This is a genomic window from Catellatospora tritici, assembly GCF_019083965.1.
In the GTDB taxonomy this organism is placed as follows: Bacteria; Actinomycetota; Actinomycetes; order Mycobacteriales; family Micromonosporaceae; genus Catellatospora; species Catellatospora tritici.
Genome location: NZ_JAHRCY010000030.1, coordinates 1 through 56,683 on the forward strand (window position 1 = coordinate 1; position 56,683 = coordinate 56,683).

The following is a 56,683-nucleotide window of genomic DNA, read 5'->3' on the forward strand; positions in this document are numbered from 1 at the left end:
TGATGGCACGGCAGGCACGGGACTCCTGTCGTTGAAGCGTAGAGAACTCCAATGATCGATGAGTCCCGTGCCTGTTCGCTATCCCTGACCGGCCACGCCCAGCTCAACGCCTACTGCCGGTCGCTCTTAGCGGTTTTTCAACACCAGCGGTATGCGCGGCCGTGACCTGCCACAACCTGAACTCGTCCTGTGGCTGCCCACCTATGGCCCGGATCTTGGAATTCATACACGCGCAGCCGATGCCTTGAGATCGACGATGCTCGGTAGTTTGCTCGGGTGTCGGTTCATGTGTTCCTCAGTTACAGCCGCGTGCCGGACTACAAGTATGTGCATCGGTTGGCTGCGCACCTGTCGGCAGCGGGGGTCTCGGTGTGGTTCGACCAGGAGATCGTCAGCGGCGAGAGATGGGTCGACGTGATCAAGGAGCGGCTCGACTCGTGTGCCGCCTTCGTGGTGGTGATGAGCCCAGCATCGGAGGCGTCGAAGTGGGTGGAGCTGGAGCTCAACCGGGCCGAGAAGCTCGGCAAACCGATCTTTCCGCTGCTCCTTGAGGGTGACGTTTTCTTCCGGCTGAGCAATGTGCACTACGAGGACGTCACCGGTGGGCGGATGCCCTCAGCCAGGTACGTCAGCCGACTGCTCAATCCGCCCACTACTCCAGTCTCTCCGGTACCGCGACCGGCGAGACTCCGAGGCATCCCTATCGCGACACTTACCGGCCACACCGAGTGGGTATCGTCGGTGGTGTTCGGCTCGGACGGGCAGACCGTCGCTACCGGCAGCACCGACGCGACGGTGCGGCTGTGGGATCTCACCGACCGGGGGCGGCCCGCCCTCACCGCCACCCTCACCGGCCATACCGACAGCGTGTCGTCGGTGGCGTTCAGTCCGGACGGGCGGACCCTCGCCACCGGCAGCCGCGACGCGACGGTGCGGCTGTGGGACGTCACCGACCGGCGGCAACCCGCCCTCACCGCCACCCTTCCAGACCACACCCACCAGGTGTTGTCGGTGGCGTTCAGTCCGGACGGGCGGACCCTCGCCACCGGCAGCCGCGACGCGACGGTGCGGCTGTGGGACGTCACCGACCGGCGGCGACCCGCCCTCACCGCCGCCCTCACCGGCCACACCAACGTGGTCTCGTCGGTGGCGTTCAGTCCGGACGGGCGGACCCTCGCCACCGGCAGCTACGACGCGACGGTGCGGCTGTGGGACGTCACCGACCGGCGGCGACCCGCCTCCACCGCCACCCTTCCAGGCCACACCCACCAGGTGTTGTCGGTGGCGTTCAGCCCGGACGGGCAGACCCTCGCCACCGGCAGCGGCGACAAGACGGTGCGGCTGTGGGACGTCACCGACCGGCGGCGACCCGCTGTCACCGCCACCCTCACCGGCCACACTGACAGCGTGTTGACGGTGGGGTTCAGCCCGGACGGGCAAACCCTCGCCACCGGCGGCAGCTATAAGACGGTGCAACTATGGAAGTGACCGTGACCTCAGTCAGTCGTGGCGTACGCCCGGCTAGCGGTCACGAAGACCACTGATGGCAACATCGACGACCTGCCAACTCGGTGTCGGGCTGGTTTGTGCAACCGCCTATTGCCCGGATCTTGCCGTCCCCGTGGCGCCACGACCCGCTGTTGATCACAACGGCTGGATCTTGCGTGGTCGAACAGGTGGGACGGTCACGACCGGCCCCTGAACAGCGGGAACACGGTTCGGATTCTGCGACGTATGGTCCATCATCAGTTACAGCAGGTCAAGCCCTTCTTCGGAAGGGCTTTCCTCGTCTTTGGGCACGGTGTCGAGGCCCATGGCCAGCGAAAAGTCAGCGAGGGCAGCGCGAACCCGCTGGCCCTGGTCGCCGGAGTGGTGCGTGTAGCGGTTCAGGGTCAAAGAGGTGATTACGGCGCAGGAGATCAGGTCCGCCAGCAGGGCGACCATATCGACGTGGCCACCGTCAGGCGCGGGATCACCGTCGAGGACGGCGGCTATCACTGGCGGGGCGAGTTGCGCCTGTGGGACAACGAGATCTTGATGGGCTGGTACGCCGCGAACGACGGCCGCCCCAAAGGCACCATCACTTCGTCCTGCACCCCGAGAAACGGAGATCGGCAGCGCAAGGACATCCAACTGCAAATCTGGTCGGCGGGTGGGCAACGGGGTGTCGAGTTCGACGCCCGCCCACCCGCCGAAGTATTCCCTAGTCAGCCTTCATACGTTCTTCGTCTGGTTTCCAGACTTCAGGTGGCATTGGCGAGGCGCCAAGATCGACCCGCATGACGTTTAGCAACTGCACCCGAACATGATGGTCGCTCACTGTCTTGCGGGCGCCCGCCACGACCTGGTCCGCTTTCGTGCGCAGTACTCGCCGCAACTCTTCGGCGGCCGCAACGACATCTTGCGGTGCGCTCAGCGCAAGTTGGTACATCGCCGTATTGAAGTCCATGCGGGCAGTGATCAACTTCGTCAAATCGTCTGGAGTCAGGTCTGTGATGGGTTCGCGCTCGCGGCGCTGCATCAGTAGGCGAGTGGCCGCAACAAGACCGTCAGCTGCGGTGAAGAGATTCTGGTAGATCTGGCGCCTGTCGGTCAGCGCTTGGTCCGAGCGTCGACGCTGATGATCCCTTCCGCTTACCCAGATCGCGGCAAAGATGCCCGCGATGCCGACGAGTGCCGTACTTGCTGTGCCGATCCACTCCGAGGCCACGAAGAGATTGTGGCCGCGACGTGCAAGAAGTTGATCTGTTGAACGCGGTGTGTGATAGGCGGCGGTGCTTGAGTCCTGCTCGAAGCCGCAGGTTCCTGTGCCAGAGATCATCTAATCGGGCCGCCCTGGCCGGATCGCAGGGCCCAGGTCGATGCCACCGCCGCAGGCCGGTCATTGACCCGCCCCCATGGAGCGAATCAAAGTTGGTAACTTCGCGCCGTGCCGTAGGCCACGGCGCGATCTCGCTACCAATCGGGGTACTCATGCGATCTCATCCCTCCCGCGTGCCACGCGCTGCCTTCGCGGCGGTCGGCGGCTTGGCGGTCCTCGTCGCCGCCACGATCACGGTGCTCGGGGCCACGGCGGCTCCGGCGGCGGCCAAGGCTGCACCCGCGCGGCCCGCCCTCACCGCCCGCGAAGCCGTCGACCAGGCCCGCCGCACCGGCAAGACGGTGGACGTCACCGGGTCGACCACCGCCACCGACACCCTCGCCGCGAAGCCTGACGGCTCGCTGACGCTGACCCGTTCGCTCGTGCCGGTGCGCAAGCTCGTCGGCGGGGCCTGGACCGCGCTGGACGCGACGCTGCGCCGCGCGGCGGACGGCTCGATCGCCCCGGCCACGACCACCGACGGCCTGCGCTTCTCCGGCGGCGGCACGGGACCCGCGGTGACGATGACGTCCAGCGGCCGAACGTTTGCGCTGACGCTGCCGATGGCACTGCCCGCGCCGACCCTCTCCGGCGACACCGCGAGCTACGCCGGGGTGCTGCCGGGCGTCGACCTGCGGCTGCGCGCGGACCGGCAGGGCGGCTTCGCCCAGGTCCTGGTCGTGCACGACGCGGCCGCCGCGCGGCAGCCGGCCCTGCGGTCACTGGCCTTGGGCCTGCACGCCGACGGGATCACCTTCACCACCGGTGCTGACGGCTCGCTGACCGGCGCCGACAGCCGGGGTCGGACGCAGCTCAGCGCGCCCGCCCCGATCATGTGGGACTCCACCGTGGGCACCGGGCCGACCGTCGCCGAGCTCAAGACGGGCCGCGCGCTCGACGCGCGTACCGGCATCCCGGCCGAATCCGACGCGAGGGCCCCGGGCGCGCACGCCCGGCGCGCGAGCATCGCGACCAGCACGGCCGCGGGGCGACTCACCCTCACCCCCGACGCGGCGATGCTCTCGGGTACGGGCGTCGTCTTCCCCCTCTACCTCGACCCGTCGTTCTCCTGGACCCCCGTCAGCCCCAAGCAGTCGGGTTGGGCCACCGTCTCGCACTCCTACCCGGGCAGCTTCTACTGGAACAAGACCCCGGACCCCGACGGGCACCTGCAGGTCGGCAACAGCAACGAGGCCCTGCTGCCCAACGGCATCTGGTCGCGGTCGTTCCTCAACTTCGACATCCCCGTGTCCACGCTGGCCGGGGCCACGATCCACTCGGCCTCGCTGAGCATGCTCGAAGTCCACTCCTACTCGTGCACCGCGACCACGGTCAACCTGTACGCCCCGGCCGCCACGCTGACCTCAGGCAACGCGTCCTGGAACTCGTGGAGCGGGGTGAACCTCGGCTCCGTCGTCGACTACAAGACCGTCGCGTACGGCCGGACCGGCTGCCCGTCGAACTGGCTCGGCTTCAACATCGCCGGTGCGATCAGCAGCGCGGTCGCCGGGAACAAGTGGACCCAGACGTTCGTGCTCACCGGCGTCAACGAGTCGAGCGACTTCAACAGCTACAAGGAGTTCGACCTCAACAACGTCTACATGTCGGTGGAGTACAACCACGCGCCGAACATCCCGACGGGCCTGTCCACCAACCCCGTCACGGCCTGCGCCGCGACCCCGCCCAGTGCGGTCGGCGACGCCGCGGTCACGTTCTACGCCCCGGTCTCCGACCCCGAGGGCAACAACCTCGGCGTGACCTACGAGCTGTGGAAGACGTCGACTCCGGGCACCATCCTCGCCTCATCCGACCCGAACCTGCTGGGGGCCGGGTCGGGCGGCACCGCCGTGTGGACCGTGCCGCAGGCGACGCTGCGGGGCGCGGCCGGGTCGTCGGTGACCCAGTTCTCCTGGCATGTGCGGGCGACCGACGGGAACATGACCGGCCCCTGGTCGGCGACGTGCAGTTTCAACTTCGACCCCACCCGAACGGGTCCCCCGACGGTCACCGCCCCGGGCTCCTCGACGATCGGCCAGAGCGCGTCGTTCTCGGTGGTCAAGGCACCGACCGGCACCGTGCCGACGAGCTACCTGTACCAGCTCAACGGCGGCGCGCCGCAGTCCGTGGCCGCGAGCGGTGGCAACGCCACCATCAGCGTCAAGCCGACCCGGTCGACGAACACGCTCACGGTGACGAGCCTGTCGGCTGGCGGCAACATCGGCGACACCGCCAGTGTCGTCTTCAACGCCGCCCCGGCGGCCGCGGCGGCGGCCGGCGACCTGACCGGTGACAGCGCCGCCGACCTGGTCACGGTCGGTGGCGCCAACGGGCTGCCGGTCGGGCTGTGGCAGGCCACCGGCCGCGACGACGGCCAGCTGCTGCCCGCCGCCAGCGACATCGGCGCCAACGGCAACGGTGTCGGCGGCACCTACAGCCCCGACGAGTTCACCGGTGCCCAGGCCGTCACGGGTCGCTTCACCGGCACCGGCCTGCAGGACGTGCTCGTGTACTACCCCGGCGGGGTCAACGCGGGCGGCGGCGCCGTCCTCGCCGGTCCCGGCGACGGCTCGGCCATCCAGTCCCAGCAGAGCAGCAACGTCTACAACCTCAGCGTGGGCCTGCTCACCGACAACAACGGCCTCAACCCGCTCCAGGTGGCGAACGGCGGCGACCTGACCCGCCGGGGCTTGGCCTACCCGGATCTGATCACCGTCAACGGCGACGCCGCCAACGGCTACTACCTGGCCGTCTACCCCAACCAGAACGCGGTTGCCGGCTACCCGAGCGCCGTACACCTGGCCGGGACCACCCCCGCCGGTGACATGGCTTGGGACGCGTGGACGATCACGACCGCGCAGATGGCGACCGGTCCGGCCATGTTCCTGTGGAACCGGGCCACCGGTGCGCTGCACCTGTGGCGCGACATCGCCTTCGACCTCGGCACCGGCATGTTCAGCTACACGGCGGTGACGCTGAAGACGAGCGGCTGGAACACCGGTGTGTCGCTGAACCTCAGCGCGGCCGACGTCAACCGCGACGGGTCGCCCGACCTGTGGAGCGTGGGCGCCGGCGGGCGGGTCACGGCATACCTGGTGACGGGCCTGGGCGCGACCCCGGCGATCACCGCGCAGCCCAGCCAGACGCTGCTCGCGGCCAGCCATGCCTGGCTGCTCAACGACCATTCGACAGGGACGGTCAGCGGCACCGACACCGCCCGCGACGCGGTCGGCGGGGCCCCGCTGAGCGGTAACGCGACCTGGAACACCGGCGATCTCTACAGTCCGGACGTCGTCTTCAACGGCAGCAGCGTGATCGCCACTTCCGGGCCCGCCGTGAACACGACGGCCGACTTCAGCGTCTCCGTGTGGGCAAAACCCAACGGCGGCACCGGCCAGCAGGTCGTCCTCGGCCAGGACGGCGCCGTAGTGGCCGGTTTCGACCTCTACTACGAGCCCACCGACAGTTCGTGGCGGTTCACGATGCCCTCCGCCGACGCGACGGGCGCCGCTTATGACATCGCCGCCGCGCCGGCCGCCAGCGCGAAGCCCGGGGTGTGGAGTCATCTGGCCGTCAGCTACGAGCGGGCGACCGGCCTGATGAACCTCTACCTCAACGGCGTCAACGTGGCCCGGACCGCGCACGCCGCGGTCTGGAGCGCGGCCGGGCCGTTCAAGGTCGGGGCCTTCGGCTACCAGGGCGCCAACACGTCCTACTTCTCCGGCCAGGTCGCCGACGTGCAGACCTGGAACCAGGTGGTCGTGCCGCCGCTGAACGGCAGCACCACCGGCGCCTGGAACCTGGCCGGCAGTGGTGCCGACAGCTCGGGCAACGCGCATCCGCTGGCGCTGTCGGGCGGGGCGTCGTGGGCGGCCGGGCGGGTCGTCGGCGGTCCGCAGTCCCTGCACCTCGACGGCGTCAACGGCTATGCGGCCGCGAGCACGTCGGTGATCGACACGTCGGCGAGTTTCTCGGTGTCGGCGTGGGTCCGGCCCACCAGCCTCGGCTACTTCCGTACCGTGTTCTCGGTGGATTCGGCCGTGGCCAACCCGGTCGCGATGGGGATGACCGACACCGGCCGCTGGACCATGTGGGCCCGGCCGGTCGACAGTGGCGGCGGGGTGGCCCCGGTCGTCGGCGGGACGGTCGCCCTCAACGTGTGGACGCACCTGACCGGCGTCTACGACGCGGCCACCAGCAAGATCACGATGTATGTGAACGGGGTGTCCGCGGGCTCGTCCACGATCGCGCCCATCCGCAAGGCCACCGGCCCGCTCGTGCTGGGCCACTACCAGTACGCGGGCGGCAACAGCGGCTTCTTCGCCGGTGAGATCGCCGAGGTGCGGGTCTGGGACCGGGTCGTCTTCGAACCCGAGGCCAAGAACCTGACGAACGCCACCACGGCCTCCGCCACCTGGGAGCTCAACGGGACCGGGGCCGACACCTCGGTCTTCAACCGGTCGGTGGTGCCCGGCGGCACCACGTCCTGGGCGGCCGGGCGGATCCCGGGCACCCAGTCGCTGCACCTGGACGGGGTCACCGGCTACGCGCTGTCCAACGCGGTGGTCATCAACCCCACCAGCGGCTTCACCGTCTCCGCCTGGGTGCGGGCGACCAGCCTCGGCTACGTCCGTACCGCCGTGTCGGGGGATTCGACCATCTCGAATCCGTGGGCGCTGGGCATGGACGACGCCGGTCACTGGAGCATGTGGGCGCGCCCGAACGACAACTCCGGCGGCGGCCCCCCGGCCACCGGCGGGTCGGTGGCGCTCAACACCTGGACCCACCTGACCGGGGTCTACGACCCGGCGACGTCGCAGCTGCGGCTCTACGTCAACGGGACGTTCGCGGCGCAGTCGACCATCACGCCGATGTACCAGGGCACCGGCAAGATCGTGCTGGGCCGGTTCAGCTGGCAGGGCAGCCCGGGCGGCAACTGGTCGGGGGAGATCGCGCAGGTCCGGGTCTTCACCGGGGTGGCCTCGGCCGCCGACGTCAAGGCGCTGGCGGCGCCGTAGCGGATCACGGTGCGGGGTGGCGCTGCGGCGTCACCCCGCCTCCCCTGCCTGCTACTGCCAGCCGCCGTACGGGACGGTGATGACTTCCATCCCGTGCCCGTCGGGGTCGGTGAAGTAGACGCCGCGACCGCCGTCGTTGTGGTTGATCTCGCCCGGCTGCCGCCCGTGCGGGTCGGCATAGTAGGCCACCCGGTACTGCTTGATCCGTTCGAAGATCGCGTCGAACTCCTCCTCGGTCACCAGGAACGCGTAGTGCTGCGGCGTGGTGACGGACTCCACCGTCGCGAAGTCGAGGGTGACCCCGTTGTCGGTGCCCACCGGCAGGAACGGGCCCCAGGCCCGCCCGATCCGCAGGCCCAGGATGCCGGCCAGGAACTCGGCGGACACCTGCCGATCGGTGGCGAAGACGATCGTGTGATTCAACTGGACTGCCATGAAATGCCTCCACAGGCATCTCCTCAGCACCTCGTGCGCCTCACCCGGTCGGTGACGACGTTTGATGCCGGTCCAATCACCGTAGTACACCTCGGCGGCGACCCGCACCGACCCGCAAATATATCGACAAACGATGATTGCTGAATGCCGCTCGGCAGGATCCCTCCCAATGCTGACGAGGAGGTGATTCCCTCAACAAGATCGTCGTTCGCCAGGCGGGCACTGTCCTGCTGGCCGGTGCGGCGAGATCGACGGTAGTTGGTAGTTTGCTGGGGGTGTCCGGTCATGTGTTCATCAGTTATAGCCACGCCGCCGACAGCGACTACGTCGCGAAGCTGGCCGCGCATCTCACCGCCGCTGGCGTCGTGGTGTGGTTCGACCAGAAGGTCGTCACCGGCGACCGGTGGTCCAGGGTGATCCAGCAGCAGATCGACACCTGCGCGGCCTTCATCGTGGTGATGAGCCCGGCCTCGAACAAGTCCGACTGGGTGGACCGGGAGATCGACCAGGCCCAACTACGCGGCAAACCGGTATTCCCGCTACTGCTGGGTGGGGAGCGGTTCTTCCGTCTGGCGCACCTGCAGTTCGTGGACGTCACCGGTGACCGGATGCCACCGGCCGGGTTCGTCGCCCAGCTTCACAGTGCGCAGACCGCCGCGCCAGCCGCGTTTGCCGCACCGGTGGTTGTGACTGTCGACGCCGCGATACTCGAACGCCAGCACACGGACGCCGTCACGATGTACGAACGGGGTGACTATGCCGAAGCCGCGGACCTCTTGCGTCATGTCATTGCCGACCGCACCCGTGTCCAGGGCGCCGACCACCCCGACACCCTGAACTCCCGCCACGATCTTGCGAACAGCATCGGGGAGAGCGGGGACCGGGCGGAGGCGGTACGCCTGTACCGCACCCTCGTCGCCGACCGCATCCGTGTCCTGGGCGTCGACCACCCCGACACCCTGGACTCCCGCCACAACCTCGCGTACAACATCGGGGAAGGCGGGGACCGGGCCGAGGCGGTACGCCTGTTCCGTACCCTCGTCGCCGACCACATCCGCGTCCTGGGCGTCGACGACCCCGAAACCCTGACTGCCCGCCACAACCTCGCGTACAACATCGGGGAGATCGGGAACCGGGCCGAGGCCGTACGCCTGCTCCGCACCCTCGTCGCCGATCGCAATCGCATCCTGGGCGCCGACCACCTTCACACCCTGTCTACCCGCCACAATCTCGCGTACAACATCGGGCAGGGCGGGGACCGGGCCGAGGCGGTACGCCTGCTCCGCCAGGTCGTCGCCGACCACGTCCGAGTCCTGGGCGCCGACCACCCGGAAACCGAAATCAGCCGTCAAGCGCTGAAGAATTTCGGCGGCTAGCTGCCCTGGAGTTGTTCCCTCGAGTGTTCGATCATCGGACAGCGTCGGGGTTCAGGGGCAGTAGCGCCGTGAGCACCTGAGCCATCATGGGACGATGTCCCACCTGAGCGGCCCTGCGGGACCAGACCCGGAGCACTACCCTGATGTCGCCGCGGTCGGCGACCTTCACGCGGCTTTGCAGACGCCGCCGCCGCGATCTCGATGTTCGTTCTGCACTCGTAGCCGATGCCATGAGATCGACAGCAGTCGGTAGTTTGCTGGAGTGTCGGGTCATGTGTTCATCAGTTACAGCCATGCCGGCGACAGCGCCTACGTCGCGAAGTTGGCCGCGCATCTCGGCTCCGCCGATATCGAGGTGTGGTTCGATCGTCAGGTCATCACAGGTGACCGCTGGTCCAGGGTGATTCAGCAGCGTATCGACACGTGCGCGGCGTTTGTCGTGGTGATGAGCACGGCTTCGGGCCAGTCGGACTGGGTGGACCGGGAGATCGACCAGGCCGAACTCCTGCGCAAGCCGATATTCCCGCTGCTGCTGGAAGGCACGCGGTTCTTTCGCCTGGCCCACCTGCAATACGAGAACGTTACCGGCGACCGGATGCCGACGCCTGAGTTCACCGCCCGCCTGCGCCGCGGTCGGAATGCAGCCCCCGCCGCGCCGGTCGCTGCGCCTGTCGATGCGGCGACCCTCACCCGTCAGTACAACGACGCCGACAGGATGCGCGAACGGGGCGCCTACGCCGAAGCCGCAGACCTGCTGCGTCACGTCGTCACCGGCCGCACCCGGGTCCTGGGTGCCGACCACCCCGACACTCTGATCTCCCGCCACACGCTCGCGCTCAACATCGGGGAGTGCGGGGACCGGGCCGAGGCGGTGCGCCTGTTCCGCGAGGTCGTCGCCGACTACACCCGGGTCCTGGGCGCCGACCACCTCAGCACCCTGCGCTCCCGCTACATGCTCGCGTACGACATCGGGGAGTGCGGGGACCGGGCCGAGGCGGTGCGCCTGTTCCGCGAGGTCGTCGCCGACAACACCCGCGTCCTGGGCGCCGACCACCTCACTACTCTGGTCTCCCGCCACACGCTCGCTTACAGCGTCGGGGAGTGTGGGGATCGGGCCGAGGCGGTGCGCCTGTTCCGTGAGGTCGTCGCCGACTACACCCGGGTCCTGGGCGCCGACCACCCTGACATCCTGGCCTCCCGCCACATGCTCGCGCACAACATCGGTGAGAACGGGGATCGGGCCGAGGCGGTGCGCTTGTTCCGTGAGGTCGTCGCTGCCCGCACCCGGGTCCTGGGCGCCGATCACCCCGTCACCCTGGCCTCCCGCCACATGCTCGCGCACAACATCGGTGAGAACGGGGATCGGGCCGAGGCGGTGCGCCTGTTCCGCGAGGTCGTCGCCGACTACACCCGTGTCCTGGGCGCCGACCACCCCGACACCGAAGCGAGCCGCATAGGCCTGGAGGCCAACGGTGGGTAGCAGTTCCAACGGCACGTCATATGCTCCACGCGTACTCCTGGAGCAGGACATCGAGGCTTGATCTGAGGCCTCCGCCCAGGATTTTCACCGCGCCTGAGCCGGGGTCGTACGGTATGGGTATCCCAGACCGCCGCCGAAGGAACGAGAGCATCCAAATCCCGGGTATGGCCCGGGCGGGTGATGTCCGGTGATCGACGGCGTCGGTAGCGTTCCGGTGGTGAGCGGCCACGTGTTCAGCAACTACAACCAAGCCGCGGATGCCGGGTACCCGGCCGCGCCGATGGGTGCGACCGTCGACGCCGAAGCCCTCACCCGCCAGCGCAAAGACGCCGCCAGGAGGTATGAACGGGGCGACTATGCCGAGGCTGCGGATCTGCTGCGCAACGTCGTCGCCGACAGCATCCGCGTGCTGGGCGCCGAGCATCTCAAGACCCTGAGTGCTCGCCACGCCCTCGCGCGCAGCGTCCGGGAGGGCGGGAACCCGGTCGAGGCGGCCCGTCTGTTCCGTGACCTCGTCATCGACCACACCCGCGTCGTGGGCGCCGACGACCCCCGCACCCTGAACTGTCGCCACAACCTCGCGTACAGCATCAGTGAGGGCGGGGACGCGGCCGAGGCGGCCCGTCTGTTCCGTGACCTCGTCGCCGACCGTACCCGCGTCCTGGGCGCCGATCACCCCGACACCCTGGCACCCCGCCACAACCTCGCGTACTGCATTGGGCAGGGCGGGGACCAGGCCGAGGCGGCCCGCCTGTTCCGCGTTCTCGCCGCCGACAGCGCCCGCGTCCTGGGTGCCGACCATCCCGACACCCTGAACGCCCGCCACAACCTCGCGCACAGCCTCAGGGAGGGCGGGGACCGGGCCGAGGCGGCACCTCTGTACCGCGACCTCGTCGCCGACAGCGCCCGCATCCTGGGCGCCGATCACCCCGACACCCTGACCGCCCGCCACGACCTCGCGTACTGCGTTGGGGAGGGCGGGGACCGGGCCGAGGCGGCCCGTCTGTTCCGCGACCTCGCCACCGATCACACCCGCGTCCTGGGCGGCGATCACCCCCACACCCTGCGCGTCCGACACAATCTTGCGAGCAACATCGGGCAGGGCGGGGACCCGGCCGAGGCGGTACGCCTGCTCCATGTTCTCGTCGCCGCCCGCACTCGCGTCCTGGGCGCCGACCACCCCGCCACTCTGATCTCCCGCCACAACCTCGCGCGGGGCGTCGGGGAGGGTGGGGACCTGGCCGAGGCGGTAGGCCTGCTCCGCGTTCTCGTCGCCGACACCACCCGCGTCCTGGGCGCCGACCACACCTGTACCCAACACAGCCGTCAATTATTGGAACGCTACGGCGGGTAGCGGTTCCGGCGGCACGGGTGCTCGACCCGGCTGATCCACACTGGGACCGATCGTGAGCGGCGACGGCATCAGCCCTGTGGACGAACTGCCCGTCGTTCTGGCCGTACCAGTCGACGACGGCCCGGCGAGCCGCTCGCGGTCGTCGTGCCATTCCGAAAGTCAGGGCTCACTGGCCATCTCCGGGGTATCAGCGCGGCCAGGATCAGAGCTTGAGCGCGGAGACTGAACCGGCGGACGGGACTCCTGGCGGGGTCCGTCCGGGCGCTGGCGGCAGATCACCGCCAGCTCCTGCGCCGTCGGGCGAGCCGACGCGTCGCGCCGCAGAGCCAGGCTGACGACCTCGTCGAGGCCTGGTGGCAGGCCGCACAGATCCGGTTCCGCCGACATGACACGCAGCATCCATTCCATCTCGTTGCGGTTGCCGAACGGGTGCACGCCCCCAGCCAGATACGCCATGACGCAGCCCCACGCGAACACGTCCATAGACGGTGCCGCCGGCATTCCCTGGAGCTGTTCCGGAGCTGCCCAGCCGCGGCTGCACTGCACGAAGCCGCCGTCGCCGCCCACCGTCTCGCCGTGGAAACGGGCGATGCCGAAGTCGATCAAGCGGACATCCCGGCCCCGGACGAGGAGGTTCGACGGCTTCACGTCGCAGTGCACGATCCCCTGGGCGTGCAGCGCGGCCAGGACGTCGGCCAGTGCCGCGCCCAGATCCCACAACCGGCCCGCCGAGATCGAGTTGTCCGCGACCAGGGAACCGCACCGGTAGCCCGGGAGGTAGGCGGTGACCAGATACGCGCCGGCAGCCGACAGACCGAAGTCCAGCGCGGGCGCGGTGCCTCCGGTGTCCGCCGCCGACGCCAGCCAGAACTCCCGCTGGCACGCCTCCACCGATCCGTCGGCAGGCCGCAGCACCTTGACCGCCACGGGGGTATCCGCCGCGGCCATGGCGTAGAAGACATCCGCCTTGCCCCCGGCACCCAGGCGGGACAACAACCGGTATCGGCCGACCCTGACCGGGTCTCCGGCACGAAGCGGCCCAGTCCCCGCGGCGTTACGAGAGATTGCCCGCCCAGCGGGTTCGCCACCGGCCACGGGCAGAGAACTGACCATGGCCAACCTTGCCCCCTGGGTAGACGAAGTCCTTTGTGCAGCAGGAATTCGCCACCGGGGACCGGGGTGACATGCAGACCCTAACGCTTTTCCCGGAGCTCGCAACCATCCACTTGGTTGGATCTGCTGGTTGCTGCGAGATCGTGGGACCGTGAGGCGCACCGCCTCCTGGTCGAGGAGGACTACCCCCGATCGGTGTCCGCCCGCAGGGAGATCCGCTCGGTGCCATCCACGACGGCCCGAGCGAGCACGGACAGGCCACGGTTGGTGGTGCGAGCTGTCGCGCGCAGCAGGTAGAAGGCTTCATCGATGTCCACGCCGAGGCGTTCGGCGATGACACCCTTGGCCTGTTCGATGAGGATGCGGCTGTTCAACGCGGTCTGCAGCTGCTCGGTGAGCAGGTCGCGCCGGCGGATCGCCCGCTGTTGCAGCAGGCCGATCGTGGCGACGTCGGCCAGGCCCTGACCGACGCGCAGCTTGTCGGCGTCGAGCGCCCCGGTCGCGGTGTCGAACAGGTTCAGGGCGCCGATGACCTGGTCGCGTAGCCGCATCGGGATCGCGTGCACGGAATGAAAGCCCGCTTCGGTGGCGGCGGTGGTGAATCCCGGCCAGCGCCCGTCGGCGGTGAGATCGGCGACCGAAATGGGCTGGCCGGTGTGGAAGCAGTCCAGGCAGGGACCCTCGGCGGTCTGGAGCTGGAAGAGTTCCAGCAGTCGGATCCGCTCTGAGGACGCCGCGACCAGTTGCAGGGCATCCTGCTGGTCGGTCAGGAGCAGCCCGGCTGCCGCCACGCCGAGCATCTGGACACATCGTTCGGTGAGGATGTGCAGGAAGTCGATGACATCGAAGTCGTCGACGAGAGTGTCGGCCATTTCGACGAACACGTCCGTTAGCTGGATCTCGGCCATTCTATTCACCCTCGTCATACGATAGTCCCACCGTGACGGCGGGCGACGGCCAGCAGCGAAGCCTCTGGGAACACCGAACGGATATGGCAGCCAAGGACATCAGGGATGCTCACTGTCGGCGGCCTCGAAACGCAGCCGCCGAGCGACGACGTCGGCGGCGACCTCGTGCAGCCGCCGTCCGTGAGCGTAGGCGTAGGCACGTAGCCGGATCAGGGCGACGTCCGGGGTCACGCCGAGCTGGACCGTGATCATTCCGGTGGCCTGGTGCACCTGGGGATGTTGCCGTGCGGCCTGCTCCGGCGAGCGGTTGCGCGATCCCGATCGAGGATGTGCTGCCTGATCGAGCAGCAACGCGCAGAGCGTGTCCGTCAGCAGCAGCGCATCGGCCAGCTGCGTGGGGGTGAGTCGGCCGGGAACCGCCCGGTGCAGCGTGAGCGCACCCAAACGGATCGCGCCGACCTGCAACGGCAGTGCGAAGGCCGCGCGCACCCCGGCCTGAACCGCGGCGGGGCTGAAGACCGGCCACCGGGCCGACGACTCCGCGTCGGAGAGGTCGGTGACCAGCACCGGCCCACCTTCTGACACATCCACAGCCGGCCCTTCCCCCAGGGTCCAGGTCAGCTCCGCCAGTTCGGCGGCGACCGCGGCGCTGGCATACATCGTCTCGCGCAGCCCAGCGCTGAGGCTCACCGTGGCCGCGGCACCGTCGGTGTCGGTGACCGCGATCGTCGCAGCACACACGTGTGCGACCGTGACCTGGGCATCCTCGGCGTATGTCACCACCAGATCCCACAGCTGCAGCCGGCGTTGTGCGCTCACCGCACAGCCCGGCTGCCTGAGGCGAACACCGACATCACGGAAGCTGCCTCCGATACCTTGAACGTTTCGTGAGGCCGCGACGGGCGGGGGACGAAGGAGTGGATCCGGGCCGAAAAAGACTGGCTCCAGTGCGGCTGATCACGCAAGCCTACCTTGGGGCGGAAATCTGCGCGTTCGGCCAGGTCGTGTCTTTCAATGCCCATATCCAGTGGGGTGGTGCGGCGACGGTGACGGTGCCCGAGACGAGGGCGTACGGCTGACGTCGATCACGGTGCCGCGGCGCAGGGGTTGCGTAGCGTCTCCTTGAGCGCGTAGCGGGTCATCTCCGCGTCGGTGAAGCCGCGCCCGCCGATTTGGCAGAGGTACTTGTACGCCGCCTGGGGGTCGGCGATCCAGGCGAGCACCTCGCCGCGGTGATACCCCAGGATGAGGCGGCCGTCGGGGGCGATGGCCATGTCGGTGATCGGGTCGTTGCTCGGGTGGGACAGGCGCGCCAGGTACTGGCCGCGTTCGACGTCCCAGATGATGACCTTGCCGCCGGCGTCGGAGGTGTAGAGGCGCTTGCCGTCAGCGGTGAACACCGCGCCGGACGCGGCGATGTCGTGACCGGACAGGACGTGTACGACCTTGCCGGTCACGGTGTCCCAGAGCAGCGCCTTGCCGTCCAGACCGGCTGAGGCGAGCTTGGTGCCGTCCGGGGAGAACGCCAGTGAGCTCGGGGTGTTCAGGTGGCCACGCAGCCGGTGGACCTCGCGACGGTCGGCGGTGGTCCAGATGGTGATCTCGCCATCGCCGGACCCGGCTGCCAACAGGCGTCCGTCGGGGCTGAACGCGACCGAGCCATAGAGATACTTGTCGCCGAGGCGCACCGCCGTGCGGGTCGCGGTGTTCCACAGCGTGAGCCGGCCGTCGATGCCGCCCGCGGCGAGGGCGGTTCCGTCGTGGCTGAAGGCGATGGCGACGGGCTCCTTCGGCGCGTCCGGCAGTTGCGTCATCGGCTTGTCCGGGTACGAGAGCCACACACTGGTGTCGGTGGCGATCGCGAGTTGCACGCGTTGGCCACTGGCCGGCGTGCCGACGGCGATGTCGACCACGTCCCGGCCGTCGGGCAGGGTGATCTCGTTCGTGCCGCCGTCGCCCGACAGCGCGGTGGATTTGACCAGGCCGTTGGCGTGGCCCGTGAGAACGGAGGTGCCCTCGGGGTCGATGGTCATGGCGTGCACGCCGCCATCGACGAGCGCGTCGCCGAGGATGTCCCACTCGATGATGCTGCCGTCCCGGGATGCGGTGTAGAGCAGGCCCGACTTGTCGGCGCGGGCGATGCCGGTGATGGGAGCGGAATGGGCGTCGAACTGCTTGAGCACCTGCTCCTCCTCGACGGCCCACAGCGCCACGCTGTTGTCACCGCCTCCGGTGACCACCCAGCTGCCGTCGTCGGTGAGGAAGCTGATCGTCCGCACGCCGCTGTAGTGCACCTTGGTCAGGCGGTGCACAAGCTGGCGCGTGGTGATGTCCCAGACCACCACGTTGCCGAGCCCCGCGTCGGGCGCCCCCGCGGCGACGAAGCGGCCGTTGGGGCTGACCGCCAGCGGAACGTCCTTCTCGCTGTCTCCCGGCACCGGCAGGGTGTAGAGCGAGTCCTCCTGGCTCTGGGGTTCGTCGCCAACGCGCCACAGTTTGACGGTGGCGTCGCTCGCCACCGAGACGAGCAGGTCCTGGCTGGCGCTGTAGCCCAGCCCGGTCACGACTCCGTGGTGCCCGTTGAGCAGCGCGTGCGGTTCCTGTGTGCGGGTGTTCCAGACGATGACCTTTGCCTTGTTGTCGCCTGCGGCGATGAGCTCGTCGTCGATGGCGGTCAGCGACATGATGTCGGCGTTGTAGCCGTCGACCTGCAGTCGGCCGAGGCTCGCCCCGGTGCGCGGGTCCCACATGGTCAGTGCGCCGTCGTTGCCGCCGACGATCAGCCGTGCACCGTCCTTGGAGTAGCAGACGGCCCCGGTGACGGCGATTCCGGTGGTGATCACTTTGCGTACCGTGTGGGCTGCGCGGTCCCACAGCACGACGCGTCCGTCGTCCATGACCGCGGCCATGGTGTCGCCGCCGGGGCTGGCCGTCATCCGCAGCACGCTGCCGCCACCTGGGTCCACCATGATCGTCTTGAGGTCGCGCCACCGGCCGGCCTGCGCCAGCAGCGTCGCCTCGGCTTCGGCGCTGGGCGCGGCCTTCCAAGCCGCGACGCTGAGCAGCATGGACAGCTGAGCGGCCGATCCGGCGTCGGCCTCGGCCTGCGACGCGAGGTAGCGCGACAGCGAGACGGCGGCCTCCTGCTCGGCTCGCACCTGTGCCGCGGCGGCCACTGTCGCCTGGTCCCGGGCGACCAGTCCGAGCACGCTGGCCGCGACGGCCAGCACGAGCAGGAAGACGGCCACCGTCCACGCCAGACGCACGGTGCGCCGATGCTGGCGGATGTCCTCGCCGACCAGCTCGTCGACCGGGATGCCGCGGATCGGCGCGGCGAGCGTGCCGATGGCTTTCGTGTAGATCTGCTGGCCCGCCCGGTCCGCGGGCACGCTGCCGTCGGTCGGCAACCCGGTCAGGTCGACCCAGTTCGGCTCCTCGGTGAAGTAGCCGCGCAGCAGGTGTGGCAGTGCGTTGGTCTGGCTCCAGTCGAAGTCGCGGGTGCGGTCGTTCCAGACGATCCGCCCGCCGGTCAGGCAGATGAGCAGTGTCTCGGGCCGCCGGTTGGCGCGCCACCAGGCGAGTTCCTTGCTGACCCAGTCCGATGCGGCGGACTCTTCCGAGGCCAGCAGGACCAGGTAGGAGGACTTGGCGAGGTTCTGCTCCAGGGTCGTCTGCAGCTGCGCGGTGGCGGGCAGGTCCGTCGGGGCGCAGAAGACCCGGATCGACCGGCGCCGGAACCACGGTCGACCGAAGCGCTGCAGCGCCAACCTCAGCGCCGGGGCACGCCGGTCGTCGGAGGCGGTGCTGTAGGAGATGAAGGCGTCGTACTTCGCATCGAGATCGGTGGGGCGATCGGCACTCGGTGACGAGGTCATCACTGTATGGTATGGAGCGCGGGCGATGACATGCGGTCACATCACTGCGTCGCGGGGACAGTCGCCATCGACCGAATGTCGGACGCAGTCCTCAAGCTGTCGCGATCGGTCGAGCGGAAACCCGCCTCAGGACCACAGGGCGATTTCCACGGCTGCTTCGGCGGGCCGCGTACTGGTCGCGGGTGAGATGTGCCTGACGATGACCATCGCCTTTGGCCCGGGGAAGATGCAGAACTTCAGTCCGTCATGCATGACGGATACGTTCTTCTCCCGATTGGACCAGGCCTCGCCGCAGGAGTCCAGGTTCAGCTGGCCGCGACTGACCTCGCCGATGTTGGCATTGGTGCTGATGGACTGTCCTGTCGACCAGAGGGCGCCGTCGCTCCAGTCGGTGCGAAGATAGACCTCCCAGTCGGGCTTCGCCGAGTTCAGCTTGATGATGCAGCCTGCCACCCACGTGTACAGCTCGTGGCGGTAGGGGGCCTTTCCCGCAATGACAGACAACGACCCGGCCGGCGCGGGCCGGTGGCATTGGTCGACGCTCGTCGGCTCTGCCACATCCGTTGTGGATGGGCTCGGTGCTGCGGAGTCGGAGACGGCGGCGGAGGCCGATGCGGTGGCAGGGGTATTCGAACGATCCGCTTGATTATCGGTGGTCCCAGGTCGCAGGCCCCAGATCGACAGGCCTATGACGAGTGCCAGTAGTACGACTGAGGCGATACCCCCCAGCCAGAGCTTGCGTCGGCCGGTCAGGACCTCCTTCAGCCACCAGCCACCCACGGCCAGGAGAAAGGGCGTAAGAATACCGGCGACGGTGAGCTGCCACATGACCGCAAAGGCTAACTGCGTGGTACGGGCGGTGGAACCCTCCGACAGGCCCGGGTTATCCGGCGCATCAGGTAGGCGTCGAGGAATTGCCGTTGGGGCCATTGCGGCTGGGCATGGTGACCATTCCGGGTCCGAAAGCGAGAAGGGGTCGAAAAGCTCACTTCGGAATAATGGCTCTGTTTGCGGACGTCAGCGGTCCGGAGCCGATGAAGGTGCGCCGCCGCCAGTGGTGGCCGTCACGCCACGTAGGCATACCTAGACGTGTGTAGGTGCCGCCCTAGGTACGTTGCGGCCAGGGAAGATACGCCGCTGCTGCGGATGGGGAAAGCCTGTCGGCGGGCCAGTATTGAGCACGTCAGAGAAACACACTGTCACGGACTGAGGAGTCTGGGATGTTCGAGTTGCCCGAACTGAACTTCGATCTCGCGAAGCTGCACCACCGCGAGCTCATCGACGAGGCCGCGAAGGAGAGGTTGGCGGCCAGGGTGCACCGGCACGGCCACAAGCGCCGCCGCCACGACCGCACGGCGCGATGAGCGTCACCGCAACAGGCCCGGGAGCCGTCACACGGCCCCGGGCCTGTTCGTGTCCGGGCCCAGGCGGTCGCGCACGGGTGCGGACCGTCGCCATCTGTCCCATCCCGACCGCCGCAACCGTGCCGGACCCGCCGTGACTGGCGCACCCGCACCATGGCGCGTCGGCCGACCTGGCCCGCCGGGCGTCGCGCGCGAGACGACGGACGAGCCTGCCGGGGTCGATGAGAGCGAGCACACAGGTGCGGTGGCCGGAAAAGGGCCCCGGAGCTGTCCCGGCGCGCCGGTACGCTGTCGCGCGTGGGAAGCCAGCGAGGTGCCGTGAGCTCGGCGATGATCGGCCGTGACCGCGAGTTGCGCCAGCTGACGCAGCTGGTGGCGGCGCGCCGCCCGGCCGTGGTCTTCGTCGGCGGCGAGCCCGGCATCGGCAAGACACGGCTGGTCCGCGAACTGCTGGGCACGCTGCCCCAGCAGGCCGTGGTGTTGGTCGGCCACGCCGAGCCCGACTCCCTGGCCCGCCCGTACGAGCTGCTGCTGGACGCCCTCGACGCGGACGGGGTGAGCGTGGACGCCGAGCGGCTGGCCGCGGTCACCGACCCGAAGCGCAGCCCGGTCGAGCGGCTGCACAGCGGCCTGGCCCTGGTCGCGGACCTGGTCGGCGAGTCGCCGTCGGTGCTCGTGTTCGAGGATCTGCACTGGGCCGACTCGGAGAGTGCCGCGCTGTTCGAGCGCCTCGCCGACGCCGACGGCCCGCGCCTGCTCATCGGGACGTACCGGCCGGACGAGGTGAGCAACCGGCACCCGTTGGCGTCGCTGCTGGAGCGCATGGAGCGGCGGCACGCCGTGGCGCATCTGCGGCTGGAGCGGCTCACCGAGGCCGAGACCGCGGCGCTGCTGGCGACCGCGACCGGTCGGCCGGTGTCGTACCGCACCGCCGCCGCGCTGTACCACCGCACCGGCGGCAACCCGTTCTTCCTGGAGGAGCTGCTCGGCTCGTGCTTGCCGAGCGACCTGGAGTCGCTGGTGGAGCAGCCGCTGCCGTGGAGCCTGGCCGAGGTGCTGCGCCGCCAGGTGACCAGCCTCGACCAGGCGTCGCAGCGGGTGGTGGAGGCGGCCGCGGTGCTCGGCCGCCGGGCGCCGTTCGACCTGCTGGCGACGGTCACCGGGGCGGGCGAGGACGAGCTGATCGGCGTGCTGCGCGAGTTGGTGGTGCGGGGCGTGCTGGTGGAGACCGGCGAGGACGAGTTCAGTTTCCGGCACGCGCTGGTCCGCGAGGCCATCACCGGACAGATGCTGGGCCGCCAGCGCCGCCGCCTGCACGAGAGCGCGTTGGAGGCGCTGCTGGCGGGCGGGGACGGCGACCCGGCGCTGATCGCCCACCACGCCCAGGCCGCCGGCCGGTACGCGGACATGGTCGGCGCGGCCCGCCGTGGCGCCCAGCTCTACCTGTCCATCGGCTCGGCGTACCAGGCGCTGCAGTTGGCCGAGATGGGCATGGCGGAGGAGCCCGAGGACCTGGCACTGCTGTCGGTGGCGGCCCGCGCCGCGTGGCTGGCCGGGCTGCTGGACGACGCCGCCTGCTACGCCCAACGCTGGCGCGACCTGGCCGACGGCCCCGCCGACCGGGCCGACGCGCTCTACCTGCTGATCCGGCTGGCGTGGGAAGCCGGTGACGAGGCGTGGATGGATCGGGTCACCGCCGACATCGAGCAGCTCATCGCGCAGCTGCCGCCCGGTGCTGACAAGGCGCGGGCGATGACGGCCGTCGCGCAGTCGGCGATGCTGCGCGACTACGACGACGAGGCGCTGGCCTGGGCGGACCGGGCACTGGCGCTGGCCGCCGAGTTCGACCTGCCGCAGATCCGGTTGGCCGCGCTGGTCGAGAAGGGCACCGTGCTCACCGGGCACTCCGACCGGTCGGGGGAGGGGCGTGCGATCCTCGCCGGCCTGGTCGACGAGGCCGAGAAGCTCGGCGAGTGGGTGCTGGCCGCACGGGCGCTGAACCGGCTGCTGCAGATGCCGCAGGCCTCCTCCCTGACCGAGCAGACCGAGCTGCTGGAACGGATGCGCGGCGACGCCGAGCGGGCCGGGTTCGAGGCGCTGTCCGTCGCCGCGTACTTCCAGGGCCGGGCCCGGCTGGCCATGCGCGAGGGCGACCTGCAGGCCGCGATCGGCGCGCTCGACGACGGGCGCGCCCGCGACCGGGGCTACCGCCATTCGGGGCGTCGTGCCGACTTCCACGCGGTGTTCCTCGCCGGGCTGTGCCTGGAGTCAGGGGCGCTGGACCGGGTCCGCCGCCTGCTGTCCGACCTGGCCGAAGTCGAGAAGGCCGACCCGATGGTGCTGCACTGCCTCGAATTCCACCTGGCCTGCCGCAGCGGCGACGTCGACCGGGTGCGGGAACTGCTCGACCCGGTGCTGGACGGGCTGCGCGCCCAGGCGTGGCGCAGTGGCGAGCAGGCCCACGACCTGCTGTCCGCGGCGCTGTACGCCGGACTGCCGCTGGACCGGGTGCGCCTGCTCGCCGGTGAGCTGCTTGACGGGCAGGTGTGGGACCACTGGCGGGCGCTGGTGGAGGCGCAGCTCGCCGAGGTGTGCGGGCAGGCCGCGGCGGCGCTGGACGGCTACCGCTCGGTCGCCGAGTCACCCCTGCTCGCCCCGGCCGTGCGCGGCACCGCGCACCTGGGCGTGGCCCGCTGCCTGCTGGCCCTGGGCCGCGACGTCGAGGCGGCCGACGGGGTCGAGCGGGCCGGTGAGCTGCTGCGCCGTTGGACGGGCTGGCGCACCGAGCAGCTGGCCCAGCTGCGGGCGCTGCTCGGCCTGGCCCCGGCCGACGGTCGGCAGACGGTCTCCGGCGCCGCCGCGCTCACCACCCGCGAACGCGAGGTCGCGCTACTGGTGGCCAGCGGCCTCACCAACGCCGAACTGGCCCGCCGCCTGTACATCTCGCCCAAGACGGCGGCCGTCCACGTCTCCAGCATTCTCCGCAAGCTGGGCGTCACCTCCCGTACCGAGGTCACCACCGCCCTTGCGTCCTGACCTGCCGAGCCGCTGCCAGGTCACTGCCCAGACGGCAGCTCGCCGCGCGCGCCGCGCAAAGATCTCTCCATTGATGATCCGCGAGACCGAACCCGAACGAGACGGAGCCTGAACATGGTCGAACACGATGTCCTCGATGCCACCCGCGAGGCTTACAACGCTGCCGCGGTTGTCTACGCCGAGATGTTCCGCGACTCGCTGCAGGACAGTCCCCTGGACCGCGCGATCCTGGGTGCCTTCGCCGACGTCGTGACCGCGAGTGGGAACAGCCGGGTGGCGGACCTCGGGTGTGGGCCTGGCTATATCACTGCTTACCTGGACGAACTGGGGCTGGCGGTGTTCGGCGTCGATGTCTCACCGACGATGCTCGAGTTGGCTCGGGAGGCCTATCCGGGCCTGCGGTTCGACCTGGGCTCGATGGTGGCGTTGGACATCGCCGACGGCGCGCTGGGCGGCGTACTCTCCCGCTGGTCCATCATCCACACTCCGCCGCGGGAAGTCCCCGTCATCCTGGCGGAGTTCCATCGGGTGCTGGCACGCGGCGGCCACCTGCTGATCGGTTTCTCGGCGAGCGAGGGCCCGTCTCACCCGACGCAGGTTTTCGACCACACCGTCGCGCCGGCCTACCGGTGGTGGCCCGATCACCTCGCCGCGCTGCTGCGCGAATCCGGGTTGGCCGAGGTGGCCCGGATGGTCCGGGAGCCCGAGCCCACCGACCGGCGGCAGTTCCAGAGCGTTCATCTGCTCGCCCGCAAAGCCTAGACAGGATCACTCTTTGCGCGCGTGGACCAGTGCCGCCTCGACGATCCGGATCGCCTCGGCGGGATCGATGCCGACGCTGGCGATGACCGCCGCGTAGTCGCGGGCGGCGCGGCGGGCCTGCTCGAGGGCCTGCTCACCGGCGGCCGAGACGAACGAGCCGGCCCGCCGGTGGGTCTCGATCAGCCCGGCCTCCTCCAACTCCCGGTACGCCCGACCGACGGTGTTCACGGCGAGGCCGAGGTCGGCCGCGAGCCGTCGGATCGTCGGCAGTCTCGTGCCGACGGTCAGTGAACGGTCCTGGATCTGCTTCGCGAGCTGGGCCCGGAGCTGCTCGTACGGCGGCGTCGGCGAGCTCGTGTCGATGACGATCATCTGGTGGCCAGGGCCCGCCGGGCGGCAGCCCCGACATCCGTGGTCCGGACCTGGATCAGGCAGAGCGCGCTGGCGCCCGCCACCACGAGCGCCAGCGAGACCGCGTTCCACCAGCCGAGCGAGTCCCCATACAGGAAGATGGCCGGTAGCGACCAGACCAGGCTGGGGGTGACGAGGGCGCGGGCGTCCTCGACCCGCATGATGACGTCGGCCGTGAGCGACGCCTCGTCCTCGGCCACGGCCGGGCTCGCCAGCACCTGGCGCAGCTGCATGATGACGCCCGCACCGGCGCCCGCGAGGCTGACCAGCACGATGATCGCCCGGTACCGCAGGCCGGGGTCGGGAACCGCCAGCACGCTCACCGCGAGCAGCGATGCGGCGGCGAAGGTGGCGACCGCGAAGACGGCATGCGCCCGGCCCAAGACCGCCGACCAGCCGAGCTCGACCGGGTGGGCCACGCGCCGGGGCAGTCGCGCGCCGGCGCGCCGGTCGGCACGCCGCACCCACCAACCGAGCAGCCACTGCGCCACCAGCAACCCGACCACCAACGCCACCAGCACCAGCAGTGACAGCCAGGAGGACGTGACGTCGGTGGGCCGCCCCAACGCGAGCGTGAGCGCCGCGCCGAGCATGAACACGGCCAGCAGGAGGCTGTCGGCGACCTTGGCGCGCCGCCGCACCGCCAGCCGCGTCGCGAGCAGCGGAGTCGGGCTGTCGGCCAGGCCGTGCCGGGCCAGCCAGCGCGCGACCTCCGTGTGAGCTGCCAGGCGCATACCACCACCTCCGAATGTCCCAAGCTTTGTCTCAATACGATGAGTCATAGCGTGCGACAATGTCAACCCTATCGGGAAAGAGCCCCGACCGGCTCCGGCGGGTGTCCGGCGAGGCGGGCGCGTCCTGCGCCTCACGTGAGCGGGGCAATCGACTCAGCGACATCTGAGTACGGATGCTCATGCGCGTGCGGCCTGCCCGGACCAGCATGGGATCCATGGATGGGCTCTACATCGGATCCTTCACCCACGTTCTGGGCGCACGGAAGCGGCACCTGTGCGAGTCGGCTGAGGAGGGACTGCTCCAGTCCGCTCCGGAGGACCTGGCGGCGGCCGGATTCCAGTGGCACCACGTGTGCGAACCGGACGACACCGCGTACGACCTGGCACGCGCGGCGGTCGCGGAGATCGCCGACCGCGGCGACCTCACCGACGTCGACGCGATCGTGTACGCCACGTGCCTGCCCGCCGGCGAGACCGGCACCGGTCCCATCCGCGACGTCAAGGACCTGATGGACTTCCCGGCCGGGCGGCTGCAGGCCGAGTTCGGCCTGTCCCGGGCGATCGTGGTCGGGTTGCATCAGCAGGCCTGCACCGGCGTGCTCGGAGCGTTGCGGGTGGCGGGTGCGCTGCTCACGACCGAGCCGGGCTGGCGTCGGGTGCTGTGTGTGACCGCCGATCGGTTTCCCGTCGGCGCCTGGCGCGAGCAGGCGTACAACCTGATCTCGGACGGGGCGGCGGCCTGCGTGGTCGGGCGGGACCCGGACGTGTGCCGCCTGCTGACCGTGCACCAGATCACCAACGGCGGCCTGGGCCGGGCGGGCGACGACGAGACCGTCGGGACGTACTTCGCCTACACGCACCGGCTGGTCCGGGAGACCGCGGCGCGCGTCGGGCTGACCCCGGCCGAACTGGACTGGGTGGTCACCCAGAACACGCACGAGAAGGCCTGGCGGATCCTCGCCCGACTGCTGGACCTCGACCATGCCCGGGTCTGGGCCCCGACGCTGGCCGACGTCGGGCACGTCATCTCCGCCGACGTCGTCGTCAACCTGTCGGCGCTGCTCGACTCGGGGCAGGCACGGCCCGGACAGCGGATCGCGCTGCCGATGGCCGGGTTCGGGCTCAACTGGCAGTGCGCGGTGCTGGAGGTGGTCGGGCGATGAGCGGGCTGGCGACCGCGCTGGCGCAGGTGTCGCAGACCGCCGACCGGCTGAGCCGGCTGTCGGTCGGGGCGTACCAGAACCCGTACACCCTGGTCGACTGGCCGTCGGCGGTGGACCCCGAGCAGGACTGGTTCAGCACCCCGGAGTACGTGAGCCTCCACGGCACGCCGGTCTGGGCGGAGCTGGACGACCTGGCCCGCCGCCGGGTCGCGTTCCACGAGGCGGCCGGTTTCTACAGCCTCAACATCCACGGGGAGAAGGCGCTGATACAGGGGCTGGCCGCGCGGCTCTACCGCGGCGACCTGGCCGGTTCGGCCGGCTACCTGCACCACTTCCTGGACGAGGAGAACAAGCACAGCGTCTATTTCGGCGGGTTCTGCACCCGGTACGCGCGGGTCTACCGCAGCCGTCAGGCGTCGTTCGGGTCAGACCGGCCGCGCGACGTCGACGACTTCCTGTTCTTCGCCAAGACGCTGATCTTCGAGGAGATCGTGGACCACTACAACCGGGTCCAGGCCCGCGACGGGCGGCTGCATCCCCTGGCCCGCTTCATCAACGACAACCACCACCGCGAGGAGACCCGGCACCTGGTGTTCGGCCGCCACCTCGTGACGGCGCTCTGGCGGGCCACGGACTGGGATCAGTCCACCGTCGCCGAGATCCGCGCCGACCTCAGCCGGTTCGTGACCGCGACCTGGCGCGAGTTCTACCATCCCGACGTCTACGCCGACGCCGGGCTCGACCAGCCGTGGGAGTTGGCGGAGGCGGCCTGGTCGGCGCCCGCCCAGCGAACCCACCGGCGCCGGGTCTCGGCGAGCTGCCTGCGTTTCCTGGCGGCGGCGGGCGTCCTCACCGAGGAGCCGACCGATGCGTTCTGACACCGAGATCCGCGCGGAGCTGCGAATGTTCGTGCGACGGTACGCCGGAGACGTCGCCATCACCGATGAGACGCCGCTGTTCACGCTGCGCGTCCTGCGTTCGGTGCACCTGCCTGAGCTGATCATCCTGCTGGAGCGGCTGCGCGGCGCGCCCATCGACGTGGAGCAGCTGCGGATGGGCGACTTCGACGGCATCGACGCCATGCTGGCGCGCTTCGGGAGGCAGCCGTGAACGCCTGGACGGACCTGGCCCGGATCGGGCTGCGCTGGGACCCCTGCGGCCAGGCCGGACTGACCGGGCCACTGCTGGCGCTCGCGGACGACTGCGACCGCGCCTTTCGACGCCTCGCGAGCCGGTGGCGTTCGCGGGAGGAGGCGTACGCGATGACGCTGCCCGCCTCGTCCCTCGCCGGGCACCTGCGGTCCTTCCCACACCAGGTCACCTTCGCGATGGCGCTCGATCCCGCCGACGCCAACCTCGGCGAGTTCGCCGACGGACCAGTGGTGGATCGGTCCGGGGCGGTCGCGTTGACCCGCACGGCCCCGGTGACCGCCGTGCTGACCCCGGCGGCCTGCTACCACGTCTACGACGCGCACCAGGGGGAGCGGTTGCCCGCAGCCGACTACGTGACCACGCGCAACACCTGCTTCCGGCGGGAGCCGGAGTACGAGCCGCTGCGCCGCCAGTGGGCCTTCGCCATGCGGGAGATCGTGTGCCTCGGTACGGCCGAGGAGACCGCGTCATTCCTGGCCGAGGCCCGCGCGGCGGTGGACCGTTTCGCCCTGCTGATCGACCTGCCGGTGGACTGGACCCCGGCGACCGACCCGTTCTTCCGGCCCGAGCGCCACCCCGGTCACCTCCTGCAGCGCGTCCAGCCGGTCAAACACGAGGCGACCTACGGCGGCACGCTGGCCCTCGGGTCGGCCAACCTGCACCACGACCACTTCGGGTCGGCGTTCGGCATCACCCGCGAGGGCGCCCCGGCCACCACCGCCTGCGTCGCCTTCGGCCTCGAGCGATGGCTGTACGCGCTGGTCGACCGGCACGGCCCGAAGCCCTGCGGCTGGCCGGACCTGCTCGCCGCGGCCGGACAGGCGGTGGCCGGATGACCACACTGATCACCGGCGCGGACGGCTACCTCGGGCAGCGGATCACGGCCGCGCTCGACGGCGAGGACCTGATCCTGGCGGTGCGCTGCGCCGACGAAACGGAACTCGCCCGCAAGCGGGCCCGGCTGGCCCGCATCACCGACGCCCCCGTCGTGCCGGTCGACCTGCGCGAGGCCGACCCGTTCGCACACCTGGACCCCCGGCGGATCACCCGGATCATCCACGCCGCCGCCGTCATCCGCTTCGACGTCAGCCGCGACACCGCCGACCAGGTGAACGTGGCCGGGACGGCCCGCCTACGCGAGTTCGCGCAACGCTGCGACCGGCTGGACCGGCTGATGCTGCTGTCCACGCTCTACAGCGCGGGCCGACGTCGCGGCGAGGTCCACGAGATCCGCCACGACGACACCGGCTTCGTCAACCACTACGAATGGTCGAAGTGGCTGGCGGAGGAGTGTCTGCTCGAGGCGCCGGGACTGCCGGTGACGGTGGCACGCCTGCCGACGGTGATCGCCGAGGACACGGCCGGGGCCGTCGGCCAGTACAACGCGTTCCACCACACGATCCGGCTCTACCACTGCGGGCTGCTGACGTTGCTGCCAGGCGACCCGGCGACGCCCCTGAGCCTGGCCACGGCGGAGTTCACCGTCAACGCCGTGACGGCGCTGCTCGCCGCGTCGCCGGGGATCTACCAGGTCTGCTCCGGCCCGGTGACGCTCGGCAGCGCGATCGACACCGCCTTCGCGGTCTTCGAGCGGGATCCGGGCTTTCGCCGGCGAATGCTGCCCCGCCCGATCCCCTGCGACCGGGACAGTTTCCACGACATGGCGCAGGCCGCCCGGCGGCTGCGCGGCGGCTCGCTACAGCCGGCGCTCGCCTCCGTCGCGCCGTTCGCCGAACAGCTCTACCTACCCAAACACTTCCGGACCGACCGGCTGCGGGCGGCTTGGCACGGCTATCAGGCGCAGGACGCCACGGCGTTGGTCGAGGCGGCGTGCGCCGACCTGATCGAGAGGAGCTTCCGTGTCACAGCGGACTGAAGTGCCGCGACAGCCCACGGCGCCACCGCGGCCGCAGGCCGTACGGCGCACCGAGCTGTCCGGCGCCGTCGCCGACCGGCTGTACTTCGCCCAGGTCCGGGAGGATCCGGAGCTGGAGATCGCCGCCTTCGCCGGGCGGTGGGACGGCCCGATCGCCGTGGTGAGCTCGGCCGGTTGTACGGCGCTTTCGCTGCTCGCCGCGGGTGCGGCCGAGGTCGTCGCCGTCGACGTCAACCGCACCCAGAACCACCTCGTGGAGCTGAAGGCGGCGGCGGTCGCGGAACTGGCGCCCGGCTCGGCGCTCGGGCTGCTCGGTGGCGTCCCCATGGCACCGGCCGCGCGGCGGCAGGCGTACGAGCGCATCCGGGGCGTGCTCACGCCCGGGGCGCGCGCGCACTGGGACGCACACGCACCGGCGATCGACTCCGGAGTGTTGCGGGCCGGGGTCACCGAGCGGCTGATGCGCCTGATCGCCCGGTGCCTGCGGGTGACCCACCGGCGCCGGATCGAGACGCTGCTGACCCTGCCGACACTCGAGCACCAGCGGGAGTTCTACCGCCGGGAGTGGGACACCCTGGGGTGGCGGCTGCTGTTCCGGGTGTTGTGCAACCGGCTGGTGCTGCGACGCACCTACGACGAGCGGTTCTTCGCCCACGTCGAGGATGCCAGCTACGCCCGGCACTTCCGCCAGGTCGCCGAGCACACGCTGACCGACCTGGACATCGGCGGCAACTACTTCCTGCGGTACCTGCTGACCGGCCGTTATCCGGAGGGATGCCGTCCGCGCTATCTGGACGCGGTGGTGCCGGTGGACCGTCTCCGGCTGGTGGACGGCGCGTTCACCGACTTTCTGCGTACCCGGCCGGACCGCAGCATGGCGGGGTTCGCCCTGTCCAACATCTGCGAGTGGCTGACCGCTGCCGAGATCGACGAGCTGTTCGCCGAGATCGTCCGCACCGCCCGGCCGGGGGCCCGGCTGGTCTTCCGCAACTTCGTGGGCTGGACCGAGGTGCCGCCGCGCTGGCGCGACGCCGTCCGTGAGGACCGGGCGCGGGGCGAGGAGCTGATGCGCACCGATCGCAGCCTGTGCCAGCGGCGCTTCGCGCTCTGCGAGGTGACGCCATGAGAGTCCGCGACGCCCGGCCCGAGGACAACGCGGCGCTGGTCGCCCTGGCGACCCTGGGCGCGATGGCGGGCGACCTGTCGCTGTGCGTCGACCGGCGGCCCGACTTCTTCGCGCTCAACCGGATCGCCGGGGACGCCTGGCGGGTCGGGGTCGTCGACGGCGACGACGGCCCGATCGCCTGCGTCGCGGTCGCCCGCCGACCATCCTTCCTCGACGGCCGCCCGGATCTGCTCGGCTACGTCGGCGACCTCAAGGTGCATCCGGCGTACCGGCGGCGCGGGGTCGCCCGCGTGCTGGCGCAGTGGGCGCGCACCACCGCCCGGGAGCTGGTCGGCCCGAACGCACCGCTGATCGCCACCGTCCTGACCGGCAACAACGCTGTCGAGATGCTGCGGCAGCGGGTCGAACCCGGGATACGCCGACAGGCCACCATCAGATCGCACAGCATCGACCTGCTGACCCGTCGGCGTATCCCGCCCACCGACCTCACGGTGGCCGCGGCCGACCACGCGGACGAGCCCGACATGGTCGAGCTGTGGCGCCGCGTCGCCGCGTCCCGCCAGTTCGCCCCGGTCTGCGAATCGTTCCCGCTCACCCGACCGGGCCTGGAGTACCTGGTGGCCCGGCGCCCCGGCGGCGAGCTCGCCGGGTTCGTCGGCCTGTGGGATCAGCACGACATCAAGCAGATGCGCGTCACCGGCTACTCGCCCCGGCTGGCGGCGGCCCGGGTCGCCTTCAACGTCGCGGCGCCGCTGTTCGGGGTGCCCCGACTGCCGCGTACGGGTGGGGAACTGAGCTATCGCACGGTGGTCAACCCGTGCGCGTCCGACCCGGCGACGTTGCGCACCCTGGTCAGGCACGCCTGCAACCGGCTGCACGGGCGGCACTCGTTTCTCACCATCGGCCTGGACGTCCGAGATCCGCTGACTCGGGCGCTGTCCGGGCTGCGGGCGCAGCGCACCGATGTCGACCTGCTCGCGCTCGGCGCTCCGCCGGACCGGGCCGCGCCGGTGCACTTCGAGATCGCGACGGTGTAGGGCTGACGGGACGGCACGCATGCTGAGCGGCGGGTCGAGGCGTGCGGCTGGGATTTGATCAATAAGCAGCGCTCTGCCCCAGGGCGGTCGATCAGGAGGCCGCGGCGGGCTTCCTGGTGGAATCGGCCGTGGCGTGGGTGGGGCGGCGGGTCAGGACCTGGGGGCCGGCATCCGTGATGGCGACCGTGTGTTCGGAGTGGGCGGTACGGGAGCCGTCGGCGGAACGGATCGTCCAGCCGTCGGCGTCGAACCTGATTCTGTCGGTGGTACGGCAGAACCAGGGCTCGATGGCGATGGTGAGGCCGGGGACGAGCTTCATGCCGCGGCGGGCGCGGCCGCTGTTGGCGACGTGCGGGGCCTCGTGCATGGTGCGGCCGATGCCGTGGCCGCCGAACTCGCCGTTGACGGTGTAGCCGTACGAGTGGGCGACCTCGCCGATCGCGGCGGAGACGTCGCCGAGGCGGCCGCCGGGCTGGGCGGCGGTGATGCCTGCCGCCAGGGCGACCTCGGTGGCCTCGATCAGCCTGAGGTCGGCCGGGTCGGGGGTGCCGACGATGACGGAGAGCGCGGAGTCGGCGACCCAGCCGTCGATGCCGGCCGCCATGTCGATGCTGAGCAGGTCACCGTCGCGCAGCACGTAGTCGCGCGGCAGGCCGTGCAGCACCGCGTCGTTGACCGACAGGCACAGCACGTTGCGAAACGGGCCCCGGCCGAACGAGGGGGCGTAGTCCCAGTAACAGGATTCGGCGCCGCGCTCCCTGATCCGGCGGCGGGCGTGGTGTTCGAGGTCCATCAGGTTGACGCCGACCGTGGCGATACCGCTCAGCTCGGCGAGCAGCTCGCCGACGAACTGGCCGGTCACCGCCATCCGGCCGATCTCCTCGGCGGACTTGAGCTCGATCACGACGACCCCCTTCTCCGTATGCGGTATTTTTATACCACGCCAGGTCGGGATGCTTCGGGGGTATCCTGCTGTCATGGTTCGCCAACCGCTCACCGCCGAACAGATCGCCGCGGGTCAGCGCCTCGGCGTCGCCCTCAGGGCCGCGCGGGCCGGTCGCAGCCTGGTCGAGGTGGCCCTGGCGGCCGGTATCTCCCCTGAGACGCTGCGCAAGATCGAGGCGGGCCGTCTGCCCGCACCGGCGTTCGGCACGGTGGTCTGCCTCAGCCAGGCCCTCGACGTGCCCCTCGGTGACCTGGCCGCCGTCTGGCTGGCCGAGATGCCCGTCCGTCAGGCGTCCTGGCGACCGGCCGCTCCGGTGCTCCAGTAAAAACACAGGTCAGCACCGTTCGAGTGCCGCGCGTCGGTCGTGGCCCGCAGGCGGGATCATGCCCGCTGGGCGAGGGGCCGCCGCACCAGCGGAGCCGCGCGAGACCACGCTGACGCCCCGTTCGCGGGCGCCCCCCGGTTCGTCAGGCGACGCCGGCGGCACGGACCAGCCACCTGCCGGTCCGTGGCTGGCAGGTCGCTGATCTGCACTGGCAGGGGCGTGGACGACGAGCCCGATGGGGCGATCGCCGGGCGCCGACGGAGTCCGAAATGATCCGAGTGCCTTCGTCGTCGTACCGCAGCGGCGTGGGGTCCACGACGTGTGTCTGCGGCAACGCGCGGGCGGCGAGCCAGCAGCGTAGCGCCACCGCCAGCACGAAGGCAGCCAACGCGACACGGGCGATCATGTCGTCGGTCATCGCCGGTCCTCCAGTCCGTGTTTGCCATCGTGGATGTCCACGTTGCGTCGACCGCAAACCCGCGAGCACCACACGACAGCAGCCCGAGCGTTCCGGCGCTGCCGGGGTCACCGCGATGGTTCCGACCGGGCGAGCGGCATCGACTCCTCAACAGCGCAGGAGAACCTCATGACGGCGTACGAGCAGCGGTCGACACCGGAGCTGGTCGAGCGGCGTCGGCCACCGATGTCCGCGGCGACCTGCGCCACCGCCCCGCGCCCACGGCGCGAGGCACCCCTCCCCGTGCGCCGGCTCGGCCGACCCGCTGACCTGGCCGCTGTCGACGTCGGCCGGTAGGGAGGCGGCCGACGTCGACAGCGGGAGCGGGCATTTCCTTCAGACCTGTGGCAGGGTCACGGTGTCCACACGACGTTCGGGTTGACGTGGCCGGTCCAGTCGAAGATGGCCATGTTGTCCCACTGGTCACCGGTGCCGTTGATGTTGGCGGGATCCCAGCCGTTGCCCGAGATCGCGTACCAGGTCGGCTCCCAGTAGAAGACGCCGATCGCCCCGGCGTTGCGGGCGGTGTTCTGCACGTGCGTGAACTCCGTGGCCTGTCCGCTCCAGCTCGCCGCGTATCCCGAGCACGGCGCGGACCCGCTGATCGAGTTGGCCTCGCTGTCGGCGTTGGCCGAGGTGAACGGGTACGCCGTCTCGGCCAGCACGACCGGCTTGCCGTAGCGCGACTTCACGTCGACGATCACGTTGTACAGGTTCGTCAGGGTCCCGTGCCACATGCAGTAGTACGACAGGCCGGTGATGTCCCAGGCGACGCCCTTGGCCTTGATCCCGTCGTAGAACCACCGCGCGTTGGCCATGCTGTCCGCGTCGGCGGTGTGGATGATCACCTGCGTACCGCTGTTGCAGGCCTTGACGGCGTTGTAACCGGACTTGAGCAGCAGGCTCAGGTTGGTGAAGTCGTTGTTGACGACCTTGCCGTCGTTCCACAGCATGCCGACGTTGATCTCGTTGCCGATCTGGATGCTGTCGGGCGTGGTGCCCTGGGCCTTCAGACTGTTGCAGACGTCGTAGGTGTAGTTGTAGACGTCGGTCTGCAGCTGGCTGATGCCGTGGCTGGCCCAGGCGGCGGGCTTGTACTGCTTGCCCGGGTCGGCCCAGGTGTCGGAGTAGTGGAAGTCGACCATCAGCTTCAGGCCCTTGGCCTTGACGGTCTTCGCGTACGCGAGCACCTTGGCCTTGTTGTTGTAGCCGCTGGCGGGGTTGTTCCAGACCCGCAGGCGGGCGTAGTTCACGCCGATGCCCTTGAGGATGTCCAACGGGTCCTTGGCCGTTCCGGCGGCGTCGTAGTACTTCGCCCCCAGGTCCAGGCTGCGCTGGACGGACGACACGTCGGCGCCGAGCATGGTCAGCGTGTTCGCGGCCGCGGCGGGCGGCGCGGCGACGAGCATGGCGGGCAGGAACGCGGTCACGAACAGCAGGGCGGCCCGTGCTCTCGGACGGCGGTGCCACACGGTCATCTCAACCTCCTTGAATCGAGACGTGTTGCGGGTAGATCCCCCGTGCGCGAACAGGCGGTTCATCTGTGAACGTTCACAGAACGTCGCACAGACGAGGCTCCGCAGGTTGCCTTGACAGTAGGGATATCGCGGGCCAGCGGAGTCTGTGAACGTTCACAGTAGAGAGACGGCGGGGGGATGTAAAGACCGTGTTTCGCGTACGTCTCGATCGGCGTGCGAGGTCCACTCGCGACGGTTGACGCAGGTCGATATCTTCGGGTCATGACCCCTCTGTCGGAGCTGACCGGGGAGCCGCCCGCTGTCGCGGCCCTGCTGGTGCAGCCGCCGCCCCGGCTCCCTCGTGGGAGCCGGGGCGGACGGCTGTGATCAGGCGAAGTCGAACAGGGGTGGGAAGACCAGCACGACGACCCAGGCCCAGGCGGCGTACACCAGGAGGTAGCTGGTCTGCCAGCGCTCCAGCACGCCGAACGCCTTGCGGCCGCGGATGAAGCCGAGGAACAGCCACGCCGACCAGCCGAGGTTGGCCAGCAGGATGAGGTTCTCGCCCAGGGCCGCGGTCTTGTTGGCGGTGAAACCGAACTCGGTGATCCGGCTGAGAATCGCCGCCAGCACCAGGACGTCGACGAGCAGGGCACTGACCACGAGGGCGAGCTGCAGCTTGTCGAAGATGCCGGGCCGGGCCGTCGCGTCGCGGGCCGACACGGAGTACAGCAGCAGCCCGAGCACCACGACCAGCAGCACGTCGAACAGGATGAGCACGTCGCGGTCGACGTTGATGCCGTTGCTGGTCACGATGATGGCGCCCAGCAGGGTCAGCAGGGTCGCCGTGAACAGCGGGGTGAACACCTTGGTCAGCACCGGCGCCATGTTCTCGATGACGCTCTGCTTGGCCTCCACCAGCCACGCGGCGACCACGACCGCCGCCGCCGCGCCGCAGGGCAGCAGCCACTCGCTGATGAACACCTCCGGGTTCAGGCCGATGGCGTTGAAGGTGCCCGCGATGATGCCGATCAGCACTCCGCCGCCCAGTCCCAGCAGCGCGAAGTAGATCAGCCACTCGCCGGTGAACCGGATGAAGTCCATCCGGCGTTGCTGCGAGCGCCACTGGCCTGCGGCGTACGCGACGCCGACCACCAGCCACAGCGCCAGCGGCAGGTGGATTCCGGCCAGCACGAGGGTCTGCGCCGAGGACTCGTCCATGGGGTAGGCGTTGACCGCCACCGCACCCACGCCGAACAGCACCGCCAGCACCCCGATGAGCAGCGGTTGCAGGCGGCGGCGCCACGCGAAGTACGCCGTCAGCGGCGCCAGCGCGAACAGGCTGAAGTTGCGCAGGTAGAAGGCGCTGTCGTCGATGTCGACGCCGAGCCAGTTGGGCACCTTGATCGCCAGCGCCGCGGCGGCGGCAAACGCGATCATGACCAGCAGGTCGCGCCGGTCGCCGCCGGTCGAGCCACCGCCGTCGTCGCCCGTGAGCACCAGCTGCTTCCATAAGCGGTCGGAGTGCTCGCGGGCGAACTCGCGTGACAGCTCGTCGAGGCTGCCCATCCGCTTGACCGCGATCAGGAACGCCTCGTCGGGCCGCAGGCCCGAGGCGGTGAGGTCGGCGATCCGGCCGCGCAGGTGGTCCTCCAGCTCGTCGGCGTCGGGCTGGTGCAGGGTGCGGCGCTTGCGCACGTACGCCCGCCACTCGGCGATCTGGCGCTCCAGCTCCTCATCGCTGTCGACGGTCATGCCATCCCCCATCCCGGTGCGGTGATCGGGCGCAGCGTCGCCGGTCCGGCGTTCCAGACGCCGCGCAGGGTCTCGACGACCGCCGCCCACTGCTGGCGCTGTTCGGCCAGCTCGGCCCGGCCCTGTTCGGTGATCTGGTAGTACTTGCGTCGCCGCCCGCCGGGCGGGCTGTCCCACGTCGACTCGACGTGGCCCAGCCGCTCCAGCCGGTGCAGCAGCGGGTAGAGCAGGCCGTCGGTCCATTCGAGGTGGCCGCCGGACAGGTCGTTGACCTGCTTGAGAATCGCGTATCCGTAGCTCTGGCCCTCGGCCAGGATGCCGAGCACGAGGGGAGTAGCCGAGGCCGCGACGAGATCTTTCGTGATGTGCACGAGGACACCGCCTAACCCTAGAACTGCGATACATAGTAGTTCTAGGTATAGGCGGCGCGCAACGCGTCAGTTCGCCTTGATGGTCCGGGACCCCTGCTTGCCGTCCACGTTCCAGCGCAGGTCGAGGCGGCAGCCGGGGGTCGCCTGGAACTGCGCTACGCCCTGCAGGTGGGCGCCCGCGAAGAACTCCTGCTGCGGAGTCAGCTCGACCTTGGGCGGCGTCAGTTCGACCGGCACCCGGGTTCGGCCCAGGGGCACCGGCACGTGCGTGGCCAGGAACAGCGCGACCAGGTCCGCCATCGCCCCGCCGACCAGCGGGCACGGGCCGCGCAGATCGCTACCCACGTCCTGGGGGCGCAGGTAGTCGAAGTGCTCGCCCTCGTAGACCGCCGCGTACCGGGGCTGGGGCAGGTTGTCCCAGATGTGGGTCGGGCCGTCGAGGTCCTCGAAGATCTGACCCAGGCTGTTGCCCTCCGTCGCCCAGGCGAAGAACGACGGCCGCCCGATCGACGTGAGCACCGCCATCCGGTCGTTGATCTCCGCGTACGGCGCGCCGAGGCTCACGAACGCGCCGAAAGCCGGGTTCGCGGCCATCACCCTGGCCCCGAGCAGCCCGCCGTAGGAGTGTCCGACGACGGCCGTCGAGTCGGCCTGGTGGGACACCCAGCGGCGGTGGTCCCACTGGTTGCGTACCCAGGCCAGGTAGTTCGCCGCGTCGGTGAGAGCCGGGTCCTCGCCGTTCTGGGACAGCAGCGCCGGGTGACTGGGCACCGCGACGACGTATCCGCAGCGGGCCAGCACGGCGGCGAACCGCTCCCACTTGGCGTGGTAGCCGGTGAGCGGAACCCCGGCCGGAGGCTGGCCGTGCAGCAGCAGGACCAGGGGCCAACCGGTCAGGCACAGTTTCAGCATCGGCGCGTTCGCCGTCGCGCCGTCGTAGCTCGGGTAGTAGACGCGCATGTCGCGCGGCGTGCCGTGGACCGCGGCGGTCAGGTCCTGCACGCCCCAGAAGACAGGGCGGCCGATGTCAGGGTTCCAGGTGATGCCGCCGGACTCGGCGGGATCCTCGGGGCAGCTGTTCGCCGCGGCCTCGACCGCCTCCTTGCACCCGGGCAGCAGCGCCAGCGCCGCGAGCGCGCCGAGACCCGCCAGGGCGCGGCGGCGGTTCATCACGTTCGTCATCGATCGAGCATGCGGGGCTGACGCCGAAGGCGGTGTGCCGTGGTTGACTGTCGCCCGTTCGGCATACCGACACTCGACGGTGTTCCTGCCGAGCGACCGATCGGCGCTCCGAGGTCGCCGTCGGTGAGCAGCGGGCTTGACGGGGGATCATGATGCGGATCGACGCGGAGCTTTATCCCGAGGTGGTCGATGCGGGCGGCCTGCTGCGCGCGCTGGTCGAGCTGGCCGAACGCAACGGCGTCGACCTCGACGGTGCCCACGAGTCGCCACCGCTCTCGCTCGGGATGGTGACCGTGCCGTCGGACCGGGGCGGGATCCACGTTGGTGTGATCAGGTCGGCGCGAGGCTTCACCATCGCCATGTCCGGGCCGAACTGGACCTGGGCGCGCGGCACCACCGCGGACCTGCCGGACGTGGTCGAGGTCGCGGGCGCGTGGCGAGGCGGCATGCTGCTTCGCGAGTTGACCGCCGCGTACCCGTTCCTGGCGTACGACGCGCTCGGGCTCGGCTACGAGGACGGCGACCCGGTGTCGGCGATGTGGGGCATCCTGTTGGCGGCCGAGCACCTGGAACGGCAGCGTCCGCTGCTGCGGGCCGCGTTCGCCCACCCGCGGCTCAGGCCGCTCATGCCGGGCGTCTCCCACGGCACGGTCCGGCTGAAGCGCGACCACCTCGTCCGGGACGCGGGAGAGGTGACGATCACCGAGATCGGCGACCGCTACGGGGTGGGGTCGGGTTGGTTCGACGAGGATCCGGAGCTGGTCGACTCGCTCACCGAAGCCATCGAACTGGCGGTCCTGCTGCTGTAGCGGCCCGTGATCGGCCGCGGTCGGCCCGTGATCGGCTGCGGCAGGCCCATGATCGGCTGCGGCAGGCCCATGATCGGCTGCGGTTTCGGGAAGGTGCTGCAATCTTGGCCGTTTTTCGTGCAGTTTCCCGGAAACCGCACCCTGAAGCACCCCGCGCGGCGCGCGGGCGGGCACCTGGGGCCCGGGTGGGTGGCGATCATGGTGTGGGAGGCTGGGCGGGTGCAGGAGGATCCGCTCACGCTGGCGCAGCGGCTCGCAGCCGACGGCGACCACGCCGGTGCGCTGCGCCTGGCCCGTGACCTGGAGGCCGAGTACGAGCAGGCGGGCGACCCGGCCGCCACGATGCTCGTCTGGGTACGCCTGTGCCTGGCCCGCTGGCTGGCCGTACAGCAGGAACCGGACCGGCCCGCCGCGCTGGCCGTGCTCGACGCGGCCGAGCTGACCTGGCGCACCCCTGTCGTCCAGGACTCGGAGCTGGTGCAGGTGCTCGGCGCCGAGCTGATGTCGCTGCGCAGTTTCGTGCTCCGCCAGCTCGGGTACGCCGCCGACAGCCTCGCCGCGGGCGAGCGGGCGTTGGCGCTGTTCGACGAACTGGCCCAGACCGCGCCCGAGGTGCTGTCCGCCGTGGGCCACGTGCCGATCCTGCTCAACCGGGGCGCGGCGCTGGCCGACCTGGGCCGGACCGCCGAGTCGCTGCCGCCGCTGGCCGAGGCGCTGGAGACGCTGCGCGCGAGCGGCGCCGCCCATCGCGAGGTGGAGGTCGAGCTGCTGGTGCTGCGGGGCACCTCGCTGACCCTGCTCACCCGCTTCGACGAGGCCGAGGCCGTCGAGCTGGAGGCGATCGCGTTGGCCCGTACCGAGAGTGGCCGCGCGATGCGACATCTGCTGGCCACCGCGCTCAGCAATCACGCCACCACCTTGATCCGCATGCGGCGGCATGACGAGGCGCTCGTCTCGGTCGGTGAAGCCATGGCCGTGCTGCGGGAGACCGACGGCGAGCCGGTGACCGCGGCGCAGCGCCGCCGCTGGTGGCTGCCACTGTCGACCGAGGCCGAGGTCCTGCTCGCGCTGGGGCGGCGGGAGCAGGCCGCGCGGTCGGCCCGGCGGGCCGAGCCGATCCTGCGCGAGTACGCCGATCAGGCGCCGCTGCTGGTCGCGGGCTCGCTGGCCAACGTGTGCCTGCTCCTCGGCGAGGCGGAGGATGATCCCGGCTACGCGCGGGAGGCGCTGGCGCGGCTGACCGTGCTGAACGACCGCTTTCCCGGCCGCTACGAGTACTGGTGGCGCCGCGCCCGCGACCTCGTCACCCGGCTGGGCGCCTGACCGGGGTCAGCTCAGCGCGGCGACCGGGGTGAGTTCAGCGCGGCGACCGGGGTCAGCTCAGCGCGGCGACCAGGGTCAGCTCAGCGCGGCGGCCTTGCGCAGCAGCACCGCCCGTTCGCGGTCGTTGCCGCACAGCCGGGCGGCCAGTTCCAGTTCGGCCCTGGCCTCGGTGTCGCGGCCGAGCCGGGTCAGCAGCTCGCCACGGACGGTCGGAAGCAGGTGCGAGCCGGACAGGCGGCCGGAGACGGCCAGGTCGTCGACGAGCGACAGCGCCTGGGCCGGCCCGTACGCCATGGCGACGGCCACGGCCCGGTTGAGTTCGACGACCGGTGACGGCGCGACCCGGCCGAGTGCCTCGTACAGCAGCACGATGCGTTCCCAGTCGGTCTCGGCCACCGACTCGGCCGACGCGTGGCAGGCGGCGATCGCGGCCTGCAGCCCGTACGGCCCGAGTCCTCGTCCCATGGCCGCGGCGCGGTCGAGCGCCGCCAGGCCGCGCCGGATCGCCGACCGGTCCCACCGCCGCCGGTCCTGGTCCTCCAGCAGCACCGCCTCGCCGTCCGGCCCGGTGCGGGCGGGGAACCGCGCGGCGGTCAGCTCGAACAGCGCGAGCAGCCCGGACACCTCCGGCTCGGCGGGCAGCAGCGCGGCGAGCATCCGGGCCAGCCGGATGGCCTCGTACGCCAGGTCGGTGCGCAGTAGCCGGTCGCCGGCCGTCGCCGTCGAACCCTCCGTGAAGATCACGTAGAGGACGCTCAGGACTCCGCCGAGCCGCTCGCGGCGCTGCTCGGCGGGCGGCAGCTCGAACGGCACCGCCGCCGCGGCGATCGTCTTCTTCGCCCGGGTGATCCGCGCCTGGATGGTCGGCACGGGCACCAGGAACGCCCGCGCGATCTCCTCGCTGCCCAGACCGCCGACCACGCGCAGCGTCAACGCCACCCGGGCCTCGGGCGCGAGCACGGGATGGCACGCCACGAACATCAGCGCGAGCACGTCGTCATCGATCCGGTCGGGGTCCCACAGCAGGCTGTCGGCCCGTTCCGGGGTGGTGCCCGAGGTCAGCTCGCCCTCGGACAGTTCGCCCGCGAGCAGGGCGTATCGCTCGTCGCGGGCCGAGCGGCGGCGGAAGCCGTCGATGGCCCGCCGCCGCGCGGTCGCCAGCAGCCAGCCGACCGGGTTGGTCGGGACGCCGTCGCGCGACCAGCTCACCAGGGCCTCGGCGACAGCGTCGGCCGCCACGTCCTCGGCCAGCGCGAAGTCCCCGGTGTAGCGCGCGAGGGCGCCGACGATGCGGGCGGCCTCGATGCGCCATACCGCCTCGACGGCCCGCCGCGCCGACTCGGCGGTGGGCGGGCCGTCGGTCGTGGTGGTCATCAGAGCTGGCCGGTCCGCTCGCGCCACGCCCGCTCCCGGATGATCCACTCGTTGTCCTGCGGGAACTCGTCGATGGTGGGCACGCGACGGATCTCGCACTTGGAGCCCGGGAAGCCCGGCATGCGCTTGGCCCACTCGACCGCCTCCTCCTTCGACGCCACGTCGAGTAGGTAGAAGCCGCCGAACAGCTCCTTCGTCTCGCCGTACGGGCCGTCGGTGACCACCGGGGTCTCGCCGCTGTAGTCGATCACCACGCCCTGGGACGGGTCGTCCAGGCCCTCGGCGGCGACCAGCACGCCCGCCCGGATCAGTTCCTCGTTGAAGCGGCCCACCGTCTCCAGCATCTGCTCGAACGGCGTCTCCATCATCTTCGCCATGGACTCGTCCGTGCCCCGCATGATCAGCATGTACTTCGCCATCGTGATCTCTCCTTGGTGGTGAGGGTCGCGTGTCAACCCTCTCACCCACAGGTCGAACGGCCCGGCGGCCGATCGACAGCCCGGCAGAAGTTTTTCGCGACTTTTTCCGCCGGGCTGTCGTCCCTGGTCAGGGGGCGGGCGGCAGGGTCACTTCGGGCTTGGCGGTCTTGCCGGTGCGCAGCGTCAGCCGGTCGAGGAACAGCACCTGTACGGCGGCGACGGCCGCGGCGACCAGTAGCAGGACGGGCAGCGGATACGCCCAGCCGACCGGGGCGTCGTCGGCCCCGAACCGGTTCACGATCTGGACCAGCAGCACCGGCAGCGGCATGCCGGACGGCTCGAGCGACACGATCAGCGGCCACCACAGGTCCTGGGCCGCGGCGACCCAGACCACCAGGCCGGCCAGCGCCACCACGGGCAGGGCCCGGGTCCAGCGGACACCCCGGAACAGCAGCGCGCTGCCGAACAGCACCGGCACGCACAGCGAGGCGGGCGGGATCAGGGCGAGGAACTCCCCGGCGTCGCCGCGGTGGGCGAAGGCGTCCGGGGTCAGCACCGGCAACCCCGTGAACAGCCACGGGGCGAACGGCACCAGCAGGAGCCCGCTGTAGCGGCCGAGCGGCCGCAGCGCGCCGATGCCGTATCCGGCCAGCGCGGCGGCGGTCACGCCGACGACGGTGGAGATCAGTGGCGGCATCCAGGTGTTGACCAGGTGTCCCAGGACGTCCGACCCCATCGCCTCCGTCGACAGCGACAGCGACCGCAGCAGCACTGGCATCAGCCCGGCCAGGCCGACCAGCACCGCCACCCCGGTGGCCAGCACCGACACCACCACCCAGGTGGACCGGTCACCCGGTGCCGGCGGCTCGGGCTGGTCGGCGGGCTCGATCCGGGCCCGGGACAGGATCAGCCAGCCCGCCACTCCGACCCCGAGCACGGCCAGCAGCAGCCACAGCAGTGCCGCCCCGGCCGAAGCCTGGCCCAGCCGGGCATAGCGGAACGCGGAGTCGAAGATCAGCAGGGCCGGGGTGCGCAGCCGGGCGGCGTTCGGCCCGGCGAGCAGGAGCGGGAACGTGAACGACTGCGCGGTGTACGCCAGGGACGTCGCCACGATGATCGCGCTGACCAGCAGCGCGCCCGGCCAGGTGTCCCGTAGCCGGGTCGAGCGCCGGAAGACCAGCAGGTACGCGGTCGCGCCGAGGCCGACGGCCAGCCCCGCGAACGCCGCGAACTGGGCCAGGTAGGCGTTGAGCGTCGGGTCCTCGAAGGTCAACAGCCAGGAGACGGCGGCGACGGTGCTGCCGACCGCCGCGATCGGCAGGGCGAACGCCAGCCGCAGCGTCCACCGGCCCGCCTTGCCGGCCCGTGCGGCCAGCCAGGCCAGCGCACCGCCGCAGACCAGCGTGGCGGCCGCGAGGGCGACGCCGAGCAGCAGCGGGCCGACCAGTGACTCGGCGAACCGGCCGAACAGCGTGGTGTAGTTCTCCGTGCCGACGGAGTCGCTGGGCAGCCTCATCAGTGATGCGTCGGTGAAACTCGTCCGCACCGTACGCACCGTGGGCACGACGTACCCGGTGATGAGCAGGATGAATGCCGGGATCAGCGCCAGCAGTCCGAACAGGACGCTGAGGTTGCGGCGGGGCGGTGTCGGGGTGTCTGTCACGACAACGGATGCTAGCCCGAGCAAACGATGTGGACAGTCGGCCACAATCAGCCTCCCGCCGCCAAGATCGTTAAAGTTGCCGGGCAACTGGGCGAAAGCGGGGCGTCCATTCCCCCGATCGCCCGGCAACTTGGGTGATCCAGGCGTCAGCCGCGCGATGTGGTGGCGGCGGTTCCGGCCCGGATATGGTCGCTGAGCAGCACAAGCAGCGGCGACGTGACCTGGATCACGGGAACTCGCGCCGCCCGGGGGACAGAGAAACGGTCATGGAGTCGAGTCTGCGCGCCCGGATACGAGCCGGCGATGCCAGCGCGTTTTCCGAGCTGTTCGACCAGTACGCGCGGTCGGTCTACAACCACGCGTTCCGGCTCACCGCCGACTGGTCGGTCGCCGAGGACGTCATGGCCGCCACGTACCTGCAGGCCTGGCGCTCCCGCGGCCGGATCGGCGACGAGGGCGGCTCGCTGCGCCCGTGGCTGCTCGGCATCGCCACCAACGAGGCCCGCAACCACACCCGCAGCAACCGCCGCTACCGGGCCGCCGCGTCGGCGCTGGCCGCCGCCGAGCTCACCGAACCCGACCACGCCGACGAGGTGGCCGGGCGGCTGGACGACCGGGACCGGATCACCGCCGCGATCGGCGCGCTGGCGCTGCTGCGCCGCCAGGAGCGCGAGGTGGTGACGCTGTGCCTGTGGGAGGGCCTGGACTACGAGTCGGCCGCGCGGGCGCTGGGCATTCCCGTCGGCACGGTGCGCTCCCGCCTGTCCCGCGCCCGGACCAGGCTGCGGGCGCTGGTCGAGGCGGCGCCGCGCGGCGTCCGGAACCCGGCCCGGCCCGGTGGACAGGTAACCGATGGCGTCGTACTCGCACAGGAGGTCAACCGATGAAGGCGCACCCGCCGTTCGACCCCTCCGAGCGGGCCGAACTCGCCGAACTGCTGCCCGACCCTGGCTACCGCGAGCTGCCGCCGGGTCGACACGAACTGCACCGCGAGCGGCTGCTGGCCGCGATCGCGCCACCGCCGCGCCGGGCGCCCCGGCGCGCCCTGCTGCGCCCGGCGCTGGCCCTGGCCTCGCTGATCGTGGTCGCCGGGGCGGTCGCGGCGGTCGCCACGACCACCGGTCGCGGCCCGGCCACGGCCGTCCCGACGCCCGCGGTGTCGGAACCGGTGGCGGCCACCCCGGGGGGCGCGAACGCGAAGATCCGCGCGTACGGCACCGTCCGCCAGCTCACCGAAGCCGCCGACCTGGTGGTACGCGGTGAGGTGGTGCGAGCCGAGGGCGCCGGTGCCGAGCGGGGCGCCGTGTTCCGGGTCGACGAGGTGCTGCGCCGGGCGGCCGACCTGCCCGAGGCCACCGAGCTCACGCTGCGTACGCCCGAGATCGAGGGCATGTCCCGGCTGGAACCGGGTCAGCACACCGTGCTCTACCTGGCCGCGGTCGACGCCCGAGCCGGGACGTACACCCCGCTCAGCGGTGACTTCGGCGTGTTCGACGTGGTCGGCGGCGAGGCCGTGGCCCGGTCGCAGACGATGGCCGTCACCGGGCTGCGCGAGGAGGACGCCACCTCGCGGGGGCGCCGGTTGACGGTCACGCTCGACGACCTGCGGGCACTGGCCCGGGAACAGGGCTGAGAACCCGGTCGAGAAAATCGGGAACCCCGGGGCTCGGGCGCACAGATACATGAGGAAGGCAGCGCCGCATCCGGGCAGGACCGTCCGGGCGGCGCCAGACGCAAGGAGCGTTCCTCATGGCATACACCCCCCGCCGTATTCGCACCCGCGCCCTGGCCGCCGCCGCGGCCGTGCTCGCCGCGGCGGCGCTCGCGGCCTGCGGCAGCACGGACCCGGCGACCCCGGCGGCGGCTCCCGCGACCAGCGGTGCCGCCGCGTCGACCGAGGCCAAGCCGCCGGTGCAGGGCAAGCTGCGCGGATTCACCACGGTCAAGGACCTCACCGCGGCGGCCGACCTCGTCGTGCGCGGCCAGGTCGAGGCGGGCGGACTGCGGGTCGACGAGGTCCTGCGCGCGGCCAACGGCGCCGCGGCGAAGGTCGGCGACCGCATCGCGTTGACCGGCCTGAACGGGCAGGTCGTGGACATGGTGAACATGTCGAAGCTGGAGCCGGGACAGACCGTGGTGCTGTACCTCGCCCAGGCTGAGGGCAGCGCGTTCAGCACCCTCAGCGGCGACTTCGGCGTCTTCGACGTCACCGGCACCGGCGACCAGGCGGTCGTGACCACCCGCTCGCCGGCGATGGCGGTCACCGGGCTGCTCGCCGAGGACCCGACCGCCTCCGGCAAGGGCTTCCACACCACCCTGGCCCAGCTGCGCGCCGTCGCCGCCCAGGCCTGACCGACCCGCGGTGGCGGCGCCCCGGCACCCCCGGGGGCGCCGCCACCGTGCCGCAGGGGCATCCGGAAGATCGTCGACTGCGCTAGCGTCTGCCCACGATGCGAGCACTCGACCCCACCCCACTCGGCCCCGGCTGCGTCCACCAGCCGATCACTCACGATCCCGACGTCCTTGGACTGGGCCAGCCCGTCAAGGACCTCGCCGGAGACACCCGCCCGTGCGACCGGTGCGCCGACGCGCGCTGTCCCGTCGGCGGCTATCCCCGGCTCGCGGCGTTCCGGATCCGCGCGGCGCAGCTGGTGGCCCGGTTCGGGTACGAAGTGGATGTCGAGGTCAACCAGGGCTCGCACGGCATCGACCTGATCTGCCGCGTCGACGGCGTCGCCTGGGTCTGGGAGTTCAGCACCGACGATCCGGCGGCGGTGGCGCAGGCGGTGGACAACCGCGACCACATCCTGGCCCACCTGCGCGCCGAAGGTGTGCGTGCCGAGCCCGGCCCGGCCTTCCCCGAGGCCGAGTTCGGCCAGGGGTACCTGCACGGGCACGAGTACATCGTGGGGGTACGGTCGCATCCGGCCGAGCCGGGCGTCGAACTGCTCGACGTGTACGCGTGTGTACCCTGCCACCTGGCCGACCGCTGGCACTACCCGGAGCTCGTGCTGCACAACCGTCGCCTCGAGGACCTGCTGATGACGCAGATGCACCACTGGCACGGCGGGGACGAACCGCCGAACCGAGTCCGCGAGCCCAGCGAGTACCACAGCTCCCACCTGTACCTCAGCCTCGACGGTCCCGGTACGCACCTGGATCTCCTGCGCCTGTGGTTCACCCTGGTCCCGGACCTGGTCGACCCTGACCGGCGCCGTCAGCTGGCGGCAGAACCGGAGCCGCCAGGCACCCAAGGCGCACCGGGCGCACCGCCCGACCGGGGTGAGCCGGGAACCGCGGCGGCGGTGGTCACCTGGGAGGCTGACGACCTCGATCGCCTTCGGTGGCGGCGGTTGACCTCCGGCAGCTACGCCGACCTGCTGTCCCACGTCGGCGCCTCGGACTATGCGCAACTGTGGTTCGGGCAGCACAACCCATATGGCTGGGCGATGCCGGGCAGGGGCGAGAACCACCACGTCTACGGATACAGCCGTCGGCACAACGAGAGCACGCTGGTGCTGGCGGCGGTGTTCAACGACGCGATGCTCGCCGACCGGGCCTTCGGACAGCGGCTGCTGGAAGTCGCGCGCCGGATCGTCGAAGCCGCCGACCCCGGCTACGCGGAGATCGGCTATGAGCAGTGGGTGCCTGAGGCCGGACTCGACGACATGACCAAACTGGATCGCGTGCTCTACCGGCATCCGGTCGACTCGATCGCGGCGCAGCGCAGCCTGCTGCGCGGCTACAGCTGGCTGACCGTGGTGCCGGGCGAACTCGCCGACCGGCTCGGCGGTGCCGCCGCGACGCGCGCCACCGGTGCGTTCCACCAGGTCGAGACGCTGCCGCAGGGTGGGCTGTGGCTGCTGGCCACCGAACACTTCGACGAGTACGACCCGGTGGCGGCCCGGCGGGTGTTCGAGGCGCTGGCGCCTGTGCTGCCCCCCGGCCGACCGGCGCGGACCATGTCGGAGCCGCACCTGATCATCCTGGAGGACGCGCGCGTCGGTCGGTCAGGGGCGACCGGTCGATGACGGAGCGGATCGGGGACCGGGCCACGTTCGCGATGGAGATCGGGGCGTACACGGGCGGGCTGCGCGTCGTCGACATCTGGGCGGGTGGCAAACGGCTGACAGTCGACGACAACTTCGCGTTCGTACCGGCGTTCCTGCGGCTGATCCGGCCTGACGCGGCGCGGGTGCGGTTGCGTGAACTGCCGCCCAGCCCGTTCCCGGGGCGTCCCGGGGAGGAGGTCTTCCGGCTGCTGGCAGCCGACGAGGAACAGCGCTACGAATACGGGTTCCTGCGCTGGGGCGAGACGGTGGACAACGTGTCCTGCGTCGCGTACCTGGACGGGGAGCTGGTGCTGGTCTTCAGCTTCTGGCGGCCGACGCATCCTGTTCCGGCGGACCGGGGCAGGATCTTCGTCGCGCGGATCGACCCGGACGACTTCGCGGACACGGTCCAGCACGCGGCGTACGTGCTGGAGGTCCGCGAGCTGGGGGAACGGCGGTCGTAGGGGTGGCCGGGAGTGGTCAGAGATCGATGACTTCGACGGTCACGGAGGCGATGTCGCCCACGTCGAGGCGTTCGGACTTGCGGACCGCGCGTTTGACGGGGAGCACATAGCAGCCACGGGCGCCGTCCGGGAAGATCGAGGTCTGCCAGGTGGTGCGGCCGACGGTGACGCGTACCCGTAGCGAACCGAAGCCGTTGCGCCTGCCTTCGGACAGTTCGCGGATCTCGGTGGAACCGTCCTGCGGCAGGCTGACGAAGGTCCAGCTGTCATCCCGCCGGGCCTCCCACAGCCACAGTTCGGCGTCGAAGGTGAGTATCACCGTGCCAGCATTCCACGCCGTACCGACGAACCGGCCCGTGCGCCCTGCTCAGCCCGGCCCTGCTCAGCCGGCCCCGCCGAAGGCGTGGTGCTGGCGGTGCAGGGCATCTGACGGCGCGGTTAAGAAGGGTCCCTTCCTATACGCAAAGCGATAAGAAGGGGCCCTTCCTTTCCCCGGTCAGGGGAGTGGAGTGGTGAGGGGGCGGGTGGCGTAGTCGGGACCGGCGGTGACGTGGTGCGGGCCGGGGGTCGGCTGCCAGCCGTCCTGCCAGGTCTGGAAGGCGCGCTCGGGTAGGGCGATGCGGACGGTCGCGGCCTGGCCGGGCTCGGCGGTGACCGGGGCGAAGCCCGCGAGGCGGCCGTCTACGTAAACCTGGACGGTCTCGCGGCCTGGGCGGGTGCCGGTGTTGCGTACGGTCACCGCCGCCTCGCGGCCGTGGACGGTCAGCTGCTCGTACGCCCAGGTGGTGTAGCCGAGCCCGTGGCCGAACCACCAGCGCGGCGCCACCAGGGCGCCTGCCCAGGCGCGATAGCCGATGCGGTCGTCCTCGTCGTAGGTGAGCACCCCGTCGACCGGGGTGGTCGACAGGACGGGGCAGTCCTGCTCGCGGACCGGCCAGGTGGTGGGCAGGCGGCCGCCCGGCTCGGCGGCGCCGGTGAGCACGTCGGCCAGCGCGTGCCCGGCCTCCTGCCCCGGGAACCAGGTCAGCAGGACGGCGGCCACGTCGTCGGCCCACGGCAGCTCGACCGGCGATCCGGCGTTGACCACCACGATGGTGTTCGGGTTGGCCGCGGCGACCCGGGCGACCAGTTCGTCCTGGCGGCCGGGCAGGGCCAGGCAGGTGCGGTCGAACCCTTCGGACTCGACCTGTTCGGTGGTGCCCACGACGACGATCGCGACGTCGGCCTCGGCGGCGGTGCGGACGGCCTCCGCCAGCAGCGCGTCGGCCGAGGCGACCGGCTCGCCGAATCCGAGCGTCAGTGCGATCAGCGCGAATCCTTCGGAGAGCAGGACCTGCTGGCGCAGCGTCACGTCCACGGGTACGCCCGCGGCCAGCTCGATCGGGCAGCGGCGGTCCGGCGGGGCGAGGAAGGCGGCGCCCGGGTCGTTCGAGTCGGGCAGCAGCACGCCGTCGAAGACGGTCTGGTCGGCGGCGGTGAGGGTGAACTGGCCGACGCCGCGGATGCCGAGTTCGTGCTCGCCGGCGGCGGTGGGGGTGAGCCGGCCGGTGATCTCGACGGTGGCCAGCTCGTCGCGGGTGACGCCGGGCGGCAGTTCCATCCACAGGCCCTGGCCGCTGCCCAGCGGGGTGGTGTGCAGGACGGTGCCGGACGCGTCGCGGAAGGTGGCGGTGAGGGCGGTCCACTGCGGACCGGCCGCGGCGGGCAGCTTGGTGCGCGGGTCGGCGCCGGTCGCGTACTCGACCTTCAGCCCGGCCGCGACCAGACCGTCCAGCGGGGACACGACGTGGTGCGGGAAGACGTGGGCGCTGCCGCCGCCGAGGATGCGGGCGTCGCGGGCCAGCGCGCCGATGAGCGCCACGGTCCCGGGTCTGGGGTCGAGCGGGAGCAGGCCGTTCGGGTTGGTGGCGAGCACGAAGGAGCGGGCCGCGAGTTCGCGGGCCAGCGCGTCGCCGTCGACCGGTGCGGGCCGGTCGGCGGCGGGAACCGCCGGGGGTACGCCGTCCAGCGCGCCGACCCGCGCCGCCAGGCGCAGCACGCGTCGTACCTGGTCGTCGACGAGTTCGGGGTCGACGGCGCCGGCGCGGACCGCGTCGGCCAGGCGCTGCCCCCAGGGGCTGCCGATTCCCGGCATCGCGACGTCCAGGCCGCCGGTGACGGTGGCAACGGTGTCGCGGGCGGCGGTCCAGTCGGAGACGATGAAGCCGTCGAAGCCCCACTCGCCCTTGAGCACGTCGCGCTGCAGCGGCGCGTGCTCGGTCATGGTCGTGCCGTTGACCTTGTTGTACGCCGCCATCACACCCCACGCGCCCGCCGCCACGATCGTCTCGAACGGGGCCAGGTACAGCTCGCGCAGCGCCTTCTCGCTCACCTGGTTGTCGACGGTGAACCGCTCGGTCTCGGCGTCGTTGGCCACGAAGTGCTTCACCGTGGTGGCGACGCTGTGCTCCTGCACCCCGCGCACATAGCCCGCGCCGATGGCCCCGGTGAGCAGCGGATCCTCCGAGTACGCCTCGAAGTGGCGGCCGCCCAGGGGGCTGCGGTGCAGGTTGACCGTGGGCGCGAGCAGCACGTGCACGCCCTTGCGCCGGGCCTCCTGGCCGAGCAGGTTGCCCGCGCGGCGGGCCAGTTCCGGGTCCCAGGTGGCGGCCAGCGCGGTGGGGCTGGGTAGCGCGATCGACGGGTCGGCGGCGCTCCACTGGGTGCCGCGTACGCCGATGGGGCCGTCGCTCATCACGATCGAGGCCAGCCCGATCTCGGGTACGGCGGGCAGCGACCACATGTCCTGCCCGGACAGGATGCTGACTTTGGTGTCGAGGTCGAGGGCGCCCAGGGCGGTCTCGACCGCCGCCTCATGCTCGGTACGCAGCGCTGACATGCCCGCCATCCTGCCCCACCTACCGAGCGCTCGGTAGGTACCGTTATCTTCCCGTGATCTGATACCCCGATATGCTCCGGTCCATGGCACACCCGCGGCGACGAGTCCCGCCCGAGCAGCGCCGGTCGGAGATCCTCGCCGCTGCCCTGGCGGTCTTCGCCGAGCGCGGCTACCGGGGCGCGTCCCTGGCCGCCGTCGCCGAGCGGGTCGGGCTGACCCAGCAGGGCCTGCTGCACTACTTCCCCAGCAAGGACGCGCTGCTGGCCGAGGTGCTACGGCTGCGCGACGAGATCGACCAGCGCACCTTCACCGACGACTGCGGCCTGGACGTGATGGAGCGGGTGGTCGCCCACAACGCGACCCGGCCGGGTCTGGTGCAGTCGTTCACGGTGCTCGCCGCCGACAGCGTCACCGACGAGCATCCGGCCAGGCCGTTCTTCACCGAGCGCTACCGTGCGGTCCGGGCGGTCATGGCCGAGGCGATACGCCGCGATCTCGGCGACGACCTGCCGCCCGGACTCACCCACGAGCAGGCCGGGGCGCTGCTCGTGGCGGTGATGGACGGGCTGCAGCTGCAGTGGCTGCTCGACCCGGACGAGGTTCGGATGACCGAAACGTTCCGCGCCTTCGTCACCCTGCTGCGCCGCTGATCCGCGCTGAGCCGCCACGCGGCCGCCGCGAGGGCTGGGACGTTGGGAAGGGCACCTTATACATCGCAAAGCGATAAGAAGGTGCCTTCACTCTGGGCGTCAGGCGCGGGTCAGGTCGCCCGGTTTCCAGGTGCCGTCGAAGGCGGCCGGTTCCGGTCCGTAGATGCGCAGGTACGAGAACCAGCCGCGGCCCGGGACGGTCTGGATCCAGTGGGTGTCGGCGTTCTCGGCGGGCGGGGTCGGCCCGAAGTGGAGCACGACCGGCTCGGCGCCGGTGACGCCGCGCAGCTCGACCAGGGACCGCAGCGCGGCCCGCTGCTGGGCGCTGCGCACCTGCGAGCGCGTCTGCGCGTCGTACGCGGTGACCGACCAGAACAGGTTGGCGGGCACCGGCTGCGGCACCTGCAGCGTGTAGTTCAGCCCGCCGTCGAGGAAGGTTCCGGTGGCGTCGCGGACGCCCAGCCAGTACAGCGAGCCGCCGCCGACCCTGCGGCGGAACATGGCCGGTGAGGCCACGATCGCCTGGGCGAACCAGCGGTCGCGCGCCTCCAGGTCGAGCCCGACCGGGGTCTGGAAGTCGGCGTCGTCGGGCACCAGGCCGACCCACTCCCAGCGCCGGTCCGGCCAGGCGATGCGGTCGCGCCGGGCGCTGGCGAACGCGGAGACGAGCAGCTGGTCGCGGCCGATCCGGGCGGCGCGGGACAGGATGGAGGTCATCCGCTGGTCGGGGGTGAACGGCTGCCCCTTGATGATCCCGAGGGTGGTGAGCAGGCCGTACATGTCGCGCTGCCGGTCGAGGACGGGTTCGGCATCCAGCACGCGGTGCAGGACCTGCCAGAACTCGAAGTTGTCCTCCCAGCGCAGGCAGGTGAAGTCGAGGTCCCGGTCGGTGGTGTCGATGATCTCCAGGGCCCGGTCGGGGTGGCTGAGCGGATACACCTTGACCCGGCGCAGCTCGTCCAGCGCCCGGCCCAGGTTGCCGTCCAGCGGCAGCGCGCGTACCGCGAGCAGGGCGCGGTAGGTCTCCGCCCGTCCCACGTGGTGTCCGGCCGGAATCTCGCCGGTGTGGCCGGGCGGCAGGATCACGTGCTTGCCGCCCTTGCCCTCGTCCGGGCCGGGGATGCCCAGGTCGGCGACCCAGCGTTGGTGGTGGTCGTCGACGAGCCCGATGAAGGGCCCCGGCGGCAGTTCGATCACCATCGGGCCGCCGGACAGGTCGAGCGCGGCCGAGCCGTACGGGGTGTCGGAGTTCAGCGTGAAGCCGACCTGTCGGGGAGCGGTCGCCATGATGCCCATGCTGCGGCCGTCCTCGAGGCCGAGCTCCCGGTTGCCGTTGATGATGCCCTCGGCCGACACGGTCGGATACCAGAAACGGTATGCGGTCACGGCCCGAGCCAGGTCGGCGTCGTCGCGGATCCGCGCCACCGCCGCGTCGACCGGGTAGCCGTGTTCGAACCGGTATGCCTCCGGCGCGTCCGCGGAGCGGGGCAGGGTGCTCGTCATCGCTGCTCCTCCTGGCCACATCGACTCCGCCGGGCGCTCGCCTGCGCCAGGCCGGTGACTACCTCTCTGTGCCGAGGCTAGGTGCGAACAGCGACAATCATGCCCTGTTCGCATAAATCACCCATCGGCCTAGGACGCTCCAGGCGTGCTCGGCGGGGAGGACGCATGTTTTCGAACATGTGTTCGAAAACACCCCAACAAGATATGGGGAGGTGGAAGGAGGTAATGCATCGATGGGTAGCTATCGAAGTATCAGACATCTCCGGAAATGAGTGAATGTCTGATCGACTTCCCTCACTAGAGTCACTCCCCTTGACCTTCGGAGGGGAAGATGTGCGGGATCACCGGACTGGTCGCCTGGTGGCAAGGCCAGGCCCGGAACAGGCTGGTCATCGATGCGATGACCGAGACACAGCATCATCGCGGCCCGGACGACGCGGGCGTATGGGTGAACGATCACGTCGCGTTCGGACACACCCGATTGGCGATCATCGACCGGGCCGGCGGCGCCCAGCCGATGGTCGTGCGGCGCCCTGGCAGCGGCGAGGTCGCCATCACGTTCAGCGGCGAGGTCTACAACCACTTCCAGCTGCGCGAGCAGCTCACCGCCGCCGGGCACCGGTTCGTCGGCAGCAGCGACACCGAGGTCGTGCTGCGGGCGTACCTGCACTGGGGTGAGGACTTCGTGCACCACCTGCGCGGGATCTACGCGTTCGGGCTGTGGGACTGCGACCTGGAGCTGCTGCTGCTCGTACGCGACCGGCTCGGCGTCAAACCCCTGTACGTCGCCCGGACCCCCACCGACCTGGTCTTCGGATCGGAGCTGAAGGCGCTGCTGGCCCACCCGGACCTCACCGCCGAGGTCGACGAGGAAGGGCTGGGCGAGCTGCTGGGGCTGGTGCCGATGACCTCGCCCGGTCACGCGGTGCTGCGCGGTTTCGAGGAGGTGCCGCCCGCGACCGTGCTGCGCCTCGACCGCGACGGGTTGACTCGGCACCGGTACTGGCGGCTGGAGAGCCACCCGCACCTCGACGATCGCGACACCACCGTCCGCCGGGTCCGTGACCTGCTGGAACGGGCCGTGATCGAGCAGGCGGCGGCCGACGTTCCGGTCGGCGCGCTGCTGTCGGGCGGGCTGGACAGCTCGGCCGTGGTGGCGCTGGCCGCCGGGACGACCACCGAACCGCTGCTCACCTTCGACATCGACCACGGCACCGCCGCCGCGCACGCCGCCAGTTCGTTCCACCGCAGCCACGACCATCCGTACGCGCTGGCCGTGGCCCGGCACACCGCCTCGGAGCACCGCACCGTGCAGGTCGGCACGGGCGACCTGCTGCGGGCGCACGAGGCGACGCTCGCCTCGATGGACCTGCCCAGCCTGACCACGATCAACGCGTCGCTGTCGCACCTGTTCGGGCGGATCAGCCCGCACCGACGGGTGGTGCTGTCCGGCGAGGGCGCCGACGAACTGTTCGCCGGCTACCGCTGGCACGACGCGGCGGCGGCCCCGCGCGGCACGTTCCCGTGGTCGGCCACGTACCAGCCGCTGGTGGCGGTGCTGCGGCGGGAGACGCTGCGGCAGGTGCGGCCGGTCCGATACGCCCGGCAACGCTGCCTGGCCGCGCTGGAGCAGATGCCGGCGCTGGACGGCGAGATCGGGCTCAGTCGCAGGCTGCGCGAGATCCGGTGGCTGACCATCGTGTTCTACCTGGCGTTCCTGCTGCGCCGGGCGGACCGGCTGGCGATGGCGCACGGGGTCGAGGTGCGGGTGCCGTTCCTGGACCACCGGCTGGTGCAGTACACCTGGAACATCGGCGGTGGGTGGCAGCGGGCCCGGGGGTTGGAGAAGGGGCTGCTGCGGGAGGCGGTGGACGGGCTGCTGCCCGACCAGGTCACCTGGCGGCCCAAGTCGGGCTATCCGGCGAGCCTGACCTCGGCGTACCAGGACGCGCTCTGGGAAAGAGCCCGGGACCTGGTCGCCGACCCGGGTGCGCCGGTGCTGCGGCTGGTCTCGGCGCGGCGGCTGAAGGCGCTGCTGGACGTGCACCACGGGCACCTGGACGACTGGACCGCGACCCAGCACGTCGCGTACATCCTGGAGCTCGACGCCTGGCTGCGCCGCTACTCGGTACGCATCAGATGAACGCCCCGGGCGGATTCGTCCGCCCGGGGCAGTCCCCGTGTCAGCACTCGGGCAGCGAGTAGCCGGTCGACGGGTCGTCGCGCTCCGGGCCGCCCGGGCCGCCGGTCGGCGACGCCTCCTCGTTGCGCTCGGACACCCATGCGTGCGAGACGTACCCGGTGACGCCGTTGAAGGTCACCCGGTCCCACTGTGCGGTCTGGTCGGCGTCGGGGCCGGTCACGTTCTCGCCGGTGACATAGCACTGCAGGTAGATCGTGGTGCCCTGGGGGATCGCGCCTTTGCGCTCGGCGGTGGTCGCAGCCTCGGCCCGGATCACCAGGGTGGGGCGGCCCAGGGTCTCGGCCTGTTGCAGGTCCTTGTCGAAGTCGTCGACGAACGCGTCGTGCAGGCCCTCGCACAGGATGTTGCTCGAGGCCACCCAGAGCACGGTGTACTCCTGGCCGCCGACCGTCTTGCGCGCGTAGTCGAAGCACGGCCGGATCTCGGGCGTGGGCCGCTCCTCGCCGCCGCCGCAGCCTGGGCAGATGTAGTTGCGGATCAGCTTGCCGAGGTAGCAGGCGGACACGTCGAGGAACGCGTCGGCGTCACCGCGGATGACGAGCACCGCCCCGACCGACCACCTGATCTTCGTACCCTGGTAGATGCCCACGGCCAGGCGGTCGGTCTGGTAGCCGCACTGGATCGCGTCCTTGAGGTCGTTGAGCCGGTCGACCGTCGTGGTCAGCTTGGACCGGAACGCGTCGAACCGCTTGGCCTTGGCGCGTTCGGCCTCCGGCACCAGCCCCAGCACCGTCGAGGCCAGGTCGAGGAACTCCAGGCACGGGTTGACCGTGGCCTTGTGCTTCTCGGCCCAGATCTCGAAGCCGTCCTTGGGCAGCAACTGCCGGGTGCGGCTGTCGTCGACCGAGCAGCCCTTCGTCTCGGGCTTGGCCCCGGCGTCGGCGCCGGGCGGTGGATCGCCGGTGATCGGGTCGCAGCCGGTGCCCGCCGCCAGCAGCAGTGCGGCGGCCAGGGCCGCGAGCACCCGCCTGGACCCGGTCCTCGTGTGGCGCATGCGCGTGACCTCCGTCGCCGGTCGGGCCGTCGGCCCGTCGCCATGGTGGTGGAGCGCCACCAGCGTGCCGTCATACGTCAAGAACGGTCAATGCATATTCGTCCGCATCGGATGACCGGCGCAGTCGGGGCAGACGAAGACGCGCAGGCTCGCGGCGCCACCGCCGAGCCCGATCCCGGTCGGGCGTTCGGCGTCGCGCCAGCGCGGGTCGGTCCAGGACGGCACCAGGTCGGCCTCCTCCAGCGGCCGCCACGCCGTGCCCTCGAACTCGCACGAGGCGATGGTCAGCACGAGGGGCATGGGCCGCGCACAGTCAGGGCAGGCCATCGGGTCCGGATCGCTGACACCCCACTGCGGCAGGCCGCCGACCTTCCAGCCGGTCGCCTGCGACACCGACCAGTACGACGGGCCGCCGTCGTCGCGCGTGTCGTCGTGTTCGCGCACCCGCTGACCCAGTTCCGGCGGCAGTTCCTGCCAGTACGGGTAGTCGCGCACCTGCTCGGGGTGCAGCACGCACGGCCGGACCAGGTAGGACTCGTCCGCCTCGGCCACCTCGGGGCGCAGGAGCGCGGCTCCGGCCAGGTCGGCGGTGGCACGCCAGCGCAGCTCGACGCGCGGTCCCCACTGGTCGGCCTCGGTGTCGTGGGCGCGCGGACACCACAGCACCTGGAGCAGGTCCGTGCCCGTCGGGCAGGGCAGGTCGGGCAGGTCCGCGGCGTACAGCTGGGCGACGGCGACCATCGGCGTCGGGACGGCCGCGGGCAACCGGACGTCATAGATC

The 56,683-nt window shown here is 70.9% G+C and carries 51 protein-coding genes (1 of these 51 cut by a window edge); 27 read left to right on the forward strand and 24 right to left on the reverse strand.

Annotation, left to right across the window (positions count from 1 at the left end):
* Window positions 1–276 precede the first annotated feature (276 nt).
* Window positions 277–1,488 carry a toll/interleukin-1 receptor domain-containing protein gene (locus KUA19_RS37750; protein ID WP_217404023.1) on the forward strand — a complete coding sequence of 404 codons (1,212 nt, stop codon included), beginning with the start codon at window positions 277–279 and terminating at the stop codon, window positions 1,486–1,488.
* 261 nt (window positions 1,489–1,749) lie between these two features.
* Here KUA19_RS37750 and KUA19_RS37755 read toward each other — a convergent pair whose 3' ends face one another.
* Together KUA19_RS37755 and KUA19_RS37760 are read right to left on the reverse strand one after the other, a co-directional pair.
* Window positions 1,750–1,944, reverse strand: a complete 195-nt coding sequence (locus KUA19_RS37755) for a hypothetical protein (protein ID WP_217404025.1) — start codon at window positions 1,942–1,944, stop codon at window positions 1,750–1,752.
* A 259-nt stretch (window positions 1,945–2,203) separates the two neighbouring features.
* Window positions 2,204–2,710, reverse strand: coding sequence for a hypothetical protein (locus tag KUA19_RS37760; protein ID WP_217404027.1), 507 nt, complete (start codon window positions 2,708–2,710; stop codon window positions 2,204–2,206).
* Between the two features lie 284 nt (window positions 2,711–2,994).
* Here KUA19_RS37760 and KUA19_RS37765 point away from each other — a divergent pair, with 284 nt between their 5' ends.
* Window positions 2,995–7,875, forward strand: a complete 4,881-nt coding sequence (locus tag KUA19_RS37765) for a LamG-like jellyroll fold domain-containing protein (protein WP_217404029.1) — start codon at window positions 2,995–2,997, stop codon at window positions 7,873–7,875.
* A 51-nt stretch (window positions 7,876–7,926) separates the two neighbouring features.
* Here the strand turns inward: KUA19_RS37765 and KUA19_RS37770 are convergent, their stop codons facing one another.
* Window positions 7,927–8,310 carry a VOC family protein gene (locus tag KUA19_RS37770; protein ID WP_217404031.1) on the reverse strand — a complete coding sequence of 128 codons (384 nt, stop codon included), beginning with the start codon at window positions 8,308–8,310 and terminating at the stop codon, window positions 7,927–7,929.
* A gap of 275 nt (window positions 8,311–8,585) precedes the next feature.
* Between KUA19_RS37770 and KUA19_RS37775 the strand changes: the two genes are divergently transcribed.
* The 3 genes from KUA19_RS37775 (at window position 8,586) to KUA19_RS37785 (ending at window position 12,520) form a co-directional block, all read left to right on the forward strand.
* Window positions 8,586–9,686 carry a tetratricopeptide repeat protein gene (locus KUA19_RS37775; RefSeq protein ID WP_217404033.1) on the forward strand — a complete coding sequence of 367 codons (1,101 nt, stop codon included), beginning with the start codon at window positions 8,586–8,588 and terminating at the stop codon, window positions 9,684–9,686.
* Window positions 9,687–9,960: 274 nt separating this feature from the next.
* Complete coding sequence (locus KUA19_RS44810) at window positions 9,961–11,166, forward strand: tetratricopeptide repeat protein (protein WP_308167880.1); 1,206 nt, start codon at window positions 9,961–9,963, stop codon at window positions 11,164–11,166.
* Window positions 11,167–11,383: 217 nt separating this feature from the next.
* Window positions 11,384–12,520, forward strand: a complete 1,137-nt coding sequence (locus tag KUA19_RS37785) for a tetratricopeptide repeat protein (RefSeq protein ID WP_217404036.1) — start codon at window positions 11,384–11,386, stop codon at window positions 12,518–12,520.
* A gap of 159 nt (window positions 12,521–12,679) precedes the next feature.
* Here the strand turns inward: KUA19_RS37785 and KUA19_RS37790 are convergent, their stop codons facing one another.
* The 3 genes from KUA19_RS37790 to KUA19_RS44300 form a co-directional block, all read right to left on the reverse strand.
* The gene (locus KUA19_RS37790; protein ID WP_302563641.1) at window positions 12,680–13,633 is read right to left on the reverse strand and encodes a serine/threonine-protein kinase; all 954 of its coding nucleotides are present in this window, start codon (window positions 13,631–13,633) and stop codon (window positions 12,680–12,682) included.
* Between the two features lie 182 nt (window positions 13,634–13,815).
* Window positions 13,816–14,541, reverse strand: a complete 726-nt coding sequence (locus tag KUA19_RS37795; RefSeq protein WP_254550759.1) for a GAF and ANTAR domain-containing protein — start codon at window positions 14,539–14,541, stop codon at window positions 13,816–13,818.
* A gap of 99 nt (window positions 14,542–14,640) precedes the next feature.
* On the reverse strand, window positions 14,641–15,360 hold the full coding sequence (locus KUA19_RS44300) for a GAF and ANTAR domain-containing protein (protein ID WP_217404042.1): 720 nt from the start codon (window positions 15,358–15,360) through the stop codon (window positions 14,641–14,643).
* A gap of 128 nt (window positions 15,361–15,488) precedes the next feature.
* Here KUA19_RS44300 and KUA19_RS44305 point away from each other — a divergent pair, with 128 nt between their 5' ends.
* Window positions 15,489–15,620 carry a hypothetical protein gene (locus tag KUA19_RS44305; protein WP_302563643.1) on the forward strand — a complete coding sequence of 44 codons (132 nt, stop codon included), beginning with the start codon at window positions 15,489–15,491 and terminating at the stop codon, window positions 15,618–15,620.
* Between the two features lie 6 nt (window positions 15,621–15,626).
* Here the strand turns inward: KUA19_RS44305 and KUA19_RS37805 are convergent, their stop codons facing one another.
* Both KUA19_RS37805 and KUA19_RS37810 read right to left on the reverse strand, forming a co-directional pair.
* A complete protein-coding gene (locus KUA19_RS37805; RefSeq protein WP_217404044.1) occupies window positions 15,627–18,416 on the reverse strand; it encodes a toll/interleukin-1 receptor domain-containing protein in 2,790 nt (929 codons plus the stop codon).
* A 126-nt stretch (window positions 18,417–18,542) separates the two neighbouring features.
* Window positions 18,543–19,244, reverse strand: a complete 702-nt coding sequence (locus KUA19_RS37810) for a hypothetical protein (RefSeq protein WP_217404046.1) — start codon at window positions 19,242–19,244, stop codon at window positions 18,543–18,545.
* Between the two features lie 392 nt (window positions 19,245–19,636).
* Between KUA19_RS37810 and KUA19_RS37815 the strand changes: the two genes are divergently transcribed.
* The 3 genes from KUA19_RS37815 (at window position 19,637) to KUA19_RS37825 (ending at window position 23,578) form a co-directional block, all read left to right on the forward strand.
* A complete protein-coding gene (locus KUA19_RS37815; RefSeq protein WP_217404048.1) occupies window positions 19,637–19,780 on the forward strand; it encodes a hypothetical protein in 144 nt (47 codons plus the stop codon).
* Between the two features lie 297 nt (window positions 19,781–20,077).
* The gene (locus KUA19_RS37820; protein WP_308167875.1) at window positions 20,078–22,816 is read left to right on the forward strand and encodes an ATP-binding protein; all 2,739 of its coding nucleotides are present in this window, start codon (window positions 20,078–20,080) and stop codon (window positions 22,814–22,816) included.
* A 114-nt stretch (window positions 22,817–22,930) separates the two neighbouring features.
* The gene (locus KUA19_RS37825) at window positions 22,931–23,578 is read left to right on the forward strand and encodes a class I SAM-dependent methyltransferase (RefSeq protein WP_217404050.1); all 648 of its coding nucleotides are present in this window, start codon (window positions 22,931–22,933) and stop codon (window positions 23,576–23,578) included.
* Window positions 23,579–23,584: 6 nt separating this feature from the next.
* Here the strand turns inward: KUA19_RS37825 and KUA19_RS37830 are convergent, their stop codons facing one another.
* Together KUA19_RS37830 and KUA19_RS37835 are read right to left on the reverse strand one after the other, a co-directional pair.
* Window positions 23,585–23,950 carry a GntR family transcriptional regulator gene (locus KUA19_RS37830; protein WP_217404052.1) on the reverse strand — a complete coding sequence of 122 codons (366 nt, stop codon included), beginning with the start codon at window positions 23,948–23,950 and terminating at the stop codon, window positions 23,585–23,587.
* Window positions 23,947–24,723: a hypothetical protein gene (locus tag KUA19_RS37835; RefSeq protein ID WP_217404054.1), complete on the reverse strand. Its 777-nt coding sequence runs from the start codon at window positions 24,721–24,723 to the stop codon at window positions 23,947–23,949. The genes KUA19_RS37830 and KUA19_RS37835 overlap by 4 nt, the downstream gene beginning before the upstream one ends.
* Before the next feature lie 215 nt (window positions 24,724–24,938).
* Here KUA19_RS37835 and KUA19_RS37840 point away from each other — a divergent pair, with 215 nt between their 5' ends.
* The 7 genes from KUA19_RS37840 to KUA19_RS37870 are packed head-to-tail and all read left to right on the forward strand — an operon-like array spanning window position 24,939 to window position 31,077.
* Window positions 24,939–25,886, forward strand: coding sequence for a 3-oxoacyl-[acyl-carrier-protein] synthase III C-terminal domain-containing protein (locus tag KUA19_RS37840; protein WP_217404056.1), 948 nt, complete (start codon window positions 24,939–24,941; stop codon window positions 25,884–25,886).
* Complete coding sequence (locus KUA19_RS37845) at window positions 25,883–26,764, forward strand: diiron oxygenase (protein ID WP_217404058.1); 882 nt, start codon at window positions 25,883–25,885, stop codon at window positions 26,762–26,764. The genes KUA19_RS37840 and KUA19_RS37845 overlap by 4 nt, the downstream gene beginning before the upstream one ends.
* Entirely contained in the window at window positions 26,754–26,996 is a 243-nt protein-coding gene (locus KUA19_RS37850; RefSeq protein ID WP_217404060.1) for a hypothetical protein, read from the forward strand. Before KUA19_RS37845 ends, KUA19_RS37850 begins: the two co-directional genes overlap by 11 nt.
* Window positions 26,993–27,874, forward strand: a complete 882-nt coding sequence (locus tag KUA19_RS37855) for a class-II aminoacyl-tRNA synthetase family protein (RefSeq protein WP_217404062.1) — start codon at window positions 26,993–26,995, stop codon at window positions 27,872–27,874. Before KUA19_RS37850 ends, KUA19_RS37855 begins: the two co-directional genes overlap by 4 nt.
* The gene (locus KUA19_RS37860) at window positions 27,871–28,914 is read left to right on the forward strand and encodes an SDR family oxidoreductase (protein ID WP_217404064.1); all 1,044 of its coding nucleotides are present in this window, start codon (window positions 27,871–27,873) and stop codon (window positions 28,912–28,914) included. Before KUA19_RS37855 ends, KUA19_RS37860 begins: the two co-directional genes overlap by 4 nt.
* Window positions 28,898–30,040: a DUF3419 family protein gene (locus tag KUA19_RS37865; protein ID WP_217404066.1), complete on the forward strand. Its 1,143-nt coding sequence runs from the start codon at window positions 28,898–28,900 to the stop codon at window positions 30,038–30,040. Before KUA19_RS37860 ends, KUA19_RS37865 begins: the two co-directional genes overlap by 17 nt.
* Window positions 30,037–31,077: a GNAT family N-acetyltransferase gene (locus KUA19_RS37870; protein WP_217404068.1), complete on the forward strand. Its 1,041-nt coding sequence runs from the start codon at window positions 30,037–30,039 to the stop codon at window positions 31,075–31,077. Before KUA19_RS37865 ends, KUA19_RS37870 begins: the two co-directional genes overlap by 4 nt.
* A gap of 91 nt (window positions 31,078–31,168) precedes the next feature.
* Here the strand turns inward: KUA19_RS37870 and map are convergent, their stop codons facing one another.
* A complete protein-coding gene (map, locus tag KUA19_RS37875) occupies window positions 31,169–31,981 on the reverse strand; it encodes a type I methionyl aminopeptidase (protein WP_217404070.1) in 813 nt (270 codons plus the stop codon).
* 73 nt (window positions 31,982–32,054) lie between these two features.
* Here map and KUA19_RS37880 point away from each other — a divergent pair, with 73 nt between their 5' ends.
* A complete protein-coding gene (locus KUA19_RS37880) occupies window positions 32,055–32,348 on the forward strand; it encodes a helix-turn-helix domain-containing protein (protein WP_217404072.1) in 294 nt (97 codons plus the stop codon).
* A gap of 142 nt (window positions 32,349–32,490) precedes the next feature.
* Here the strand turns inward: KUA19_RS37880 and KUA19_RS37885 are convergent, their stop codons facing one another.
* Window positions 32,491–32,766, reverse strand: coding sequence for a hypothetical protein (locus KUA19_RS37885; protein ID WP_217404074.1), 276 nt, complete (start codon window positions 32,764–32,766; stop codon window positions 32,491–32,493).
* Window positions 32,767–32,934: 168 nt separating this feature from the next.
* Here KUA19_RS37885 and KUA19_RS37890 point away from each other — a divergent pair, with 168 nt between their 5' ends.
* Window positions 32,935–33,102: a hypothetical protein gene (locus tag KUA19_RS37890; protein WP_217404076.1), complete on the forward strand. Its 168-nt coding sequence runs from the start codon at window positions 32,935–32,937 to the stop codon at window positions 33,100–33,102.
* Between the two features lie 56 nt (window positions 33,103–33,158).
* Here KUA19_RS37890 and KUA19_RS37895 read toward each other — a convergent pair whose 3' ends face one another.
* The 4 genes from KUA19_RS37895 to KUA19_RS37910 form a co-directional block, all read right to left on the reverse strand.
* Window positions 33,159–34,283 carry a glycoside hydrolase family 53 protein gene (locus KUA19_RS37895; RefSeq protein ID WP_217404078.1) on the reverse strand — a complete coding sequence of 375 codons (1,125 nt, stop codon included), beginning with the start codon at window positions 34,281–34,283 and terminating at the stop codon, window positions 33,159–33,161.
* 366 nt (window positions 34,284–34,649) lie between these two features.
* Window positions 34,650–36,017: a permease prefix domain 1-containing protein gene (locus tag KUA19_RS37900; protein ID WP_217404080.1), complete on the reverse strand. Its 1,368-nt coding sequence runs from the start codon at window positions 36,015–36,017 to the stop codon at window positions 34,650–34,652.
* Window positions 36,014–36,388 carry a PadR family transcriptional regulator gene (locus KUA19_RS37905; protein ID WP_217404082.1) on the reverse strand — a complete coding sequence of 125 codons (375 nt, stop codon included), beginning with the start codon at window positions 36,386–36,388 and terminating at the stop codon, window positions 36,014–36,016. The genes KUA19_RS37900 and KUA19_RS37905 overlap by 4 nt, the downstream gene beginning before the upstream one ends.
* Window positions 36,389–36,454: 66 nt before the next feature.
* Window positions 36,455–37,570, reverse strand: a complete 1,116-nt coding sequence (locus KUA19_RS37910; protein ID WP_217404084.1) for an alpha/beta hydrolase — start codon at window positions 37,568–37,570, stop codon at window positions 36,455–36,457.
* Between the two features lie 152 nt (window positions 37,571–37,722).
* Between KUA19_RS37910 and KUA19_RS37915 the strand changes: the two genes are divergently transcribed.
* Complete coding sequence (locus KUA19_RS37915) at window positions 37,723–38,379, forward strand: DUF6193 family natural product biosynthesis protein (protein ID WP_217404086.1); 657 nt, start codon at window positions 37,723–37,725, stop codon at window positions 38,377–38,379.
* Window positions 38,380–38,577: 198 nt separating this feature from the next.
* Window positions 38,578–39,702, forward strand: a complete 1,125-nt coding sequence (locus tag KUA19_RS37920; RefSeq protein ID WP_217404088.1) for a tetratricopeptide repeat protein — start codon at window positions 38,578–38,580, stop codon at window positions 39,700–39,702.
* Between the two features lie 75 nt (window positions 39,703–39,777).
* Here the strand turns inward: KUA19_RS37920 and KUA19_RS37925 are convergent, their stop codons facing one another.
* From KUA19_RS37925 to KUA19_RS37935, 3 genes are all read right to left on the reverse strand, one after another.
* Complete coding sequence (locus KUA19_RS37925; protein ID WP_217404090.1) at window positions 39,778–41,076, reverse strand: RNA polymerase sigma factor; 1,299 nt, start codon at window positions 41,074–41,076, stop codon at window positions 39,778–39,780.
* On the reverse strand, window positions 41,076–41,495 hold the full coding sequence (locus KUA19_RS37930; RefSeq protein WP_217404092.1) for a YciI family protein: 420 nt from the start codon (window positions 41,493–41,495) through the stop codon (window positions 41,076–41,078). The genes KUA19_RS37925 and KUA19_RS37930 overlap by 1 nt, the downstream gene beginning before the upstream one ends.
* A 127-nt stretch (window positions 41,496–41,622) precedes the next feature.
* Window positions 41,623–43,158, reverse strand: coding sequence for an ABC transporter permease family protein (locus KUA19_RS37935; protein WP_217404094.1), 1,536 nt, complete (start codon window positions 43,156–43,158; stop codon window positions 41,623–41,625).
* A gap of 266 nt (window positions 43,159–43,424) precedes the next feature.
* On the opposite strand from KUA19_RS37935, the gene KUA19_RS37940 reads away from it, so the two are divergent.
* The 5 genes from KUA19_RS37940 to KUA19_RS37960 all read left to right on the forward strand — a co-directional run bounded on the left by KUA19_RS37940 (window position 43,425) and on the right by KUA19_RS37960 (window position 47,674).
* Window positions 43,425–44,045 carry an RNA polymerase sigma factor gene (locus KUA19_RS37940; protein ID WP_217404096.1) on the forward strand — a complete coding sequence of 207 codons (621 nt, stop codon included), beginning with the start codon at window positions 43,425–43,427 and terminating at the stop codon, window positions 44,043–44,045.
* A complete protein-coding gene (locus KUA19_RS37945; protein WP_217404098.1) occupies window positions 44,042–44,791 on the forward strand; it encodes a hypothetical protein in 750 nt (249 codons plus the stop codon). Before KUA19_RS37940 ends, KUA19_RS37945 begins: the two co-directional genes overlap by 4 nt.
* 116 nt (window positions 44,792–44,907) lie before the next feature.
* Window positions 44,908–45,510 carry a hypothetical protein gene (locus tag KUA19_RS37950; RefSeq protein ID WP_217404100.1) on the forward strand — a complete coding sequence of 201 codons (603 nt, stop codon included), beginning with the start codon at window positions 44,908–44,910 and terminating at the stop codon, window positions 45,508–45,510.
* A gap of 98 nt (window positions 45,511–45,608) precedes the next feature.
* Complete coding sequence (locus KUA19_RS37955; protein ID WP_217404102.1) at window positions 45,609–47,189, forward strand: hypothetical protein; 1,581 nt, start codon at window positions 45,609–45,611, stop codon at window positions 47,187–47,189.
* Window positions 47,186–47,674 carry a hypothetical protein gene (locus KUA19_RS37960; protein WP_217404104.1) on the forward strand — a complete coding sequence of 163 codons (489 nt, stop codon included), beginning with the start codon at window positions 47,186–47,188 and terminating at the stop codon, window positions 47,672–47,674. The genes KUA19_RS37955 and KUA19_RS37960 overlap by 4 nt, the downstream gene beginning before the upstream one ends.
* A gap of 16 nt (window positions 47,675–47,690) precedes the next feature.
* Here KUA19_RS37960 and KUA19_RS37965 read toward each other — a convergent pair whose 3' ends face one another.
* A complete protein-coding gene (locus KUA19_RS37965) occupies window positions 47,691–47,993 on the reverse strand; it encodes a DUF1905 domain-containing protein (protein WP_217404106.1) in 303 nt (100 codons plus the stop codon).
* Window positions 47,994–48,170: 177 nt separating this feature from the next.
* Complete coding sequence (locus KUA19_RS37970; protein WP_217404108.1) at window positions 48,171–50,552, reverse strand: glycoside hydrolase family 3 C-terminal domain-containing protein; 2,382 nt, start codon at window positions 50,550–50,552, stop codon at window positions 48,171–48,173.
* Window positions 50,553–50,635: 83 nt separating this feature from the next.
* Between KUA19_RS37970 and KUA19_RS37975 the strand changes: the two genes are divergently transcribed.
* Complete coding sequence (locus KUA19_RS37975; protein ID WP_217404110.1) at window positions 50,636–51,202, forward strand: TetR/AcrR family transcriptional regulator; 567 nt, start codon at window positions 50,636–50,638, stop codon at window positions 51,200–51,202.
* A 99-nt stretch (window positions 51,203–51,301) separates the two neighbouring features.
* Here the strand turns inward: KUA19_RS37975 and KUA19_RS37980 are convergent, their stop codons facing one another.
* The gene (locus KUA19_RS37980; RefSeq protein WP_217404112.1) at window positions 51,302–52,705 is read right to left on the reverse strand and encodes a DUF1254 domain-containing protein; all 1,404 of its coding nucleotides are present in this window, start codon (window positions 52,703–52,705) and stop codon (window positions 51,302–51,304) included.
* 331 nt (window positions 52,706–53,036) lie between these two features.
* Between KUA19_RS37980 and asnB the strand changes: the two genes are divergently transcribed.
* On the forward strand, window positions 53,037–54,848 hold the full coding sequence (gene asnB / locus KUA19_RS37985) for an asparagine synthase (glutamine-hydrolyzing) (RefSeq protein WP_217404114.1): 1,812 nt from the start codon (window positions 53,037–53,039) through the stop codon (window positions 54,846–54,848).
* A 40-nt stretch (window positions 54,849–54,888) separates the two neighbouring features.
* Here the strand turns inward: asnB and KUA19_RS37990 are convergent, their stop codons facing one another.
* Window positions 54,889–55,902 carry an SH3 domain-containing protein gene (locus KUA19_RS37990; RefSeq protein ID WP_217404116.1) on the reverse strand — a complete coding sequence of 338 codons (1,014 nt, stop codon included), beginning with the start codon at window positions 55,900–55,902 and terminating at the stop codon, window positions 54,889–54,891.
* 87 nt (window positions 55,903–55,989) lie between these two features.
* Window positions 55,990–56,683, reverse strand: the 3' portion of a protein-coding gene (locus tag KUA19_RS37995; protein WP_217404117.1) for a hypothetical protein. It continues 323 nt past the right edge of the window; only the last 694 of its 1,017 coding nucleotides appear in the window; the start codon falls outside the window, past its right edge; the stop codon is at window positions 55,990–55,992.

Bases quoted from the DNA above. Each gene is read 5' to 3' on its own strand.
- KUA19_RS37755 (WP_217404025.1), bottom strand. From the start codon at position 1,944: ATGGTCGCCCTGCTGGCGGACCTGATCTCCTGCGCCGTAATCACCTCT.
- KUA19_RS37770 (WP_217404031.1), bottom strand. From the start codon at position 8,310: ATGGCAGTCCAGTTGAATCACACGATCGTCTTCGCCACCGATCGGCAG.
- KUA19_RS37790 (WP_302563641.1), bottom strand. From the start codon at position 13,633: ATGGTCAGTTCTCTGCCCGTGGCCGGTGGCGAACCCGCTGGGCGGGCA.
- KUA19_RS37795 (WP_254550759.1), bottom strand. From the start codon at position 14,541: ATGGCCGAGATCCAGCTAACGGACGTGTTCGTCGAAATGGCCGACACT.
- KUA19_RS37805 (WP_217404044.1), bottom strand. From the start codon at position 18,416: ATGACCTCGTCACCGAGTGCCGATCGCCCCACCGATCTCGATGCGAAG.
- KUA19_RS37810 (WP_217404046.1), bottom strand. From the start codon at position 19,244: ATGTGGCAGCTCACCGTCGCCGGTATTCTTACGCCCTTTCTCCTGGCC.
- KUA19_RS37815 (WP_217404048.1), top strand. From the start codon at position 19,637: ATGTTCGAGTTGCCCGAACTGAACTTCGATCTCGCGAAGCTGCACCAC.
- KUA19_RS37825 (WP_217404050.1), top strand. From the start codon at position 22,931: ATGGTCGAACACGATGTCCTCGATGCCACCCGCGAGGCTTACAACGCT.
- KUA19_RS37830 (WP_217404052.1), bottom strand. From the start codon at position 23,950: ATGATCGTCATCGACACGAGCTCGCCGACGCCGCCGTACGAGCAGCTC.
- KUA19_RS37835 (WP_217404054.1), bottom strand. From the start codon at position 24,723: ATGCGCCTGGCAGCTCACACGGAGGTCGCGCGCTGGCTGGCCCGGCAC.
- KUA19_RS37840 (WP_217404056.1), top strand. From the start codon at position 24,939: ATGGATGGGCTCTACATCGGATCCTTCACCCACGTTCTGGGCGCACGG.
- KUA19_RS37845 (WP_217404058.1), top strand. From the start codon at position 25,883: ATGAGCGGGCTGGCGACCGCGCTGGCGCAGGTGTCGCAGACCGCCGAC.
- KUA19_RS37850 (WP_217404060.1), top strand. From the start codon at position 26,754: ATGCGTTCTGACACCGAGATCCGCGCGGAGCTGCGAATGTTCGTGCGA.
- KUA19_RS37860 (WP_217404064.1), top strand. From the start codon at position 27,871: ATGACCACACTGATCACCGGCGCGGACGGCTACCTCGGGCAGCGGATC.
- KUA19_RS37870 (WP_217404068.1), top strand. From the start codon at position 30,037: ATGAGAGTCCGCGACGCCCGGCCCGAGGACAACGCGGCGCTGGTCGCC.
- KUA19_RS37880 (WP_217404072.1), top strand. From the start codon at position 32,055: ATGGTTCGCCAACCGCTCACCGCCGAACAGATCGCCGCGGGTCAGCGC.
- KUA19_RS37885 (WP_217404074.1), bottom strand. From the start codon at position 32,766: ATGACCGACGACATGATCGCCCGTGTCGCGTTGGCTGCCTTCGTGCTG.
- KUA19_RS37890 (WP_217404076.1), top strand. From the start codon at position 32,935: ATGACGGCGTACGAGCAGCGGTCGACACCGGAGCTGGTCGAGCGGCGT.
- KUA19_RS37895 (WP_217404078.1), bottom strand. From the start codon at position 34,283: ATGACCGTGTGGCACCGCCGTCCGAGAGCACGGGCCGCCCTGCTGTTC.
- KUA19_RS37900 (WP_217404080.1), bottom strand. From the start codon at position 36,017: ATGACCGTCGACAGCGATGAGGAGCTGGAGCGCCAGATCGCCGAGTGG.
- KUA19_RS37910 (WP_217404084.1), bottom strand. From the start codon at position 37,570: ATGACGAACGTGATGAACCGCCGCCGCGCCCTGGCGGGTCTCGGCGCG.
- KUA19_RS37915 (WP_217404086.1), top strand. From the start codon at position 37,723: ATGCGGATCGACGCGGAGCTTTATCCCGAGGTGGTCGATGCGGGCGGC.
- KUA19_RS37920 (WP_217404088.1), top strand. From the start codon at position 38,578: ATGGTGTGGGAGGCTGGGCGGGTGCAGGAGGATCCGCTCACGCTGGCG.
- KUA19_RS37925 (WP_217404090.1), bottom strand. From the start codon at position 41,076: ATGACCACCACGACCGACGGCCCGCCCACCGCCGAGTCGGCGCGGCGG.
- KUA19_RS37930 (WP_217404092.1), bottom strand. From the start codon at position 41,495: ATGGCGAAGTACATGCTGATCATGCGGGGCACGGACGAGTCCATGGCG.
- KUA19_RS37940 (WP_217404096.1), top strand. From the start codon at position 43,425: ATGGAGTCGAGTCTGCGCGCCCGGATACGAGCCGGCGATGCCAGCGCG.
- KUA19_RS37945 (WP_217404098.1), top strand. From the start codon at position 44,042: ATGAAGGCGCACCCGCCGTTCGACCCCTCCGAGCGGGCCGAACTCGCC.
- KUA19_RS37950 (WP_217404100.1), top strand. From the start codon at position 44,908: ATGGCATACACCCCCCGCCGTATTCGCACCCGCGCCCTGGCCGCCGCC.
- KUA19_RS37955 (WP_217404102.1), top strand. From the start codon at position 45,609: ATGCGAGCACTCGACCCCACCCCACTCGGCCCCGGCTGCGTCCACCAG.
- KUA19_RS37960 (WP_217404104.1), top strand. From the start codon at position 47,186: ATGACGGAGCGGATCGGGGACCGGGCCACGTTCGCGATGGAGATCGGG.
- KUA19_RS37970 (WP_217404108.1), bottom strand. From the start codon at position 50,552: ATGTCAGCGCTGCGTACCGAGCATGAGGCGGCGGTCGAGACCGCCCTG.
- KUA19_RS37975 (WP_217404110.1), top strand. From the start codon at position 50,636: ATGGCACACCCGCGGCGACGAGTCCCGCCCGAGCAGCGCCGGTCGGAG.
- KUA19_RS37980 (WP_217404112.1), bottom strand. From the start codon at position 52,705: ATGACGAGCACCCTGCCCCGCTCCGCGGACGCGCCGGAGGCATACCGG.
- asnB (WP_217404114.1), top strand. From the start codon at position 53,037: ATGTGCGGGATCACCGGACTGGTCGCCTGGTGGCAAGGCCAGGCCCGG.
- KUA19_RS37990 (WP_217404116.1), bottom strand. From the start codon at position 55,902: ATGCGCCACACGAGGACCGGGTCCAGGCGGGTGCTCGCGGCCCTGGCC.